Here is a 48,408-nt window from a genome sequence, read left to right as displayed (position 1 = left end):
CATTGGTGAACACCGCCGTGGCGGCGACCACCGAGGTGTCCGAGTTGCCCTTGGCCACGATCAGTTCGGGGTTCCTGGCATCCGGGACGAAGGCCCCGACCAGGGCGCGGTCGCGCAGCAGCTGCTCGGCGGCGGGGCGGTCGGCGACGGTCCGGACGTCCAGCGCGTCGCCGGCCTTGCCCTGGATGGTCTGCGCCAGGCCCTGGGCCTGGGGGCCGGAGCCGACGACGGCGACCTTGAGGTGGTTGGGTTCCGGCTGGTGGAAGGCGCCCTGGTAGGCGAGCGCCATGCCGAGGCACATCAGCAGCGGGGTGAGCAGGTGGACGGCGAGGTGCTTGAGCGAGTGCCCCAGGGTGGGCGCTGCGGTGGGGGTCTGGGGGGTGCTCATGGCGTTCGTACCGTCCTCCGGCGTTCTCGTCCGGCTCTTCCGACCGAGGTGACACATACCACCGATCAAGGTGGTAAATGCAACCATCTATGGATGTAGCTTACAACCATCCAGCCGGAATCGGAAGCCCGGCCACCGCGAGCGGCACCCCGGCCCCAACCCGACCCCCAGCCCGGCCCCGCCCTACCGCAGGCTCAACCCGGCCCCAGCCCGATCCCGCCCCACCGCGGTCTCAGTCCAGCTCGAACACGCCGTACGAGAAGCCGTCCGCCCGCAGCTCACCGTCCACCACCCGCACGCCCTGCACCTCCAGCGGCCGCACGACGCCCCCGTCCGCCAGCCGGAGCGCCCCCGGCTCCCGCCGTGGGTTCACCGCCACCAGGTACCGCCCGGCGCGGGTGTACACCAGCGGGTACCCGGCGTGCCGCACCTCCACCCCGCCCGCTGTCCCCAGCCCGGGGTGGGCGCGCCGCAGCGCGATCAGCCGCCGCACGGTGTGCAGCAACGAGGTCGGGTCGGCGCGCTGGGAGAGCACGTCCGGCCGCCGCGGGTCCGGGTCCAGCGGCAGGTAGTACCGCTCGGGGGCGGCGGTGGAGAACCCGGCCGACGGGCCCGGCGTCCACTGCATCGGGGTCCGCGAGCCCGCCCGGTTGAAGCGCGGCCCCAGCACGCTGCCCTCGACGTCCGGCAGCCCGGGCAGGAAGCGCATGCCGATCTCGTCGCCGTAGTACACCGCGGGCAGGGTCGGCCAGGTGAGCAGGAAGGCGAAGGCGGCGGCGAGTTGCTCGCCGGAGCGCGGGCCGGTGGCGAGCCGGGAGAAGTCGTGGTTGGCGGTGGGCAGCACGATGTGCCCGTTGCCCTCGGTGAGTTCGGCGGCGGAGCGCCAGGCGTCCAGGAAGGTCTGCGGGGTACCACGCCCCTCGGCCTCGAAGTAGCAGGGGCCCTGCTGCCAGAACTCCTCCACCGTCCCGCCGCCGTTGTTCCACAGCGAGCGCAGGGGAAGGCCGTGGTCGTCCCCGCCGAAGTGCAGGAAGAAGTCCGCGTGGAACCCGGCCGCGACGGCGGCGGCCGGCTCGCCCCACTCGGCGAACAGCGCGGCCTCGGGGTGGGTGCGGTCCAGCCAGTCGCGCAGTTCGGTCCAGAGCTTGGCGGTCTCCACCCGGCCGGGGTCGTCCTTGACCAACGAGTACGCCATGTCGACCCGGAACCCGGCCACACCGAGGCCCAGCCAGTGCGCCATGATGTCGCGCAGCGCCGCCCGGTTGGCGCGCGGGCCCTCGGCATCCACCGGCTGGCGCCATGGCTCCGCAGAACTGCCGCGCGCATAGCCGAAGTTGAGGGCGGGCTGACAGTCGAAGAAGTTCGGCCGGTACCAGCCCGGCCGGCTCCCGGGCGAGGCGACGAAGCCGTCCACCGGGCGGTCCGACCAGATGTAGCGCTGGTCGGACGGGTCCTCGGCGGAGGCCAGGAACCAGGGGTGGCGGTCGGAGGTGTGCCCGGCGACCAGGTCCAGCAGGATCCGGATGCCCTTGCGGCGGGCGGCCTCGACCAGTGCGACCAGGTCCTCGGTGCGGCCGTAGCGCGGGGCCGGAGTGACGTAGTCGGTGATGTCGTACCCGGCGTCGCGGAACGGCGAGGCGAAGCAGGGGTTGAGCCAGACCGTGTCCACCCCCAGCCAGGAGAGGTGGTCGAGGTGCTCGGTGATGCCGGCGAAGTCGCCGATGCCGTCGCCGTCGGAGTCCGCGAAGGACTGCGGGTAGATCTGGTAGAGCACGGCGTCGGCCAGCCAGTCGGGGCCGGGGCGGGTCGAGGTCATGGGGTGGATCCTCCTGCCGGGTCCGGGGGCCGCGCGGGCCGAGAGCCGAGGGGCCGGGGGTGAGCCGGGTGCCACCGATTCTCGTCCAATCCCGGCCGTCCCGACAGCCCGCCTCACACCTTCACGGAACCACCGCCGTACCCACGCGCCGCGCCACCGGACCCCGCCGTGCCGCGCCCCGACCAACCGCCCCGACCCCCCGCGCCAGCCCGACCCGCCGGAAGGGGCCCTGCCGCGCCCCCTCACGACGCCACGGCCACGCCTCCGTTACGGCACCCCCGCCGCACACGCCCGGGTGAACACCCGCGCCCGCCGGGTGATCTCCGCCCAGTCCCCCGCCTCCACCACCGCCGGCGGCACCACGTCCGTCCCCGCGCACACCGCGAGCGCCCCCTGCGCCAGGAACTCGGCCGCGTTGCCCGCGTTGACCCCGCCGGATGCCACCAACGGCACGTCCGGGTACGGGCCGCGCAGGTCCTTGAAGTAGCCGGGGCCGAACGACCGGGCCGGGAAGATCTTGACGGCGGCCGCGCCCAGGTCGACCGCCCGGGCCACCTCGGTCGGGGTGAGCGCCCCCAACACCACCGGCACCCCGCGGGACCGGCCGGCCGCCGCGACCTCCAGCCGACAGCCCGGGGTGACCAGGAAGGAGGCCCCGGAGTCGATCCCCCGCTCGGCCTGCTCGGCGGTCAGCACCGTCCCGACGCCGACCCGCCAGCCGGCCGCCGAAGCCCGTACAAGATGGTCCGTCACATCCGGTGTGGTGTAGGTGAATTCGGTGAAGCAGATGCCGCCCTCCGCGAGCGCTGCGCACAGCGCGGCGGCGTCCGGGATCCGGGGTGCGCGGACCACCGCGATCACCGGGTCGTTCCACAGCTCGGACAGATCGTTCATGGGGCCAGGGTCCCTCGGTCGGTGCGGCGCAGGGCACGCCCGGGGCGGGCGCCGGTGGTGCGTCCCTGCCGGACGACGGCGGTGCCGTTGACGTACACGTACTCGATCCCCTCGGCGGGCAGCCGGGGTTGCTCGAAGGTGGCGGCGTCCCGGACCCGTTCGGGATCGAGGAGCACCAGGTCGGCGTGGTACCCCGAGGCGACCCGGCCGCGCCGGTCCAGTCCCAGCCGGGCGGCGGGCCGACCGGTCATCCGGGCGACGGCCTGCTCCAGCGTGAGCACCCCCAACTCCCGTCCGTAGTGTCCGAGGTAGCGCGGGAAGGTGCCCCAGGCGCGCGGGTGCGGCCGGGCCCCGACGAGCAGTCCGTCACTGCCGACGGTGTGGGCGCGGTGGCGCATCACCGCCCGGACGTTCTCCTCGTGGCCGACGTGCTGGAGGATGGTGGTGGCCAACTCGTCCCGGAGCAGCAGGTCGAGGAACACCTGCGTCCCGCCGGTCCCCCGCTCGACGGCGAGTTCGGCGACCGTCCGGCCGACCGTCTCCGCGAGCCCCGCCGAGCGGACGCCGGAGATCTGGACGGTCGCCCAGTCGGCGACCACGCCGTGGCAGCCGTCGCTGCCCTGCTCCTCCATCGCGTACCGGATCCGCTCCCGGGCAGCCGGGTCGGCGAGCCGCGCCAGTGTCGCGCCCGGCCCGCCCTCGGTGGCCCAACTCGGCAGCAGGGCGGCCAGGGTGGTGGATCCGGGTAGGTAGGGGTAGCTGTCCAGGGTGAGGTCGACGCCGTCCGCGAGCGCCCGGTCGACCAGTTCCAGCAGCTCGCCGGCCCGGCCGCGGTTGACGCCGAAGTTCATCGTGGCGTGGGTCAGGTGCAGCGCGCAGCCGGACCGCCGGGCGATCTCCACCATCTCCGCGTATCCCTCCAACGCACCTTTCCCGTAAGAGCGTTGGTGCGGTGCGTGGAAGCCACCGTAGGCCGCCACCACGGTGCACAGCTCGACCAGTTCGGCGGTGTCCGCGTACATCCCGGGGGTGTAGCTGAGGCCGCTGGACATCCCCACCGCCCCGTCCAGCAGGCTCCGCGCCAACACCTGCCGCATCCGGTCGAGTTCGGCCGGGCCGGGCGGGCGGTTGTCCCAGCCCATGGCGAGCATCCGCAGCGAGCCGTGCGGGACCAGGTAGCAGGCGTTCACGGCGACCCGGGTGCGGTCGATCCGGTCGAGGTAGCCGGCGACGTCGCGCCAGTCCCAGTCGAAGTCCGTCGGATCGCCGTTCCAGCCCGCCAGTTGGCGGCGCAGCGCGGGCAGGGTGGTGTCGTCCACCGGGGCGTAGGACAGGCCGTCCTGGCCGAGCACCTCGCAGGTGACGCCCTGGGTGACCTTGGCCGGGTGCTCGGGTTCGAGCAGCAGGGCGAGGTCGGAGTGGGCGTGCATGTCGATGAAGCCGGGGGCGAGCACCAGCCCGTCGGCGTCCACCTCCGTGGCCCCGCCGAGGCCCGTACCGATCTCGGCGATCAGCCCGTCGGCGATCCGCACGTCCGCCCGGTAGCGTTCGGCGCCGGTCCCGTCGACGACCGTCGCCGCCTTGAAGACGGTTGCTCTCTCTCCCACCGCCATCAGAAGAACGTCCTGACCAGCCCGGTGACCTTCGGCTCGGCCGCGTCCGCCGAGTCCAGCACCGGAATCGCCGTCCACCTGTCGAAGGCCGTGCACGGGTGCGAGACGCCGAGCCGCAGCACCGCACCGAGCGGTGCGAGGTCGCCCGCGTCGCGGAGGAAGGCGTGCTGGTCGTTGAGTGCGGTGATCCGGGCCGCCGTGCCGGTCAACACCGCTCCCCCGCGCACCAGTTGCGGCTCGGGCAGGCCCTCGTCGAACGGCAGGTCGCGCTTTCCCGCGTCCAGCAGCGCCAGCTGGGGCTCCGGCCGGGAGGCCACCCGGGCCCAACCGTGCAGCGCGCCGCGGAACGGGGCTTCCCCGGCGCCCCGGGCGAGCGGCGAGATGCCCCGGTAGAACCCGTCGTCGTGGGCGATGTACGCGCCCGAGCGCAGCACCACCTGCGCCTCCGGCAGCGCGGCCAACTCCTCGACCACCAGGTCGAAGTAGGCGCTGCCGCCGGCCGACACCACCGGCGGCGCGTCGTCCGGGTAGGCCGTGGCGAGCCGCCCGTGCAGCTCGCCGAGCGCCTTGAGGTAGCCGCGTACGGTGGCCAGTCCCTCGGCGGTGGCGTCGTGCGCGAGGGCTCCCTCGTACCCGCCGACCCCGGCGAGCCGCAGGGTGGGGGCGCGCAGGACGGCGGCGGCGATCTCGACGGCCGCGTCCACGCCGCGCGCGCCGGTCCGCCCGCCCGGGCCGCCGAGTTCGATCAGCACCTCGACCGGCCGTTCGGCCCCGGCGGCGCGCAGCGCCTCGTCCATCTGCCGTACGCCGTCGGCGGAGTCGGTCCAGCAGAGGAAGGCGAAGCCCGGGTCGGCGGCCAGTTCGGCGGCGAGCCAGGCCAGTCCGGCCGGGTCGAGCAGGGTGTTGGCGAGCAGGATCCGCTGGACGCCGAAGGCCCGGGCGACCCGCACCTGCGGCAGGTTGGCGAGGGTGATGCCGTGGCTGCCGGCGGTGATCTGGGCCTGCCAGAGTTCGGGCGCCATGGTGGTCTTGCCGTGCGGGGTGAGCGCGACGCCCGCCTCGGAGCACCAGCGGGCCATGGTGCGGATGTTGTGGTCGAGCGCGGCGGCGTCGAGGGTGAGCAGAGGGGTGCCGAGGGAGGACAGGGTGGGCCCGGTGGCGAGCCAGTCGCGGACGGTGTGCCCCCAGCTCTCCGGCGGGGCGGCCTTGAACCGCCAGTCGAGGGTCTCGTCGGCCAGCGCGGCCACCGCCCCCTCGGCGATCCCCGGCCCGGCCGTCCTGCTCGCGAACGTCTGCTTCACCCTGTCCTCCATTCGTGCAAGTTGCAGCATGTGCAACGAGGGTTGCACATGCTGCCAGCACGGTTCTAGCATCGGCGCCGGATCACGGTCAACGGAGTCGAACCCACGGCCAGGGGTCGAACCCACCGTCAGGAGTCGAACCCGCCCTCAGAGGTCGACACACCGCCGCCGCAGACGAGGAGCCCAGCAGATGCCGCCACAGGACACCCCGGGGCCGACCCACCCCGGTCCTCCCCCGACGGCCGTCTGCCTGGGCGAGTCGATGGCCGTCCTGCTGCCCGACCGCCCGGGACCGCTGGAGGCCGTGGACACCTTCCGGCTGTCCGTCGGCGGCGCGGAGTCCAATGTGGCCGGGGCGTTGGCCGGCCTCGGCGTGCCGACCGCCTGGATCAGCCGGGTCGGCGACGACGGCTTCGGCCGCCGCCTGCTCGCCGAGGTCGCCGCCCGCGGCGTGGACGTCTCCGGGGTCACCGTCGACCCGCACCGCCCGACCGGCCTGTATCTGAAGGAGGTCGGCGGCGCCACCGGCCACCGGCACGACCTCGGCCCCGGCCGCAGCCGACTGCACTACCACCGGCGCGGCTCCGCGGCAGCCGCGCTCTCCCCCGCCCTGCTCACCGACCCGGCCGCCGCCCGGCTGCTGGCGGGCGCCCGGCTGCTCCACCTGTCCGGCATCACCGCCGCGCTCTCCGACGACTGCCTGGCCCTGCTGCGCGCCCTGCTCGCCGACCGCCGCCCCGGGCGGCTGGTCAGCTTCGATCTCAACTGGCGCCCCTCGCTCTGGCGGGACCGCGACCCGGCGGTGCTGCCGCCGCTGCTGGACGCCGCCGACCTGCTGCTGCTCGGCGCCGACGAGGCCCAGGCCGCCTTCGGCACCGACGAGCCGGCCGCGCTGCGCCGCCGCTTCCCGTCCCCCGCCACCGTGGTGGTCAAGGACGCCGCCCGGCTGGTCACCGCGCTGGAGCGGGACGGTACGGCCGTCGCCGAGCCGGCCCTGGCCGTCGAGGTGGTGGAGGCCACCGGCGCGGGCGACGCCTTCGCGGCCGGCTACCTGGCCGGCACCCTGCACGGCCTGGACCAGCGCCGCCGGCTGAGACTCGGCCACCTGGCCGCGGCCTGCGCCCTGACCGCCCACGGCGACCAGGCCGAACTGCCGCCCACCCCAGTGGTGACCGCCCTGCTCGATGCCTCCCCCGCCGACTGGGCCGCCACCCGGGTCACCGCCGACGACATCGCCTCCCCGGCGCTGCCCGCTTCCCGCGTCCGGCCCGCCTCCCCCGGCCCGGGCAGAATGAGCAGCGACCCCAGCCACCCGACCGGAGCCCGAGCCCGATGAGCCAGACCGTCACCCGCGCCCTGCGCATCCTCGCCCAGCTCGGCGAGGGCGAGCGCTCCCTCGACCAGCTGGCCGAGGTCCTCGGCGTGCACAAGACCACCGTGCTGCGGCTGCTCCAGAGCCTGGAGGAGGAGCGCTTCGTCTACCGTGACGCGGCCTACCGCTACCACCTCGGCGCGGGCCTGTTCGCTCTCTCCGGCCTCGCCCTGGAGCAGCGCGGCCTCCGCCGGATCGCCGCCCCGCACCTCGCCGAGCTGAACTCCGCCACCGGCCAGACCGTGCACCTGGCGGCGTACGAGGGCGGCGAGGTGGTCTACATCGACAAGTACGACTCCCGTCACCCGGTCAGGATGTACTCCCGGATCGGCCTGCGCGCGGCCCTGCACAGCGCCGCCGTATCCAAGGTGCTGCTGGCCGACCTCCCGCTGCCCGAGCGCCGCCGGGTGGTGGCCGGGGTCGACTTCACCCCGCACACCGAACGCACCCTCACCACGCCCGAGGCGCTGCTCGCCGAGCTGGAGAAGGTCGCCGCCCTGGGCTGGGCGCAGGACCACGCCGAGCACGAGGCCTTCATCAACTGCGTGGCCGCCCCGATCCGGGACGCCAGCGGTCGGGTCGTCGCCGCCGCGTCGATCTCCGTCCCGGACGTCGTCCTCCCGTACGAGCAGGTGCTGGACCTCCTCCCCCAGCTGCTCGCCACCGCCCGCGCCATTTCGGCCGACTGCGGCCGCCCCGAGCACAACTGACGGCCAGCCACCCGCTGCCGCACCCACCGCACGTAAGGAACCCCATGGACTCCGACAAGCTCGAGATCCGCACCGACGGCGCCCCGGCCCCCGCCTGGATGTTCTCCCAGGGCGTCCGCAAGGGCCCGATCCTCCAGGTCTCCGGCCAGGGCCCGCAGGACCCGGCCACCGGCGAGTACCTCCACCACGGCGACGTGAAGGCCCAGACCCGCCGCACGCTGGAGAACGTCAAGGCCATCGTCGAGGCCGGCGGCGCCACCGTCGAGGACGTGGTGATGTTCCGTGTCTACCTCACCAAGCGGGCCGACTTCCCGCTGATGAACGAGGTCTACGCCGAGTTCATCGACGAGAACATCAAGCCGGGCGGGGTGAAGCCCTGCCGCACCACGGTCTTCGTCGAACTGCCGCAGGAGCCGATGCTGGTGGAGATCGACGCCCAGGCCGTCGTCGGCTGACCCGCCGCCACCGCCACCCCCGGGGGCCCTGACGCCGTCACGCGTCCGGGCCCTCGTCGCACTTGCCACCGCCCTCCGTGAAGATTAGGTTAGGCTCACCTAACTAACAGGAGGTCCGTCCATGAGCCTGCCCACCGGCGACGCCCAGGTGCCCGAGCCCACCACCGCCGACCGGGTCCACAGCCTGCTCAGCGCGACCTCCTCGCTCACCGTCCGCGCCCTCGGCGAGCTCCACGACCTGGACACCCCGGTCTCCGTCCACGGCTCCCGGCTGCGCCTGCGCGTCCCGCTGGACGCCCCGCTCACCGCGGCCGCCGCCGGCGCCACCGACGGCCTGGCCGTCGTGCTCGACGTCACCGACGTATCCCCCGTCGCCGTCCGCGACCGGATCCGCGCCCGGCTCACCCTCGCCGGCCGACTGCACCTGGCCCACCTCGCCGACGACGGCCTCAGCGTCCACCTGCGCGTCGACGTCGCCCACGCCGTCCTCGCCACCCCGTACGGCACCAGCGCGCTCACCGCCGCCGACCTCACCCTCGCCGCCCCCGACCCGCTGGCCCGGCACGAGGCCGCCCTGCTCACCCACCTGGCCGACGACCACGCCGACGCCCTCGACCTGCTCACCCGCCTGCTCGACCCGGCCCTGCTCACCCACCGGCCGGACGTCCGCCCGCTCGCCCTGGACCGCCACGGCCTGGTGCTGCGCCTGGACCACTCGCACGGCCACCGCGACGTCCGTCTGGTCTTCCCCGAACCCGCCGACGACACCGAGGACTTCGGCCACCGGATGCACCAGCTGCTCGGCGCCGCCGAGCACGGCCTGCCCGTCCACCGGAACTGACCCACCGAAACCGAACGGCTCGCGGAATCGGAGATCACCCCGGGAGTCACGGGAGTTGACGCGCCGTTCGACACCTCGCGCACCGCGAGGCCCCGGGAAACGGCGGTGGCCGGCCCGGCCGCACGAGAGCTGTCTCGTACGGCCGGACCGGCCGTGGGCGTGTCCCGCGCCCAGGTCCACTGGTGCGGCGATCACCCGGTCGAGCGGTCACCCGACATGACCATCCCGGGCGGTCGATTCGCCCCGCATCAGCGGTGGTTCACAGTCCTGCGGAAGGGAGCAGGCGGGTCAGAGCGCGACGCCGTGCGCCCGCAGGTAGGCGACCGGGTCGATGTCCGAGCCGTACTCCGGACCGGTGCGGATCTCGAAGTGCAGGTGCGGGCCGGTCACATTGCCGGTCGCGCCGGAGAGGCCGAGCTGCTGGCCGGTGGTGACGGTCTGACCGATCGACACGCCGATCGAGGACAGGTGCGCGTACTGGGCGTACTTGCCGTCGGCGAGCTTGATCTCGACCTCGTTGCCGTAGGCGCCGCCGTTGCCGGCCTTCACCACGACACCGTTGGCGACGGCGCGCAGCGGGGTGCCGGTGGAGGCGACGAAGTCCTGGCCGGTGTGGTGGCCGGAGGCCCACATCGAGCCGGCCACGCCGTAGGCCTCGCCCAGCACCGGGTTGGCCAGCGGGGCGACGTAGCCGGAGGTGGCGGCGACCGGGGCGGCGGTGACGGCCTGGGCCGGGGCGGCGGTCTGCACCTGGGTCTGCAGCTGGGCACCCGGCTTGGCGGCCTCGGTCCGGACCTGCGGCTGGGTGTCCGCGGCGGCGGAGGCGTCCTGGGAGGCCGGAGCGGCCGGCTTGGCGGGCTTCGCCGGAGCGGCGGGCTTCGCAGCGTCAGCGGCCTGGCCGGCCTGACCGGCGAGGGCCAGCTGCTGGCCCGGGAAGATCAGGTTCGGGTTGGCGCCGACGACCGAGCGGTTCTGCTCGTACAGCGCGTGCCAGCCGCCGTCGACGTGCTTGGCGTCGGCGATCTTCGAGAGGGTGTCGCCGCTGACGACGCGGTAGCTCTCCTGACCGGCGGCCGAGGCGCCGGCCACCGAAGCGCCGGTGGCCGAGGCGGCCGGAGCGGCCTCGTGCGAGGCGGCCGAAGCGGTGGCGGCGGCCGGGGCGGTGTGCGCCTGGGCGCTCATCGCGGTCACGAGCGGCAGGACGAACGAGGCGCCGGTGACGGCGGTGGCGATGCCGATGCGGGCGGCACGGGGCAGGGCGATACGACGAGCCTGTGCAGGCATGGAATTTTCCTCTCCGACGCCTGCGAGGTGAGCTGTCGGGTTCGGGCTGGAGTTGCCCGGCCGCGCATGCGCGGCTTCACCCCAAGCCGGTCCTGGTCGTCCGCGCGCTGAAGAGGCGCGAACTCCGGTCCGGCGACTTACCTGTGGGTCCCCCGCTCCTGCCGTACAGAGTTCGGTTCGAGCCACCGGGCAGCGGCAGGACTCGGCGTTCCACCCGGTGGATCCGTCCGGGCTGGCCGGGCGGTCGCTGAACTAAAACTCATCCGTTCAGGTGAAGCAATGTCGATCTCTTGAATCCGCAACCACCCCCACCGCCATGGTCACCCTCCGAATGATCCCGCACACCGTGCGTGCACAATCCATTCACCCGGCGCCACTGATCCACCACCCTGCGCCGACCACCCCACCGCCACGCGACCGTTCGATCACGCACCGCCACCGACCGACACACCACCCGGTGACCCTTGTCACGTACACCCCGTCGGACCAGGATCTGCCCCGTGACCACCTCTCAAGCAGGCACTCTGCGCCTGGGCACCGCGCAGGGCCGCTGGGTTCTCCTGGCAACGGTGCTCGGCTCCAGCATGGCGATGCTCGACGGCACCGTGGTGAACGTCGCCCTGCCCCGGATCGGCGCCGACCTCGGCGCCTCCCTCGCCTCGCTGCAATGGACCCTGAACGCCTATCTGCTCACCCTGGCGGGCCTGATCCTGCTCGGCGGCGCCCTCGGCGACCGCTACGGCCGGCGCCGGGTCTTCCTGATCGGCGTGGTCTGGTTCGCCGCCGCGTCCGCGGCCTGCGCCGCCGCCCCGACCATCCACGTACTGATCGTCGGCCGCGCCGTCCAGGGCATCGGCGGGGCTCTGCTCACCCCGGGCTCGCTCGCCATGCTCCAGGCCGTCTTCCACCCGGACGACCGCTCGGCGGCGGTGGGTCTGTGGTCCGGCCTGGGCGGGGTGTCGGCCGCCGTCGGCCCCTTCCTCGGCGGCTGGCTGGTGGACGGCCCCGGCTGGCGCTGGATCTTCCTGCTGAACCTGCCGCTGGCCGCCGCCGTCATCGCGGTGACCTCCCGTTACGTCCCGGAGAGCCGGGACGAGTCGGCGGTCGGCCGCTTCGACGTACCCGGCGCGCTGCTCGCCGCGCTCGCCCTCGGCGCGATCACCTACGCGCTCACCGCCGCCGGGGAGGGCCTGTCCCCCGCCGTCTGGGTCACCGGGGCGATCGGCCTGCTGCTGGGCGCCGCCTTCGTTGCCGTCGAGCGGCGCACCCCCGAACCGATGCTGCCGCTCGGGCTGTTCTCCTCCCGGCTGTTCACCGCCGTGAACCTGGTCACCCTCTGCGTCTACGCGGCGTTCAGCGGGGTGTTCTTCCTCCTGGTCGTGCAGCTGCAGATCGTCTCGGGCTTCTCCCCGCTGGTCTCCGGCCTCGCGCTGGTGCCGATCACCGTGCTGATGCTGACCCTGTCCGCGCGGGCCGGCCGCCTCGGCAAGCGGATCGGCCCGCGCATCCCGCTCACCGTCGGCCCGCTGCTGTGCGCGGCCGGGGTGCTGCTGATGCTGCGCACCGGCCCGGACTCCTCCTACTGGGCGGACGTGCTGCCCGCGGTGGCGGTGATGGGATCCGGGATGACCCTGCTGGTCGCGCCGCTGACCGCGACCGTGCTGGCCGCCGTCGAGGTGCGGCACGCCGGCATCGCCAGCGGCGTCAACAACGCCGCCGCCCGCGCGGCCGGGCTGCTCGCGGTGGCGGCGCTGCCCGCGCTGGCCGGGCTGAGCGGCGACGCCTACCGGGTGCCGTCCTCGGTGGACTCCGCCTTCCACACCGCGATGCTGATCTGCGCGGGTCTGCTGGCCGCCGGCGGGCTGATCGCCTTCACCACCATCCGGGGCAATGTGCTCGCGCCGGAGGAGGCGCACCCGCTGGCCGAGCCGAACTGCGACTGGCCGTGCGCCACCACCACTCCGCCGCTCGACCCGGGCCGCCCCCGGACGCCCGAGGGCCCCGCCACCGGAACGGCGGCGGGGCCCTCGGCAGAGAGCTGACGCTACGTCAGAGGATGTCGCCCGGCGCGTACTTGGCCGCCGCCGGGTAGGCCGCCGCGACGGCCTCCACCTGGCGAACGACCTCGGCGACCTGCGCCGCGGCCGCACCGGTGAAGGACAGCCGGTCGGCCAGCAGCGCGTCCAGCGCGGCCCGGTCCAGCGGGATCCGCTCATCGGCGGCGAGGCGGTCCAGCAGCTCGTTCTCCCGGGCGCCCGCGCGCATCGCCAGCGCGGAGGCGACGGCGTGCTCCTTGATGACCTCGTGGCCGGTCTCCCGGCCGACGCCCGCGCGCACCGCGCCCATCAGCACCTTGGTGGTGGCCAGGAACGGCAGGTAGCGGTCCAGCTCGGCCTCGACCACGGCGGGGAAGGCGCCGAACTCGTCCAGGACGGTGAGGAAGGTCTCCAGCAGGCCGTCGAAGGCGAAGAACGCGTCCGGCAGCGCGACCCGGCGCACCACTGAGCAGGAGACGTCGCCCTCGTTCCACTGGTCGCCGGCCAGCTCGCCGGTCATCGACGCGTAGCCGCGCAGGATGACGGCCAGGCCGTTGACGCGCTCGCAGGAGCGGGTGTTCATCTTGTGCGGCATCGCGGAGGAGCCGACCTGGCCCTCCTTGAAGCCCTCCGTCACCAGCTCGTGGCCGGCCATCAGACGGATGGTCTTGGCCAGGCTGGACGGCGCGGCCGCCAACTGGACGAGGGCGGTGAGCACCTCGAAGTCCAGCGAGCGCGGGTAGACCTGGCCGACGCTGGTGAGCACGTTCTCGAAGCCGAGGTGACCGGCGACCCGGCGCTCCAGCTCGGCCAGCTTCTCGGTGTCGCCGCCGAGCAGGTCCAGCATGTCCTGGGCGGTGCCGACCGGGCCCTTGATCCCGCGCAGCGGGTAGCGGGCGATCAGCTCCTCCAGCCGCCGGAAGGCGACCAGCAGCTCGTCGGCGATCGACGCGAAACGCTTGCCCAGGGTGGTGGCCTGTGCGGCCACGTTGTGCGAGCGGCCGGCCATGACCAGCTCGGAGTGCTGCGCGGCCAGGTCGGCCAGGCGCACGAGCACGGCGACCGTACGGTCCCGGACGTGCTCCAGCGACTGGCGGATCTGCAGCTGCTCGACGTTCTCGGTCAGGTCCCGGGAGGTCATCCCCTTGTGGATCTGCTCGTGCCCGGCGAGCTCGCTGAACTCCTCGATCCGGGCCTTCACGTCGTGGCGGGTGATCCGCTCACGGGCGGCGATCGAGCCGAGGTCGACCTGGTCGATCACCCGCTCGTAGTCGGCGACGGCGTTCGCCGGCACCTCGACACCGAGGTCCTGCTGGGCCTTCAGGACGGCGAGCCACAGGTGGCGCTCGAGGACCACCTTGTGCTCGGGGGACCACATCTGGGCCAGGGTCGCCGAGGCGTACCGGGAGGCCAGGACATTGGGGATCTGGGGCTTCGCGCTCACGCTTCGCAAGCCTAACAGCCGAGGTCACGCCGAACGTCGGCGGATGGGGTCGCCCGACTCCCGCCCGCCGATCCGCCACAGCCCGCCGATCCCCACAGCCGTCGATCCGCCACAGCCCGCCGATCCCCACAGCCGCCGATCCGCCACAGCCCCACCGATGCGCCCACGGCCCGCCATGTGCTCACGGCCCGCCGATGCGCCCACGAGCGCAGCCACCGATGCGCCCGTGAGCGTACCGGCCGGGCGGCCGCTACTGCTGCGCGACGCCCGTCCGGCCGGCCAGCACCGGGAGGACCTGCCCGCAGATCGAGTGCAGGGCGATCCGCTGCTCGTCGGTCATCGCCTCGAAGGCCTGGTGGGTGCGGGCCATCTCGCCACGGATGCGGTTGAGGATCTCCCGGCCCTCGTCCGTGATCACCACGATCTTCACCCGGCGGTCGCCGGCGGCCGCCTCCCGGTTGGCGAGGCCCAGCGTCTCCAGCCGGTCCACGATCCCGGTCACGTTCGACGCGTCGCAGCCCAGGCGCCCGGCCAGTGCCCGCATCGGCACCGGTTCCTGCACCGAGCCCAGCGCCTTGGCCTGGGAGGAGGACAGCCCGTGCCGGGCCGCGGCCGCCGCGAAGTCCTGGAAGTACGCGGCGCCGACGGCGGCCAACGCCTCCATCAGCTCGGCGTTGGTCGGTACGGTCGTCGTCGAGGTCGAACCCATGGGGTCAGCGTACGGCCGAGTGCTTCAGTAACTCAAGCTTTGACCACGGCAACCGTCGGCGAGCCGCCTCACACGTCCATCGATCGGGGGAAGGTCAGAGCACCAGCTGGTCGAACAGCCGCCGCAGCTCCGCCTCCGGATCCGCGGTCAACCCGGTGTGCACCGGCCCCGGCTGGACGATCGCGCTGCGCGGCGCGGTCAACCAGCGGAACCGCTGCCCGGGGCTGTCCGAAGCGGCCGGACCGGCGGCCGGGCCACCCAGGCAGACCGCCTCGATCCCCTGCAGCGCCCGCCGCACCCCCTGCACGTCCGCCACCGGGTCCAGCGCCAGCAGCCGGGCCTGGTCCAGGTGGGTGCGCGCGGCCAGGTGCGCGTTCTGCCGGCAGTACAGCAGCACCCCGACGTTCACGCACTCACCCCGCTCCACCCGCGGCACCGCCCGGATCACGGCGTACTCGTAGTCGTGCAGCTCCACGACGGCCGGCGGCGCGGCCGACAGCGGCTCGGTCATGCGGGCACCTCCGGCAGCCAGTCACGCGGACCGGCCAGTCGCTCGGTCAGCTGGGAGCGGTACGCGGCGCGCACGTCCTCGGGCGAGTCGAAGCCGAACTCGTCCATCAGCCACACCTCGGGGATCTGCGCCACCGCCGCCTCGACCGCCGCCTCCGCGAGCGGCGCGAGCGCCTTGTCCGCCGCCGCCAGATCCGGCCGGGCCCGCAGCAGCGCATGGTCGGACGCGTCGTACGGGCGGCGCACCCAGGCGGCGGCGCCGGCCCAGTTGTGGTGGAAGATCAGGCTCGCGCCGTGGTCGATCAGCCGCAGCCCGCCGGTGGCCACCAGCAGGTTGGGGTTGCGCCAGGACCGGTCGACGTTGCCGATCAGCGCGTCGAACCAGAGCACCTGCCCGGCCAGTTCGGGGTCCACGTCGAAGCAGAGCGGGTCGAAGTTGAGCGCGCCGCTGACGAAGGCCATCCCGAGGTTGGTCCCGCCGCTGGCCCGCATCTGGTCCTGCACCTGGTGGTCCGGCTCGCTGCGCGCGAGCACCGGATCCAGGTCGACGGTCACCAGCTCCGGCACCGGCAGCCCGAGCCGCCGGCCCAGTTCCCCGGCCAGCACCTCCGCCACCAGGGCCTTGCGGCCCTGCGCCGCGCCGACCCATTTCAGCGCGTACAGCCGCCGGTCGTCGGCCTCGACCAGGCCCGGCATCGAGCCGCCTTCTCGCAGTGGCGTCACGTACCGGACCGCCGTCACCTCGGGGAGCACGCCCGACAGCCTATCGGTGCCCCTCCCCCTCCGTACGTCCCCGCCCCACGACCCACCCGTCCCCCTTCCCCCACCTCCCCCCTCCGCCCCACCCCGGTGGCAGCCCCCGCTGCTCCGTGCGAGTGTGGCGGACAGTAATGGGGGCCTTCCGGTACGACCTGTACGGCAAAGGGATGAGCGATGGAACGACCTCGGATCCTGATCGTGGGCGGCGGCTTCGCAGGCCTGGAGTGCGCCCGCCGCCTCGAACGCAAGCTCTCGCCGTCGGAGGCCGAGATCACGCTGGTCACGCCGTTCAGCTACCAGCTCTACCTCCCCCTCCTCCCGCACGTCGCCGCCGGCGTCCTCACCCCCCAGTCCGTCGCGGTCTCGCTGCGCCGGAGCCTGCGCCGCACCCACATCGTCCCGGGCGGCGCCATCGGTGTGGACCCGGCCTCCCGGGTGTGCGTCGTCCGCAAGATCACCGACGAGGTGGTCGCGCAGAAGTACGACGTCCTGGTGCTCGCCCCCGGCAGCGTCACCCGCACCTTCGACATCCCCGGGCTCACCGACTACGCCCGCGGCATGAAGACGCTTGCCGAGGCGGCCTACGTCCGCGACCACGTGATCGCCCAACTCGACCTCGCCTCGGCCACCTTGGACCAGCGCGAGCGCGAGTCCCGGCTGCAGTTCGTGGTCGTCGGCGGCGGCTACGCGGGCACCGAGACGGCCGCCTGCCTGCAGCGCCTGACCACCGCCGCCGCCCGCCGCTACCCCCGATTGGACGCCCGCCAGATCAAGTGGCACCTGATCGACATCGCCCCCAAGCTGATGCCCGAGCTCGGCGACGCACTCGGCACGGCCGCCCTGGAGGTGCTGCGCGACCGCGGCATCGACGTGTCGCTGGGCGTCTCGGTGGCCGAAGTCGGCGCCGAGTCGGTCAAGTTCACCGACGGCCGGGTGCTCCCCTGCCGCACCCTGATCTGGACCGCCGGCGTGGCCGCGAGCCCGTTGATCGGCACCCTGGACGCGGAGACGGTCCGCGGCCGGCTGGTGGTGACGGCCGAGATGCGGGTGCCGCAGTTCGAGGGCGTGTTCGCGCTCGGTGACGCGGCCGCCGTACCCGACCTGGCCAAGGGCGACGGCGCGGTCTGCCCGCCGACCGCCCAGCACTCGGCCCGCCAGGGCCGCGCGGTGGCCGACAACGTGATCGCCTCGCTCCGCAACCAGCCCCTGGAACCCTACTACCACAAGGACTTGGGCCTGGTGGTCGACCTCGGCGGCAAGGACGCGGTGTCCAAGCCGGTCGGCGTCGAACTGCGCGGCGTGCCGGCCCAGTTGGTGGCCCGCGGCTACCACCTGATGGCGATGCGCACCAATGTGGCGAAGTTCCGGGTGGGCGCGAACTGGCTGCTCAACGCGACCGCCGGGGACGACTTCGTCCGCACCGGCTTCCTGGCCCGCCAGCCCGCCCGACTGCAGGACTTCGAGTACACCGACGCATATCTGACGAAGGATCAGGTACGGGCCCACGCCCAGTCCCTGCTCGCCAAGGGCTGACCCAAGGGCCGACCCCCAGCCCGAAGCCCGCCCCGAACCGCCCCGCCACCCCTCGCCCACCCGGGCGGAGGGGCGGCGGCACGTCCGTCTCACTCCGCCGTCAGGTACATCCCGCTCGCGTCCCGCCCGGCCGTGTTGTTGCACGCGAAGTTGCCCGTCGGCCGCGCCCACAGCTGGCTCAGGCACGCACCGAGCGCCTGCTGCCCGTAGTAGTTGGGGTGCATCGACTCCTGCAGCACGCCCTGGGTGGTGTTGAGCCCGCCGTCCAGGAAGCGCGCCCACTCACTGGTGGTCGCGGACGGGCCGGAGCCCGCGGTCGGCTGCTGCGCGGAGGTGGAGCACACCTCGCGGCCCTGCAGCATGTTGGAGAGGTCCAGGAACTGCGCCCCCTTGGACGCCGCGACTCCGGCCAGCGCCTTGGAGATCTCCGGCACCATCGAGTCGCGCGCCCAGTCCGCGTCGCCGTCCCAGAACGGGCAGCCGCCGGTGTCCGAGCGGCTCCAGCCGCTCTCCGGGTAGCGCATCTCGGCGCTGCGCGGGATCGGCGAGGGGTACGACTGCAGCACCAGCCGGTAGTCGGACGGCGCGTAGCCCGCGCTGGCCATGACGGCCCGGATCTCGTCGATCGCCTTGCCGACCCCGGCCATCGCGGCAGGCATCTTCGAGTCGATCGCCGACTGCTGCGAGTTGTGGCAGTAGGAGTACCAGACCAGGTAGTCCTGGACGCAGTTGGAGATCACGCTGGAGAAGCCGAGGTCGTTGCCGCCGATCGACAGCGTGATCAGCTTGACGTTGTTCTGGGCAGCCACGGTGGCGAGTTGGTCGGCCTGCGGGGCCTCGCCCTCGAGGGACTGCCCGCCGTTGGAGGCGCGGAAGACGTTGCCGGTGACGGCGCCCGAACAGGCCAGGTTGATCTGCTTCTGCGCGACGCCCTGGGCGCCGAGCACCTCGGCGACGTCGGAGCGGTCGCACCCGCTCGCCGCCGTCGGGCCGTAGACCACCGAGGGGTCGTACGAACTGCCGTTCCAGGCCCGGTCGGTGCCGCTCCGGTTCCCGCTGGAGTCGGCCGAGTTGCCCTTCCAGCGGCCGGCCTCGCCGGAGATGTAGCTGTCGCCGAGGGTGACGCTGGCGGTCGGCCCGCTGGGTGCGGTGGCCGGGGCCGCCGAGGCGGGGGCGGCGAGGGCCAGTCCGGCCAGGGTCAGCGGCAGGGCGGCGGCTGCGGTGAGCAGCCGGCGGCCGAGTCGAGGGGTGCTGCGGGTGATGCTCGAACCGTTTTCGGGCACGGCGGAACTCCTGCGGCTCGGTCTCCCCGCGGTATGGGGACGGGAAGACGCGTAGGTGAGGGAAGGCCGCCGGCCGGTGGCGCAAGGAAGATGACATGGCCGTGCCGGTCACCGCTAGGTACGTGCAGCAGGTTTCCCGCTTTGTTACCGACGGGTTCAGACCAGCCTGGTGTCGGCACCGCCCGTTCCCAGGACCGCCGCGAGGTCGTCGGCCAGTTCCGTTGCGCCCGCCGGGTCGAGGCACGCGACGGTGAACCGCAGCCCGGGCGGCGACTGGATCCGGAACCGCGCCCCGGGCGCCGCCACCCAGCCGCGCTGCACCAGCGCCGCCAGCGCCGAGGTCTCGTCCGGCACCGGCACCCAGACGTTCAGCCCGCTCGCCCCGTGCGCCTCGATGCCGCGCGCCGCCAGCTCCGTCAGCAACGTCTCCCGGCGCTCCCGGTAGGCGGCCGCCACGCTCGCGGCCGGCGCCGCGTCGGCCTGCCAGAGTTCGGCGACGGTGCGCTGCAGCAGGTGGCTGACCCAGCCCGCGCCGAGCCGCAGCCGCCCGGCGACCCGGCCGACCGTCTCCTCGTCGCCGACCATCACCGCCACCCGCAGGTCCGGCCCGTAGGCCTTGGCCGCCGAGCGCACCACCGCCCAGTGCCGTGAGCCGGCCCCGACCAGGGGCCGGTACGGCTGGTCGACCATGCCGTGCCCGTGGTCGTCCTCGATCAGCAGCACCCCGGGGTGCTCGGCCAGCACCGCCCGCAGCTCCGCCGCCCGGGCCTCGCCGACCGCCGCGCCGGTCGGGTTCTGCGCGCGGCTGGTCACCACGACCGCGCGGGCGCCCTGGGCCAGCGCCGCGGCCAGCGAGTCCGGCAGCAGTCCCTCGTCGTCCAGGCGGACCGGCACGGGCCGCAGGCCCATCGCGGGCAGCAGGTCGAGCAGGCTGCCCCAACCCGGGTCCTCGACGGCCACCGGGTCGCCGGGGCGCAGCCAGGCCCCGAGGGTGCGCTCGACGGCGTCCAGGGCGCCGGAGGCGACGGCGATCGGGCCGCCGGGCAGTCCGTCGGCCTCGAAGGAGGCGCGGGCGAGTCGGAGCAGGCCGGGGTCGCTGCGCGGGTGCCCGTAGAGCACGGGTTCGGCCCGGGCGGCCTCGGCGGCGGCCGTCAGGGCCGGGGCGAGGTCGGGCAGCAGCGCCGGGTCGGGGTTGCCGCTGGACAGGTCGCGGGCCCGGGCGGGGACGGGGATGCGGATCTGGTCGCGCGGGGTGAGCGCGGGCCTGGGGAGGATCCGGCTGCCCTTGCGCCCGGCCGTCTCGATCACGCCGCGGTCGCGCAGCAGCCGGTAGGCGGCGGCCACCGTGTTGGGGTTGACGCCGAGTTCCGTCGCGAGTTCGCGCAGCGGGGGCAGCGCGGTTCCGGGTGCGAGCCGCCCGCTGCTCACGCCCTGTTCGATGTGGGCCGCGATTTCGCTGGCGCGTCGCCCTTTCAGCGGATAGTCTCCTAGCACAAAGCTGATTATGCACTAGTACATAGAGGTTGTCATGTCGACCACGCCGGAAGCCCACCCGGAAGCCCACCCGGAAGCCCATCCGGACGCCCACCGGGACGCCCCCTCCGGATCCCGGCCCGAGGCGGCCGCCAGCTACGCCCGCACCCCCCGCACCACCCCCACCCGCTACAAGGACCGCGCCACCTGGGAGCGGGAGGCGATCCACGCCATCCTCGACGGGACCTACCTCTGCCACCTCGGCTTCGTCGCCGACGGCGCCCCGGTCGTCCTGCCGACGATCTACGCCCGGGTCGGCAGCCGGCTCTACCTGCACGGCTCCACCGGCAGCCGCCCGCTGCGCGCCGCCACCGACGAGCAGGGCCTGAAGGTCTGCGTCACCGTCACCCACGTCGACGCCCTGGTGCTGACCAAGTCCGCCTTCAACCACTCGGTGAACTTCCGCTCGGTGGTCGCCCACGGCACCGCGTACCAGGTCACCGACCCCGAGGAACTGGACGTCGCGCTGGCCGCCCTGGTCGACCAGGTCGTCCCCGGCCGCTCCGGCGAGATCCGCCCGGCCAACCCCAAGGAGCTCGCCGCCACCGCCGTGATCCGGCTGGAGCTGGACGAGGTCTCGGCCAAGACCCGCGAGGACGGCGCCAACGACGACCCGGCCGACGCCGACCTGCCGCACTGGTCCGGCATCGTCCCGGTCAGCACCGTGTTCGGCACCCCCGAGCCGTACGACCCGACGATCCCGCTGCCCGCGCACATGCGCGCGTTCCCGCGCTGAGGAGGGCCCCCGATGCTGATCAGGTCCTGGGACCGCGGCGACGAGCAGGAGTGGCAAGCCTGGCTGGCCGAGGGCCGCGACTTCGGCCTGCTCGCCGCCAACGGCCGCCCCGGCGACGGCCCGGTGCTCGTCCCGACGCACTTCCTGCTGGACGCCGGGCGCGGCGAGATCCTGCTCCACCTCGCCGCACCCAACCCGCTGCTGGCCGCCGTCCGGTCCGACCCGAACGTCACCCTGGCGGTCACCGACGACTACGCCTTCGCCCCCGGCCACTGGCGCGGTGAGCCCGGCACGCCCACCAGCTACTACGCCTCGGTCCACTTCCACTGCACCGCCGAGCTGGTCGAGTCCGCCGCGGGCAAGGCGGAGATCCTCAACCGCCAGCTGGCGCACTTCCAGCCGGAGACCCCGGAGGTCCGGGTGGTCCCCGGTGAGGGCGAGTTCGCCCGGCTGCTGCCGGGCCTGCGCGGGCTGCGGCTGACGGTCCGCGAGGTGCGCGCCAAGTTCAAGTACGACGACAAGAAGCCGGCCGCGGCGCAGCACGCGATCGCCGACCGACTCGCCGCCCGGGCGGACGCCCCCGCCCTGCGCCGCGACCAGGACGCCGCCGCCCGCGCCCAGCTGCTGCGGCGCCACGAGCGGCGCACGAGCACCACCCGCACCACCGACTGACCCTGTTTCACCCGATCGGCCCTGAACTCGGGCAGGTCGGCCGCCGCGCTGCTCGAATGTGAGACGAGTCCTGCCCAGCCGTCAGAGCGGGCCCGTCCACCTCGGGGAGCGAACGTGTCCACAGTCCACCAGCAACGGGCGTCCGGCGAGGCCCACCTCGGGCATGTGATCTTCATTTCGGCGGCCGCCGCGATGGGCGGCTTCCTGTTCGGCTACGACAGCGCCGTGATCAACGGCGCGGTGACGGGCATCCAGAAGCACTTCGCGGTGGGCCACGGCACCACCGCCTTCGTGGTGGCCGTCGCGCTGCTGGGCTCGGCCGTCGGCGCGGTGATCGCCGGCCGGCTGGCCGACCACTTCGGCCGGGTGCGCACGATGCTGCTGGCCGCCGTGCTGTTCGCGGCCAGCGGCATCGGCTCGATGTTCCCGCCGAACATCGAGGCGCTCGCCTCCTGGCGCGTGGTCGGCGGCATCGCGATCGGCATCGCCTCGGTGATCGCCCCCACCTACATCGCCGAGGTCGCCCCGACCGCCTATCGGGGCCGGCTGGCGTCCTTCCAGCAGATGGCGATCGTGCTCGGCATCACCGTCTCCCAACTCGCCAACTGGGCGCTCAACCAGGCCGCCGGCGGCGAGTCCACCGGCCACCTGGGCGGCATCCAGGCCTGGCAGTGGATGCTCGGCGTCGAGGCCATCCCGGCCCTGGTGTACGGCCTGATGGCGCTGGCCATCCCGGAGTCGCCCCGCTACCTGATCGCCGACCACCGCGAGGCCCAGGCCCGCAAGGTGCTGGCCGAGGTCGAGGGCGAGGACGTCGACCTGGACGCCCGGGTCGCCGAGATCCGCGCGGTGCTGGCGTCCACCCACAAGCCCCGGCTCAGGGACCTGCTCGGCGGTCGCTTCGGCCTGCTGCCGATCGTCTGGGTCGGCATCGGCGCCTCGGTGTTCCAGCAGTTCGTCGGCATCAACGTGATCTTCTACTACTCCTCCCTCCTGTGGCAGTCGGTCGGCATCAACGAGTCCAACTCGCTGCTGATCAGCCTCTCCACCTCGATCATCAACGTGATCGGCACGGTGATCGCGATGGTCCTGGTGGACCGGATCGGCCGCAAGCCGCTGGCCCTGGCCGGCTCCGTCGGCATGGCCCTCGCCCTGTCCACCGCCGCCTGGGCGTTCTCCTACCGGCACGGCACCGGCGACACCGCCACCCTGGACAACACCCACGCCACCGTCGCCCTGGTCGCCGCGCACGTGTTCGTGCTCTGCTTCGCCTTCTCCTGGGGCGTGGTGGTCTGGGTGCTGCTCGGCGAGATGTTCCCCAACCGGATCCGCGCGCTGGCCCTGTCGGTCGCCGCCTCGGCCCAGTGGATCGCCAACTGGGCGATCACCGTCAGCTTCCCGGACCTCGCCGACTGGAACCTCTCCGCGACGTACGTCATCTACGCGGCCTTCGCGCTGCTCTCGATCCCGTTCGTGGCCTTCTGCATCAAGGAGACCAAGGGCCGTGCCCTGGAGGAGATGGGCTGACCGTCCACGCCCTCCCGTCCCCTCGCCGCACGCGGCCCGACCCACCGAGAGGAAGCCATGCCTGACCAGGGCGGCTCCCGGCAGAACGTCACCTTCCCGAGCAACGGCCGCACCGCGCACGGGTACCTGGCCCGTCCTCCGCAGGGGGTCGGGCCGGGCCTGGTGGTGGTGCAGGAGTGGTGGGGGCTCACTTCGCACGTCGCGGACATGGCCGACCGCTTCGCCGCCGAGGGGTTCACCGTCCTCGCCCCCGACCTGTTCGGCGGCGCCACCACCCACGACCGCGCCGAGGCGGCCCGGCTCAAGCGCGAACTGCCGGTCGAGCGGGCCGTCGAGGACCTCTCCGGCGCCGTCGACTTCCTGCTCTCGCTGGACGACGTGGTCGGCGACGCGGTCGGCGTGGTCGGCTTCTGCATGGGCGGCGGCTTCGCCCTGGTGCTGGCTGCCCGGGCCGGCGACCGGGTGGCCGCCGCGGTCCCGTTCTACGGCCTCCCGCCGGACCCGGAATTCGACTACCGCGGCCTGACCGCCCACGTCCTGGGTCACTTCGGCGAACTCGACGGATCCATCCCGATGGCCGCCGTGGACGAGGCCGCGATCCGGATCGGCGAGGCCACCGACATCCGCCCCGAGATCCACTTCTATCCGGCCGGGCACGCCTTCATGAACGACGAGAACCCGCTCGGCACCCACGACCCCCTGCAGGCCCGGATCGCCTGGCGGCGCACCCTCACCTTCCTCTGGGGCCACCTCGGCTGACGCACCGGGGCAGGGGCCGAAACCGGATGGACACCTGTACGGACTCCGGCCATAGTCACCCGGGTGCCCACCCCACCCCCGCCGCGCCCCCGCCGCCTGTCCTGGGCGAGCCGCAACTTCCGGATCCAGACCGCCGCCACCGTGATCAGCGGCCTCGGCAACGCCGGCGCCCCCATCGCCACCGCCTTCGCCGTCCTCGGCAACGGCGGCGGCGCCGCCGAGATCGGCTACGTCACCGCCGCCCGGCTGATCCCCACCGTGCTGCTGGTGGTGGTCGGCGGCACCCTCGCCGACCGGCTGCCGCGCCACCACGTCATGGTCGCCGCCAACCTGTTCAGCGGCGCCTCCCAGGCCGTCCTGGCCGCCCTGGTCCTGGCCGGGAACGTCCAGCTGTGGCAGTTGCTGGTGCTCTCCGCCGCCGGCGGCGCCGGCTACGCGCTCTACTCCCCCGCCGCCGGGGGCATGATCATGCAGGCCGTCCCCCGGGAGCACGCCGCCCGGGCCTTCTCGGTCTTCCGGATGGGCCAGAACGCCGCCCAGATCGGCGGCGCCGCCCTCGGCGGGGCGCTCACCGCCGCGGTCGGCCCCGGCTGGGTGCTCGGCCTGGACGCCCTCTGCTTCCTGGCCGCCGCCGGCCTGCGGTTCCTCCTGGAGGCCGAGTCCGCCCCCGCGCCCACGGGCGGCGGCATGCTGCGCGACCTGCGGGAGGGCTGGCAGGAGTTCGCCTCCCGCCGCTGGCTCTGGGTGATCGTGCTGCAGTTCGCCGTGGTGGTGGCCTGCATCAACACGGTCGAGTCGGTGTACGGGCCGACGGTGGCCGAGCAACGCCTGGGCGGCGCGGGCGCCTGGGGCCTGGCGATGTCCGCCTACGGCGTCGGCCTGGTGGTCACCGGTCTGCTGATGGCCCGCTGGCGCCCCCGCCGGATCCTGCTGGTCGGCAACTGGGGCGTGTTCCTGTTCGGCGCGCCCGCCCTGGCCCTGGCCGCCGGCGCACCACTGCCGGCACTGGTCGCCGCGATGTTCCTGTCCGGCGTCGGGGTGACCGTCTTCGGCGTCAACTGGATGGTCGTGCTCCAGCAGGAGATCCCGGAGGAGATGTTCTCCCGGGTCTCCGCGTACGACGAGCTCGGCTCCTACTCGCTGGCCCCGGTCGGCACCGCGCTGGCCGGCCCGGTGGCCGCCGCGCTCGGCCTGTCCGGCGCGCTCTGGGCCTGCGCCGCGCTGTGCCTGCTGCTCAGCGCCGCCGTGCTGATCGACCCGCAGGTCCGCCGGCTGTCCCGCCGCGCTCCCCGTCGGAGCACCCCGGACGCACCGGTGCCCGCGAGCGAGCCCGCGCCCGCGCCGTGAGCGCCCTGTGCGCCCCGCGTGCGCCCGTCTAAGAGCAACCAGGGGTACGGGTGGTTCGTCCGACCAGGTAGGAAACACCATCCACTTGGGGGGCCCACCGGTGCCGAAGCCACTGTTGTTCCTGGACGTCGACGGGGTGCTGAACCCGGTCTGTCCGCATCCGGACGCCGGGTTCGACTCCCACACCCTGCTGGGATACGCCGTCCTGCTCGCCGCCAAGCACGGCGCCTGGCTGCGCGAGCTGGCCGGCACCTACGAACTGGTCTGGGCCACCACCTGGGAGGAGCACGCCAACGACCACATCGCCCCGGCGATCGGCCTGGACCCGCTCCCCTTCGTCCGCTTCACCGGCTACGTCCCCCAGCCCGGCGACCCGCGCGTCCCGCTCATCGAGCTGTTCTCCGCCCGCAAGTGGGCGCCGCTGCTGCGCTACGCCGAGGGCCGGCCGTTCGCCTGGGTGGACGACGTCATCCCGTCCCGACTGGTCCGCCGCTCGCTCTGGCGCCGCGACCGCCTGCTGCTGCCGATCGACCCCGGTCAGGGTCTGGAGCGCCGGCACGTCGACCGGCTGCTCATCCGCCCGCCGCGCGCCCACGCGCTGCCGGCCGGCGGACCGCTCAGGGGGTCGGCAGCCAGCTGACGTGCCCGGCGAGCAGCGCGTACCCGACGAAGGCCACCGTGTCGATCAGCGCGTGCGCCGCCACCAGCGGCATCACCCGCCCCCAGCGCCGGTACAGCAGGCAGAACACCGCCCCCATCACCATGTTGCCGACCAGCCCGCCGACCCCCTGGTACAGGTGGTACGAGCCGCGCAGCACCGAGCTGGCCGCCACCACCGCGGGCCAGGACCACCCGCGCTGCGCCAGCCGGCGCAGCAGGTAGCCGAGGACGACGACCTCCTCCAGGATCGCGTTCTGCCAGGCCGACAGCACCAGCACCGGCACCCGCCACCAGACGTCCGGCAGTCCCGAGGGCGCCACCGTCAGGTTGTACCCGGCGGCCTGCGAGGCCAGGTACAGCACCAGCCCGGAGCCGCCGATCGCCGCCGCGACGCCCGCGCCCCGGCCGAGGTCACGCAGTTTCTGGCGCAGGTCGAAGCCCAGCACCCGCAGCGAGGCGCCCTCGCGCACCAGCAGGTAGCCGACCAGCACCACCGGCATCAGCCCGCGCGCGATGGAGTAGAGCTGCCACACCAGGTCCAGCCAGGGCCGCCCGGGCGCGCGCGAGCCGTTCAGTGTGGCGACCTGCTGCCCGAGGTGGATCGGTTCGGTGAGCGAGCCCGCGAAGCTGATCACCGCGCTGATCCCGCTGGCCCCGAGCGACAGTCCGAGGACGATCAGCAGTTCCACGCCGAGCAGGCGCGGGGTGGGCGGCGCACTCTCCGGCGCGGTCGAGCGGGTCGTCACGGGCACTCCATCGAACGGATGCTCCATCGAACGGGTGATGGCTCCGGCGGTCGGCCGACGACCGGAGCGATCATCCTGACACAGCCTCCGGAACGCTCAGCCGACCGGCCAGGTGTGCACCGGCTCGCCGCCGCGCATGTGCTCGGCGTAGCGCCTGGTCATCGCGGCGAGCGCGGCCGGGCGGTCCATCCCGTACCGCTCGCGCAGCCGGTGGAAGGTGGCGCTCTGCCAGGCCGCGCCGTTGGTGCGGCGCAGACAGCGCTGCTCGATGATCCCCAGGTAGCGGTCCCGGTCGGCGGGTTCGACGCCCCACTCGTCCAGGCCCTGGTAGGCCATCGGCAGCAGCTCGTTGAGGACCAGGTCGACCGCCGACACCGTCTGCAGTCCGCCGCCGCGGCCGGCCCGGCCGGAGCGCGGCCACTGGAACACCGCGTCGATGCCGTACCGGGCGCCCTGCCGGAAGTTCTCGTCCGCCCGCTCGAACGGCAGCCGGGTCCAGATCGGCCGGGGTTGCTCGGCGAGCACCCGCACCAGCCCGTAGTAGAAGGCGGCGTTGGCCAGGGTGTCGGCCACCGTCGGCCCTGCCGGCAGCGCCCGGTTCTCCACCCGCAGGTGCGCGACCCCGCCGGAGACGTCGTACACCGGCCGGTTCCAGCGGTAGATGGTCCCGTTGTGCAGCCGCATCTCGGCGAGCCGGGGCGCGCCGCCGGAGGCCAGCACCTTCAGCGGATCCTCGTCGTCGCAGATCGGCAGCAGCGCCGGGAAGTAGCGCAGGTTCTCCTCGAACAGGTCGTAGGCCGAGTCCACCCAGCGCTCGCCGAACCAGGTGATCGGACGCACGCCCTGGGCCTTGAGCTCCGCCGAACGGGTGTCACAGGCCTGCTGGAAGAGCACCGGACGGGTCTCCCGCCACAGCTCCCGCCCGAACAGGAACGGGGAGTTGGCACCGAGCGCGAGCTGCGGCCCGCAGATAGCCTGGGCGGCGTTCCACACCGCGGAGAACCGCTCCGGGGTCACCTGGAGGTGCAGTTGCAGCGAGGTCGCGGCGGCCTCGGCGACCATGGTGATCGACTCCAGCTGGAGGTGCTCGACGCCCTCGATGTCCAGCGCGATGTCCTCCCCCCGGGCGGCCAGGATCTGGTCGCTGAGCAGGCTGTACCGCTGGTTGTGACTCATCGCGTCCAGCCCGGTGTGGTCGTTCTCCAGGGTCGGCAGGATGCCCACCATGACGATCCGGGCGCCGGCCTCCGCCGCCTGCCGGTCGGCGTAGCGCAGTCCGGTGTCGATCTCCTCGCGCAGCTCCTCGAAGACGTGCCCGCTGAGCTGGTGCGGCACGATGTTGACCTCGATGTTGAACTGGCCCAGCTCGGTCTGGAAGTCGCTGGAGCCGATCGCGCTCAGCACCTGGGCGTTGCGCATCACCGGCAGGCCCTGTTCGTCGGCCAGGTTGAGCTCGATCTCCAGCCCCATCACCGCCCGCGGCCGGTCGAAGCGGTCCTCGCGCAGCATCCGCCCGAGCGCGTCGAGGCAGGCCTGGAGCTTGAGCCGGTACTGCTGCCGATCCGCGAGATCCGCCCGAGTCGCCACGACCTTCTCGCCCACGGTCCCCTCCTCCTGAGACACCCGGCCGGTCGACCGTGCCAGCATCATGCCCACCTCGAAGATCGATACCCGAACGTGCCGACTGGCTTGCAATGCAAGGGATCTGACGGCGATTCAGGCCATCTGCAGACTTGCTCGGCGCCACCGCCTGTGATAAACAGATCACCCTGCGCATTTGTTCGATGAAGTCGCTGAGTTCGCACTGCGCTCCGGCCGGTCCGTTCCCCGCCCCGAGGCCCTCGTCGACGGCGGCGACCGCGCCGGCACCGCGATCCTGCACAACCGGACAAGGCCGGCCCCCGTCACCGTAGACGCACCGCGCCGCGCCGGTATGCCGCACTCGCACGCCGATCTCACCTGGAGAGGCGGACCCGCCATGACCCTGCAGACCCCCCAGCCCCCACCGAGCGCCCTGCGCGCGGTGCTGGGCGCGCTCGACTCGGAGACCGCGCTGCGCCAGCCCGCCGCCGCAGCGCTGCGTCACCCGACCGGTCCACTGCTCCCCGTGCACCCGCTCGCGGTGCACGTCCTCGACGGTCCGCACCCGGAACTGCTCAACGCCCGTCGGACGGGCTGGCGCTTCCTGATCAAGGACGGCCCGGAGGTGGCGGCCGCCGCCGAGGTGGTGCAGAGCGCCGAGGGCCACACCTTCTCCCACTTCACCGCCGGCCCGTACCTCTCCTCCACCGTCCGGGCGCTGCGCGAGGCCTGGCAACTCGCCCAGGGCTCCCGCTCCCGCAGCCAGCCCCGGCTGCTGACCTTCCCGGGCCAGTACGCCACCGCGCTCTGGCTGCACAACCCCGACGCCGGCCCGCCCACCGACCTGCTGATCCCGCTGGCCCCGGCCCCGCTCGGTGTCACCGCGCACCGCGCCTACCCGGCCGCCGAACTGCTCCCGCTGCTCGCCCGCGCACCGCTGGCCCGGCCGCTGCTGCTCGGCTCCGCCTGAGCCCGCGCCACCCGCCGCACCGGCCGCCGGGCACCGTGCCCGGCGGCCCTTCGCCGTGCGCTCCGACGGCCGTTGACGGCATCACCCGAACGGCTACCACCCGAGTGGGTCACCCGCCATGGCCCCACCGGGCCATGCGCCGACTGACCCACCGGTGCGCGGATTCCCCCTGGCCCCACCTGAACGGGTGATCTCTGCCCTGGAGTTGTGGCGCGTGTCACCAAATTGCTGCGCGCGCGAGCTCGGATGCCGACACTGGGAACTAGCGTGGAAGGACCACCTGTCCTACCCACTTGAGCATCGGTCAAACCTGGCTGATGCGCGGACAGGATCCGACCACCAGGCGGCTCCGGACGGCTCGACCTCCGGTGACCGCACCACGGGGAGGATCGCAGAGCGAAGCGAGGGTACGCGTATGTGCCAGCACCGTCCTGAGTGCCCGATGGCCGAGTCCGAGGACCGCGAGGCGGCCGTACCGGTGGCCTGCCACCCGGAGCAGGGCTGGAGCCTGCTCTGCAACGGCGTCGTCCTGTTCGAGGACACCGGAGAGCTGCTGCCCGACGGCCGGGTGATCGGCCCGCGCCGGCCCGTCGCCCACGCGGCCTGAGCCGACCCGGCCCGACGACCGTACGGCCGGAACCGTACGGCCCGGGCCCATCGGGCGGGGGAGACACCGAGGAGCAAAGGGCAGGGCCCTGGCAGAAACGTTCTGCCAGGGCCCTGCCGCGTTCCGGCTCAGACGCCGTACTCGTCCAACGGCGGGCAGGAGCAGACCAGGTTGCGGTCGCCGTACGCGCCGTCGATCCGGCTCACCGGCGGCCAGTACTTGTCCGCCGGGTTCACGCCCGCCGGGAAGACCGCCTCCTGCCGCGAGTAGCCGTGCGCCCAGTCGCCGGCCAGCGTGGCGGCGGTGTGCGGGGCGTTGCGCAGCGGGTTGTCGTCGGCGGCCCACTCGCCCGAGCCGACCTTGTCGATCTCGCCGCGGATCTCGATCATCGCGTCGCAGAAGCGGTCGATCTCGTGCAGGTCCTCGGACTCGGTCGGCTCGATCATCAGCGTGCCGGCCACCGGGAAGGACATCGTCGGCGCGTGGAAGCCGTAGTCGATCAGGCGCTTGGCGATGTCGTCCACCGTCACGCCCGTCTCCTTGGTCAGCGGACGCAGGTCGATGATGCACTCGTGCGCGACCAGCCCGCCCGGACCGGTGTAGAGCACCGGGAAGTGCGGGGCCAGGCGCTTGGCGATGTAGTTGGCGTTCAGCACGGCGACCTGGGTCGCGTGCTTGAGCCCCTCGCCGCCCATCAGCCGGACGTACGCCCAGGAGATCGGCAGGATCGCCGCCGAGCCCCACGGCGCGGCCGAGATCGGGCCGACGCCGGTGGCCGGGCCGGCCTCCGCCTGCAGCGGGTGGTTCGGCAGGTACGGCGCCAGGTGGGCGCGCACCGCGACCGGGCCGACGCCCGGGCCGCCGCCGCCGTGCGGGATGCAGAAGGTCTTGTGCAGGTTCAGGTGCGAGACGTCCGCGCCGAACTTGCCCGGCTTGGCGAGGCCGACCAGGGCGTTCAGGTTGGCGCCGTCCACGTACACCTGGCCGCCGGCCTCGTGCACCAGGGCGCAGATGTCGGTGATCTGGGTCTCGTACACGCCGTGGGTCGATGGGTAGGTGACCATCAGCACCGACAGGTTGTCGCGGTGCTGCTCGATCTTGGCCTTCAGGTCCTCGACGTCCACGTCGCCGTCGACCAGGGTCTTCACCACGACGACGCGCATGCCGGCCATCACCGCGGAGGCGGCATTGGTGCCGTGCGCCGAGGACGGGATCAGGCAGACGTCGCGCTGGGTGTCGCCGTTGGCGTGGTGGTAGGCGCGGACGGCCAGCAGGCCGGCCAGCTCGCCCTGGGAGCCGGCGTTCGGCTGGATCGAGACGGCGTCGTAGCCGGTGACCTCGACCAGCTGCTGCTCCAGCTGGCGGATCAGGGTCAGGTAGCCGGCGGCCTGGTCGACCGGCGCGAAGGGGTGCAGCTGACCGAACTCCGGCCAGGTCACCGCCTCCATCTCGGTGGTGGCGTTGAGCTTCATGGTGCAGGAGCCCAGCGGGATCATGCCGCGGTCCAGCGCGTAGTCCCGGTCCGACAGGCGGCGCAGGTAGCGCAGCATGGCGGTCTCCGAGCGGTGGCTGTGGAAGACCGGGTGGGTCAGGTACTCGTCCGCGCGCAGCAGCGCGGCGGGCAGCGCGTCGGCGGCCTCCGCGACCTCGACCGCGGGGACGCCGAACGCGGCCCAGACGCCGGCCAGGTGCTCGCGGGTGGTGGTCTCGTCGGTGGAGACCGAGATCCGGTCCTCGCCGTCCTGGAACACGTTGATGCCGTTGGCGCGGGCGGCCGCGGCGATCTCGGCGGCGCGGCCCGGGACGACGGCGGTGACGGTGTCGAAGAACTCGCCGTGCAGCAGCTCGACACCGCCGGCCCGCAGGCCCTCGGCGAGGGCGGCGGCGTAGCGGTGGGTGCGCCGGGCGATGTCGGCCAGGCCGTCCGGGCCGTGGTAGACGGCGTACATCGAGGCCATCACGGCGAGCAGCACCTGGGCGGTGCAGATGTTGCTGGTGGCCTTCTCGCGGCGGATGTGCTGCTCGCGGGTCTGCAGCGCCAGGCGGTAGGCGCGGTTGCCGTCGGCGTCGACGGAGACGCCGACCAGGCGGCCGGGCAGCGAGCGGGCGTACTCGGCGCGCACCGACAGGTAGCCGGCGTGCGGACCGCCGAAGCCCATCGGCACGCCGAAGCGCTGCGAGGTGCCGCAGGCGATGTCGGCGCCCAGCGCGCCCGGGGACTTGAGCAGGGTCAGCGCCAGCAGGTCGGCGGCGACGGCGACGATCGCGCCCAGCCCGTGGGCCTGCTCGATCACCGGGGTGAGGTCGCGGACCACGCCGGTGGCGCCCGGGTACTGCAGCAGCACGCCGAAGACGCCGCGCTCGGCGATCTCGGCCGGGATGCCCCCGGACAGGTCGGCGACGACGACCTCGACACCGGTCGGCACGGCGCGGGTGTTGATCACCGCGACGGTCTGCGGCAGGGTCTCGGCGTCGACCAGGAAGACGCCGCCCTTGACCTTGGTGACGCGGCGGGCCAGCGCCATCGCCTCGGCGGCCGCGGTGCCCTCGTCCAGCAGCGAGGAGCCGGAGGTGGGCAGGCCGGTGAGGTCGGAGACCAGGGTCTGGAAGTTGAGCAGCGCCTCCAGGCGGCCCTGCGAGATCTCCGGCTGGTACGGGGTGTAGGCCGTGTACCAGGCCGGGTTCTCCATGACGTTGCGCAGGATCACCGGCGGGGTGAAGGTGCCGTAGTAGCCCAGGCCGATCATCGGCTGGAGCACCTGGTTGCGGCCGGCCAGCTCGCGCAGCTCGGCGAGGACCTGCGCCTCGCTGCGGCCCGCGGGCAGGTCCAGGGCGGTGATGGAACGGATCGCCTCGGGAACGGCGGTGGCGGCGAGCTCGTCCAGCGAGCCGTAGCCGACGGACGCCAGCATCTTCTCCTGCGCGGCGGCGTCAGGGCCGATGTGGCGGTTCTCGAAGGGGCTGGCCAGCTCAAGCTCGGTGAGGGTCGAGGCGCTGGTGGGGCGTCCCGCGTTCGGCTGGGCGTTCATGGTGGTCGAGGCCTCCTGGTCACGGACCGGCGGGGGTACGCACGCCGACCGGCCGACGCCGCTGCGGACAGCGGACCGGCCTGGGCGGACGGACCCGAAAGGCCTCCCCCTCTGTCATCGGGACCTGAGAGCTTCGCCCGCACGTCGCGCTGTGGCGCTCCGTCGGCTTGCACCGTCGGTGAGGGTGGTGATCGCCGGCTCCCGCGCCGACGCTCCTGCCCTGCTTTCCAGAGTGACCTATCCCGCACGGTACGGATGCCTGAGAGATTCCGGGGAGGAGTTGCTCCTTCGGCGCCTCGACCAGCGGTTTTCGCTGTCGGGGACTCTCCCGAGCGGGCTCGGCGGTCGCGGCCCAGGGTACCAGCGGGCGGCCCTGCGATCACGGGTGCGTCGGGTCACTCCGGGTCTACGCGCGTCCCCCGTACGGAGCAGCGCGGCCCCGTCCGGCCGCACCCCGGTCGCGCACGTCCGGTTCATGGCTTTTGGTGTGAAGTGGCGGACGGGACGGGTGCTCCGGCCGCCTTTCCTGCGGGAGTTCCGCAGGCGCAGCGCTTGGAGGAAAGAGTGCAGACCGACATCGACCCCCGAGACCTCATCGGCCACAAGGCGGTCGACCGCAACGGAGACAAGATCGGCACGATCGACGAGGTGTACCTGGACGACGCCACCGGCCGGCCGGAGTGGGCGGCCGTCCGCACCGGCATCTTCGGCCGGGACGCCTTCGTCCCGCTCACCACGAGCGAGTTCTCCGGCGAGGAACTCCGGGTGCCCTACGACAAGTCGCTGGTCAAGGACTCGCCGGACTTCGGCGTGGGCCAGCACCTCTCGCCCGCCCAGGAGCTCCAGCTCTACCGCTACTACGGGCTCGACACCCCGGTGGACGGCCGCCCGGCCAACGGTGAGCCCGCCCGGGCGGCCCAGCCCGACCTCGACTTCGGCACCACCTCGGCCGCCGCGGCCGCCAAGCCGCTCGCCTTCCACTCCCCCGAACCCGGCCCGACCATGACCACCGTCGCCACCACGACGGCCACCAGCACCGACACCGACACGGAGGCCCACGTGCGGACCCTCAGCACCCCCGCACCGGTCGCCAACGGCACGGTGACCGCGCCGGCCGCCACCCCGGCGGTCGAGCCGAAGCACCGGCCGGCCCCGTCCGCAGTCGGTCCGACCGGCACCGCCGCCGCCTCGGCCCCCAACGGCCCGGTCGAGATCACCTGCCGCGAGGAGCGCCTGGACATCACCACCGAGTGGCACGTCCTGGGCACCGCGAAGCTGCGCAAGTACGTGACCAGCGAGCAGGTCGAGCGCCGCGTCCCGGTGGTCCGCGAGCGGGTCCGGGTGGAGCGGATGCCGGTCGGCGACGCCGAGCGCGCCTCGCTCACCGACAAGGAGATCGCCGAGGCGGTAGAGGAGGTCACTCTCCGTGAGGAGCGGCCGGTGGTCCGCAAGTACCTCGCCCCGATCGAGCGGGTCCGGCTGGTGGTGGAGCGCTACACCGCGGAGGAGGTCGTCCAGGACGAGCTCCGCCGCGAGAACGTCGAGGTCCACGACGACACCGCCGCGGCCGCCGCGCCGGGCGCCCCGGTCAGCGACGGCGCCCGCCCGGCCGCGCTGCACCCCTTGGTCTGACCGGCCCGGCACCAGCAGGGGCCCCGGACTCCGGTCCGGGGCCCTTCGCCGTGCCCGCCCCCGAGCCCACCCCCGAGCCCGCCCGACCGGCCGTCAACGCCCGGTCCGCCGAAGGCAAAGCCTTCCCCTTTGCCAAACCTTAACCACTCGATATTTGACACTCTGAAGTATCTCCCTGCACAGTTACTTCAGTTCATTCACTATGTACGGGAGGAAGCAACCGTGAGTGAGGCACCACAGCCCACCACCGCGGCCGAGAAGCAGAGCAACGCCCGGGTCCTGCCGGCCCTCATCCTGGCGATGCTGTCGTTCAGCGTGGTGCAGACCGCGGTCGTACCGATCCTGCCGTCGCTGGCCAAGGAACTGGACGTCTCCGGCTCCAACATCACCTGGCTGATGACCGCCAACCTGCTGTCCGCGGCCGTGCTGACTCCCCTGCTGGGCCGCTTCGGCGACCTCCGGGGCCGCAAGCCCATGCTGCTGATCTCGCTGGCCGGCCTGGTCGCCGGTTCGGCGCTGGCGGTCAGCACCCACTCCTTCACCTGGCTGATCGTCGCCCGCGTCCTCCAGGGCGCCGGCGGTGGCGTGATGCCGCTGGCGATCAGCATCGTCCGTGACGAGCTGCCCAAGCAGAAGGTGACCGGCGGCGTCGCCGCCATCAGCGCCTCCATGGGCGTCGGCTCCGGCCTCGGCCTGGTCGCGACCGGCCTGCTGCTGGAGCACTGGAACTACAAGTCGATCTTCTGGATGGGCCTGGCCTTCGGCCTGCTCGCGGTCGCCCTGGTCGCCTTCCGCGTCCCGTCCGACCCGGTCGTCGACAAGGAGGGCGGCGCCGACCCGCTCGGTGCCCTCACCCTGGCCGCCTGGCTCTCCGCGCTGCTGGTCGCGGTCAGCCAGGGCAACCACTGGGGCTGGACCTCCACCAAGACCCTCGGCCTGTTCGCCGTCGCCGCCGTGGTCGCCCTGATCTGGGGCGTCATCGAGACCAAGGTCGCCCACCCGCTGGTGGACCTGAAGATGATGGGCCGCCCGGCCGTCGCCTTCACCAACCTGGCCGGTCTGCTCATCGGCTTCGGCATGTACGGCTCGTTCATGGTCATCAGCAACTTCGCCCAGACCCCGGAGAAGCTGGCCCACTACGGCTTCACCGCGACCGTCCTGCACGCCGGCGTGATGCTGCTGCCGTCCGCGATCGGCTCGATGGTGGCCGCCCCGGTCGGCGCCGTGCTGATCGCCCGCCGCGGCCCGCGCCTGCCGCTGGTCCTCGGCGGCGTCCTCGGCGCGATCGCGATGGCCTACCTGGCCCTGCGCCACAGCGCCGAAGGCGACATCTACACCGCCTCCGCCATCTTCGGCCTCGGCATCGGGCTCGCCTTCGCCGCGATGCCCGCCTTCATCAACGGCGCCGTCCCGGTCGAGCAGAGCGGCATCGCCAACGGCATGAACTCCGTGCTCCGCACCGTCGGCGGCGCGATCGGCACCGCCGTGATGACCGCCATCCTGACCGGCGACACCATGAAGTTCCCGATCAAGCTGCCGGTGCAGATCCCCACCCTGGACGCCTACAAGCACGCGTTCTGGACCACGGCCGTCGTCTGCATCATCGCCGGCGTCGTCCCCTTCCTGATCCGTACCGTCAAGCCGGCCGTCACCGCCGTCGCCGGCAGCTCGGCCCGGCAGGACTCCAGCCCCGAGCTGGCCAAGACCGACGCCTGACGAGGCGTCCGCCCGCGCGCTCAGGGACAGGACGCGCGGGCCCGGCCTCCGCTCGGTCGCGAGGGCATCACGACCGTCCGGGGACCGGCACGGTATGCGGCCCCACCCGGTACTCCTACCAGGTGGGGCCGTTCCGCGTTCTCCCGCTTCACTCCCCGTCGCCGGCGGGCTCCTCGGCCTGCCGCAGCGGCAGCGGCCGGGCCGGCTCCAGCTCCGGATCGTCCACCGAGAAGGTCCGCACCCGCCCCGGCCCGCTCCACGGCGTCTCGAACCGCACGGTCACCCGCCCGACCCCGCTGCCCTGCACCCAGCCCGGCCCCCACTCGGCGTGCCGGACGTCCTGTCCGGGCATCCAGCGCCGCACCACGGGCTCCTCCGGCTCCTCCTCGGCCACCGCCGCCTCGGCGACCTCGGCGTGCTCCGCCGCCTCCTCCCGCAGCGCCTGGGCGAACAGGTCCTCCTGGGTGTAGTCGGCCAGCTGGGCCACACCCACCCCGAGCAGCCGGACCCCACCGGTGATGTCCACCTGCTCCGCCAGGCGCCGCGCCGTCGCGGTGATCACCGCCTGGTCGTCGGTGGGCCCGCCCAGGGTCTCCGAGCGGGTCAGGGTCGAGAAGTCGAAGCGCCGCACCTTGAGCACCACCGTCCGCCCCGAACGCCCGGCCGCCCGCAGCCGCCGCACGCACCGGCCGGCCAGCGCCTCCACCTCCCGCAGCACCCGGTCCCGGTCGGCCAGGTCCACCTCGTAGGTGTCCTCCACCGAGACCGACTTGGCGTCCTGGTCGGCCACCACCGGCCGCTCGTCCAGTCCTATGGACATCTGGAAGATCCCGGCGCCGTGCGCTCGCCCGAGCAGCTGGACCAGCTCCGCCTCCCCCGCCTCCGCCAGGTCGGCCACCGTGCTCAGCCCGGCCCGCCGCAGCACCTGCTCGGTGGCCGGCCCGATCCCGGGCAGCGCCCGGACCGGCATCGGCCCGAGCACGGCCCGCTCCTGCCCGGGCTCGAACAGCACCAGCCCGTCCGGCTTGGCCTGCTCGGAGGCGATCTTCGCCATCAGCTTGGAGCCCGCTGCCCCGACCGAGCCGGTCAACCCGGTGAGTCGCTGGATGTCCGCCCGCAAGTCCTCCGCCAGGGCCAGCACCAGTTGCTCCCCGGTCTCGTGGTCCGCCTCCGTCAGCGCCGGACCGTACGGACCGGCCTCCAGGTCGACGAAGGCCTCGTCCAGGCTCAGCGGTTGCACCAGCGGCGACAGTTCGCGCAGCAGTCCCATCACGATCTCGCTGTTCTGCCGGTACGCCTCGAACCGCCCGGCCAGGAACGCCGCGTTGGGACACAGCCGCCGCGCCTGCGCCATCGGCATCGCCGAGTGCACCCCGAACCTGCGCGCCTCGTACGAGGCGGTGGAGACCACCCCCCGCCCGCCGAGCCCGCCGACGACCACCGGTTTGCCGCGCAGGCTCGGCTTGGCCGCCTGCTCCACCGCCGCGAAGAAGGCGTCCATGTCGAGGTGGATGATGCTCGGCAGAGATCGCACCCGCCGATCATCGCGCACGGGTCCGACAGTGCGTACGAACCCGGCCGACGCCCCGCGGCCGACCGCTCGCCGCTACCGCTTCGCGGCCTGGGCCAGCGCCTTCGGGATGCCGTCCTCCTTGGGCCCGAGGAACACCGGGTCCGGCCGCAGCCACACGTTCACCGCCGCCTTGCCCGCCCCGGCGACCTCCCGCAGCCCGCCGTACAGCCAGGTGTTGTCGTGCAGCTCCGACACACCGACCGCGTACGAGCGGATGCCCGCCGCCTCGCACAGCGCCAGCGCCCGCCGGACGTGGAAGTCCTGGCTGACCAGCACCGCGCGGTCCACCCCGAAGATCCGGTGCGCCCGGGTGCAGGAGTTCCAGGTGTCGAAGCCGGCGTAGTCCCGCACCACCCGGTCCGCCGGGATCCCGTGCTCGGTCAGGTACCGGTACATCGCGTCCGGCTCGTCGTACTCGGTCCGCCCGTTGTCCCCGGTCACCAGGACGGCCTTCACCTTGCCCTCCCGGTACAGGTCCAGCGCCGCCACCAGCCGGTGCTCCAGGTACGGCGACGGCTTGCCCTGGTCCAGCCCGGCGCCGAAGACCACGGCGACCGGCGCCGAGGGCGCGCTCTCCACGGTGCCCACCCGGTCCCCCGCCGCGATCCACAGCCAGGCACTGGGCGCCAGCGCCAGCGAGCACAGCAGCGTCGCCGCCTGGAAGACCCTGCGCTGCGTCCGGCGCTCCCGCAGCCGCGCCCGGAGCCCCCCGGCCCGACGCCGCACCAGCTCCGATATCCCGGTGCCGCCCTCCACGTGCCCCTCCCTCGATCGCTTTCACCAGGCAACACGACGAGGCCGTGAGCCGGAACGGTTCCCCGTCCGGGCCCACGGCCCCGTCTAGAACGATCGCCCGGTCAGACCGCCCGGTTGCGCCGCTGCGCCAGCTCGTCCGCCGGATCGTTGCCGACCAGCGTCTCGCCGGTGTCGGTCCGCTCCGCGTGCAGCCGACCGAGGGTCAGCTCCAGCTCGTGCCAGACCGCTCCCACCGCGATGCCGAAAACCCCCTGACCGCCCTTCAGCAGATCGACCACCTGCTGCGGCGTGGTGCACTCGTACACCGTCGCACCGTCACACATCAGCGTCAGCCCGGCCAGGTCGGCCTGTTCGGCGGACTGCAGATGGGCGACCGCCACCCGGATGTTCTGCAGGGAGACGCCCGCGTCGAGCAGCCGCTTGACGATCTTCAGCAGCAGGATGTCGAGGAAGCTGTAGAGCCGCTGACTGGTCGCCGGGTACGCGGTGCGGACGCTGGGCTCCAGCAGTCCGGTGCGGGCCCAGTAGTCCAACTGGCGGTAGGTGATGCCGGCCGCCGCGCAGGCCGTCGGGCCGCGGAAGCCGATCAGTTCGGACGTCGGGGCCAGCCGCTCGATCGCGGGCTGCCCCGGCTGTACGGCCGGGAACCTGCCCGTCCTGGGCAGGTCCGACACGGTGCGGGCGGTGCGCGGAAGGTGCACGGCGCACAGGCCTCCCACGGCCGCGTCATCGCCGGTGCTGCTCATGCCTACCTCCGTCCACTCGTGCTGCGGGCAACCCGACTGCGGGCATCGGCCACCCGGACAGCCACTCCTGACGGTAGGCAGTCCCCTATGACCCGTCAACGATCGCCACGCCGGGCCCGACAGACCACATCACTCAGGAGAGTGGTTTTTCGTGCCCCTAGTGTGGGTAGATGGACGGTTTTTGGCAAAACGGCGCGCGCAACGGCTGACGAGCCCCGTCCGCGCTACTGCGGGCCGCCGCCCCCGAAGTCCTCGGGCGACACCTGGTCGAGGAACTCGCGGAACTTCTCGACCTCGTCCTCCTGCTCGTCCGGGATCGCGATGCCCGCCTCGGCGAGCACCTCCTCGCTCCCGTAGATCGGCGTACCGGTGCGCAGGGCGAGCGCTATCGCGTCGGACGGCCGGGCACTCACCTCGACCCCGCCGGCGAACACCAGCTCGGCGTAGAACACACCCTCCCGCAGGTCGGTGATCCGGACCTCGGTGAGCTGCTGGCCGAGCGCTTCCAGGACGTCCTTGAACAGGTCGTGCGTCAGCGGGCGCACCGGAGTCATGCCCTGCTGGGCGAAGGCGATCGCGGTCGCCTCGCCGGGGCCGATCCAGATCGGCAGGTATCGATCTCCCCCGACCTCCCGAAGCAGCACGATCGGCTGGTTGGAAGGCATCTCCACTCGGACACCCACGACGTCGAGCTCATTCACACAGGCAACCCTATGGCTACGACCCCGGATATGAAAGCGCAGGGCCGACGCCGCTGGTCAACGCGGTGCACCGGTCGTGCGGGGCACGCCGCGGGGGCTATCCCCGGGAGCGCAGACCGGCCTGGACCATGGCCGCGTGCAGCCGCACCGACAGCGTCGCCAGCTCCCTCGCGGTGGCCTCGGCGTGCGCCCGGGTCTGCGGGTTCCGGTGCCGTCGCAGCGGCGCCACCACCTGTTCCACCAGCGCGATCTCGCGGTCCGCCGCCGCCTTCATGGCCCTCAGGTGCCGCGGCTCCAGCCCGTACCGGCCGAGCTCGGCGACCAGCCGGGCCACCTGCAGCGCCTCCCCGTCGTACCCGCCGTCCGGGCCCGGCACGACCAGCCCGTACGCCTCCCACTCCGCCAGCTCCGGTTCCCCGGCCTCGGCGGCGGCGAGCAGCTCGGCCCGCCCCAGCCGGACCCCGGGGGGGACGTCGGCCGAGGCCACCAACTCCCGGTCGGCCTCCTCCATCGGCCCGGGCCGGGCCTCGGCGGCCGGCAGGGCGGGCGGGGCCTCCCCGCGCTCGATCGCGTCCAGGTGCTCGCGGATCACCCGCAGCGGCAGGTAGTGGTCGCGCTGCATCCGCAGCACGTAGGCCAGCCGCTCCACGTCGGACGGGCTGAACTTGCGGTATCCCGAGGGAGTGCGCTGCGGCTCGACCAGCCCTTCCGCCTCCAGGAAGCGGATCTTGGAGATGGTCACCTCGGGGAAGTCGTCGCGCAGGAAGGCCAGCACCGCGCCGATGCTCAGCAGTTCGTCACCGCCGCGCCGTCGCCCGGCGGGCCGGTCCGGCCGGACCGGCTGCCTGGGGCCCGCGACCACCCCGCGGCCGCCCCGGTCCGCCTGCGGACCGGACGACGACGCAGGGTTGGCCGCCCCGAGAGAAGAGGAAGGGGTATTCGTATTCACTCGGGCTCCCGCCGACGTTGGTTTCAGTACCCCCGGTTGTGGCCGGCGAAGAACACCAGCCGGTACTTCCCGATCTGCACCTCGTCGCCGTTGTTCAGCGGCACCTCGTCGATCCGCTCCCGGTTGACGTAGGTGCCGTTCAGGCTGCCCACGTCCGCGACGCTGAAGCCGGCCGGGGTGCGGCGGAACTCCACGTGACGGCGGGAGACGGTGACGTCGTCCAGGAAGATGTCACCCTGCGGGTGACGCCCCGCCGTGGTGACGTCCGAGTCCAGCAGGAACCGGCTGCCCGAGTTCGGGCCGCGCTGGACGATCAGCAGCGCCGAGCCCGGCGGCAGCGCGTCGATCGCCGACAGCACCTCGGCCGACAGCGCCGGCGTGGTGCCGGTGCCGGTCGTGGCGGAGGGGTCGTAGGACTCCAGGCCGGAGATCGAGATCGTCGAGGTGGTCTCCACCGCCCCCTCCGGCAGCACCCCGCCGCGCAGCGCGGTGCCGCAGTTGGAGCAGAAGCGGGCCGCGGCCGGGTTCTGGTTGCCGCACCTGGGGCACGGAGTGGGGCCAGCCATGTTCACAGCCTCCTGGCGCGGCACACCCGACGGGTTGTGCCCGGCGTACGGGTCCGGGGCAAACCCTCCACCAGAGGTTGAGGGTCCTGACGGGAAACCTATGCGCGGGTCGCCGGAGGGGTCAACCGACGCGCCGTAGCCCGCCGGATTCCCCGCGTACTGCGCGGCACCGTCCCGGTAGAGCTGCTGTTCGGCGTACGGCGCGGCCTCGGGGGCGGGGCGCATGCCCGGCACGGCGGGCTCGTCCTCCGGCCGGCGGTGCCGCGCGGTGGGCGCCTCGACGGCGGCCGCGTCGCGACCCTTGTTGCGACCGAACAACTTCGAGAAGAAACTCACGGGCGAATCCCCTTGCGTGTGACAGACCCGCCCGCGGGGCAGGGTGAGAACCTCGGACAGGCTGCGGGCCCGGTTGCGGCTCGGGCCTGCTGGAGTGGTACTCCGACGGTTGGTGCTTCGGTTGGTGCTACGGAGCGTACTGGTGCGAACCAGTCTCTCCCACGCGACGACGGCGCCCCGCACCGGGTGCCGCCCGCCCGTGACGGGCCGTTCGACGAGCGCCCCGTCACTTCGAAGCCGGCTTGGCGTACTGCGGCGCCTTCAGGTCGACGAGGGCGTCGACGACCACCTTCTGCTGCTGGGTGATCGTCGCCCGCGCCTGGTGGCTCTCCAGGGTGCGGACGACGCCCCCCGGGATGTTCAGAGCGGGCGTCAGGTCCTGCGGGTTCCCCACGACGGTGAACCGATAGGGCTGCGAGACCTTCTTCCCGTCGATCTGCACCCCACCGCCCGACAGGTCGGTGAAGTAGGTGTTGACCACCACGCGCACATCGTTGATCTGAATCGCCTCCGCCCCCGCCGCTCGAAGTTCCTGCAGGGTGTCCAGCAGCATATCTGCCTTCACCTGCCCTTGGGGATCATCGACCGTGAGTACGATGCCCGGACCTGTGGCTTTGACCGTACCGGCCAGCACACCCAGTTCCGTCATCTTCTTCCTGGTCTGCTCCTGGGCCTCCTTGGCCTGGTTGGAGCTGTTCTCCAACTTGCCCAGGGACTGCTCGAGCTCGGCCTTCTCCTGCTGGAGACGCTGCTGACGGCTGTCCAGTTCGTCGAGGATCCGGACCAGGTCCTCCTGCCGCGCCCCGCGCAGCTGGTTGTGGTGGTCGTTGGTCGAGCGCACCTGGATCGCCAGCCCCAGCCCGAGCGAGAACAGCAGCAGCGCCACCACCAGCTGCCCGCGCGACAGCCGCGGCGGCCAGAGCGCCGCCTTCAGCCGCCGCCGACCGGCGCTCCGGTCCGCACCGGGCGCCTCCTGCGCTGCCGGCTCCTCGGCGGGCGTCTCCCCGGTGGCCTCCGGACCGACCGGTTCCGCCGGCTCACCAGCCTCGGCCTCGGCCGCCACAGGCTCCGGCTCGGTCTCGGCGGCGGCGTCCTTCGTCAGCCGTACCGACGGCGCGGGCTCCGGCTCCGCCGCCCCTGTCTCAAGCTCAGCGTCAGCGTCAGGCTTCTCCGCCTCCGCCGCAGCCCCAGCCGTCGCCTCCGGCTCCTCGGACGCCTTCGCCACCGGCTCCGCAGCGGTCTTCTCGACCGCCGGCGACGCCTCCGCCGTCTTCTCCTCTTCCTTCTCCGCCGCCCCGCGGCCCGGCTCAGGCACGGAAGACATGACGCCGGATCGCCGCCGCGTTGGAGAAGATGCGGATGCCGAGGACGACGACCACACCCGTGGACAGCTGCGAGCCGACGCCCAGCTGGTCACCCAGGAAGACGATCAGGGCCGCGACCACCACGTTCGACAGGAACGAGACGATGAAGACCTTGTCGTTGAAGATCCCGTCCAGCATCGCCCGGACGCCGCCGAACACCGCGTCCAGCGCCGCCACCACCGCGATCGGCAGGTAGGGCACGACGGCGTCGGGCACCTCGGGTTGGACGAAGAGTCCGACGACCACCCCGATCACGAGACCCAGTACGGCAATCACGGTCTAGCTGCTCCTGTCCCTGTGGTGGTCTTGGTGGATCCGCCGGACGGTCGCCGCTTCGCGGGCTGACCCGTACTGGTCGCGGATGGTGAAACGGACGCCATCGGGCTCCCCGGGGTTCCCGGGGTTCCCGACGGGCTGCCGTCCACTGGGGCCGTCGAGCTCGCCGACGGGCTCGCCGTGGGCGAGGGCTCGGGCGTGAAGGGCTGGGCGGTCCGCAGCGTCACGCCCACCGCCGCCGGCAGCGTCAGGCTCTTCTGTACGGAGAGCGTGGACTTGATGCCGTACTTCTCCTCCAGCAACCGCAGGTACTGCCCGGCCATGTCCCGCTCGAAGGCGCTCAGCAGCTTCGGCCCGTCCCCGATCGCCTGGATGTTGTACGGCGGGACCAGCGGCCGGTTGTCGACCAGCACCGCCTCACCGGCGGCCCGGATCGCCGACAGGGCGGTCAGCCGCTGCCCGTTGATCGAGACGGCCTCCGCGCCGGATCCCCACAGGCCGTTCACCACGAGTTGCAGGTCCCGGTCGCGCAGCCGGCCGCTGTTGGAGAAGCCCTGTCCGGCCCGCGGGTCGACGTTGCCCCCGCTGCCCGTCCCGGCGGCGTCCTCCAGGACCAGCTTCACTCCGGGCCCGGTGACCTCGCCCAGACCCACCTCGCCGGTCAGTCCGGCCGATCCGCTGTCCCCGGAGGCCAGCGCCTGCTGCTGGGTGTCGTCGACCTTGCGCCGCAGGTCCTGGACCTCCTTCTGCAGGTGGTCCGCCGAGCCGTTGCTGTCGTTGATCCGGTGGATCAGCGCGTCCCGCTCCTTGGCCAGCGTCGGCTCCGCCTTGTGCGCGTTCACCGCGCCGATGGTCACCACCGCACCGACCATTGCCAGTCCGGCGCCCAGCGTCAGCAGCCCCCGCAGTGTCCGGGGTATCCGGCTGTCGTGCTCACCGCCCCGGGCCGCGGCCGCCTCGGCGTACCCCTCGTCCAGGCTGTGGTCCATCACGTTGGTCAGCAGGGACATCGAGGCGTCCGGGCGGTTGTACCGCCCGTTCGGGGCACTCGGCGTCGGCGTCGCTGGCATGCGGACCATCGTCCCATGTCCGCGGAGGGGCCTGCGCACGGCCCCTGAGCTGCACACACGCCGGACACATCCACGGAAAGTGACGGACCCCTCCGAATGATGTGAAAACGGACAGCGGGGCGTGCGGACCGAACCGCACGCCCCGCCCTTCGGGGGACCCGTCCGCTCAGACGGTCACCGCCCCGCGCCCTCGACCACCGCCGCCCACTCGTCCAGCAGCGCGTCGGTCGCCCCGTCGTCCGGACCCTCGGCCCACAGGTGGGTGACCGCCTCGGCCGGGTCCGGCAGCACCAGCGTCCACCGCCCGTCCGCCTCGACCACCCGGACCCCGTCCGTGGTGTCCAGCCGGCGGCTGCCGGCCGCCTCCACCACCGAGCGCATGACCATGCCCTTCGCCGCCCACGGCGTCGCGATGTCCCGGCGCCGGATGTGCGCCTGCGGGATCCGCGCGTCGATCTGGCTCAGCGTGAGCTGGGTCCGGGCCACCAGGCCGACCAGCCGGACGAAGGCCGCGGCACCGTCCAGCACCCCGCTGAACTCGGGCACCACGAAGCCGCCGCGCCCGTCCCCGCCGAACACCGTGCCCTCGGCCGAGGCCGCCTTCGCGAGGTCGTCCGGCGTCGTCGTGGTCCAGATGACCTGGGTGCCGTGGTAGGCCGCGACCTGCTCGGCGATCCGGGTCGTCGTCACCGGCAACGCCACCTGACCACTGCGCCGCTCCGCCGCGACCAGGTCCAGCAGCACCAGCAGCGCCCGGTCGTCGTCGATCACCCGGCCCAGCTCGTCCACGAACGCGACCCGCTCGCCCACCGGGTCGAACCGGACGCCGAAGGCCGCCCGCGAGGACGCCACCAGCTCGCCGAGCCGGGCCAGCCCGGCCCGCCGGGTCTCCGCGTCCTCGGTCGGCCGCGCCTCGTCCAGCCCGCTGGAGACGGTGAGCGCCTCCACCCCGAGCCGACCGAGGATGCTGGGCAGCACCAGCCCGGCACTGCCGTGCGCGGTGTCCACCACCACCTTCAGCCCGGCCTCCCGGACCCCGGTGGTGTCCACCGTCCGCAGCAGGTTGCCCGCGTAGGAGTCGAACACGCTGGACGGGAAGGTCAGGTCCCCGATCTCGCCCGGGAACGCCCTCCGGTACTCCTGACGTGCGTAGACCCGGTCGAGCTTGCGCTGGCCCGCCTGAGAGAGGTCAGCCCCGCGCTCGTCGAAGAAGAGGATGTCCAGCGAGTCCGGCACGCCGGGGGTGGTCCGCAGGAAGATCCCGCCCGCACTCCCCCGCGCCGTGTGCTGCCGGGCCACCGGCATCGGTACGTTCTCCAGGTCGCGGACGTCGATCGCCGAGGTCTGCAGGCCCGAAATCATCGCCCGTTTGAGCGCACGCGCACCACGCGAGTGGTCACGCGCAATGGTGACGGTGGCGCCCTTCTTCAAGGTCGTCGCGTACGCACCCGCCAGCCGCACGGCCAGCTCCGGGGTGATCTCGACGTTCAGGATGCCCGAGACGCCCCGGACTCCGAACAGGTGCTCCTGGCCACGCGACTCCCAGATCACCGAGGTGTTGACGACGGCGCCGGCCTCGATCGTCTTGAACGGGTAGACCCGGACGTTCGCCCCGATGATCGACTCCTCGCCGACCAGGCACTCGTCCCCGATCACCGCGCCGTCCTCGATCCGCGCGGCCCGCATCACATCGGTGTTCTTGCCGACCACGCAGCCGCGCAGATTGCTCTGCGGTCCGACGTAGACGTTGTCGTGCACCACCGCCTTGTGCAGGAACGCACCGCGCTTGACCACGACGTTGCTGCCGAGCACCGTGTGCTCACGGATCTCCACGCCGGCCTCGACCTTGGCGTAGTCCCCGATGTACAGCGGCCCGCGCAGCACGGCCTCCGGATCCACCTCCGCCCCTTCGGCCACCCAGACCCCCGGCGAGATCTCGAAGCCGTCGATCTCGACGTCGACCTTGCCCTCCAGGACGTCCGCCTGGGCCTTGCCATAGCTCTCGTGGGTGCCCACGTCCTCCCAGTAGCCCTCGGCGACGTAGCCGTAGACCCGCTTGCCCTCCTTCAGCAGTTGCGGGAACACATCACTCGACCAGTCGACGGACTCACCGGCCGCGACGTAGTCGAAGACCTCCGGCTCCATCACGTAGATACCGGTGTTCACCGTGTCGGAGAAGACCTGGCCCCAGGTCGGCTTCTCCAGGAAGCGCTCGACCCGCCCGTCCTCGTCGGTGATCGTGATTCCGAACTCCAGGGGATTCGGCACCCTGGTGAGACAGACCGTGACCAGTGCGTTCTTACTGCGGTGAAAGTCGATCAATTCGGAGAGGTTGAAGTCGGTCAGCGCGTCACCGGAGATCACCAGAAAGGAATCGTCCTTGAGCGCGTCCTCGGCGTTCTTGACACTCCCCGCAGTGCCTAGTGGCGTCTCCTCGTGGGCATACGTGAGGTGCATGCCCAGTTCCTCCCCGTCACCGAAGTAGTTCTTGACGAGTGATGCCAGGAACTGGACGGTGACGACGGTGTCGGAGAGGCCGTGCCGCTTCAGCAACCGAAGCACGTGCTCCATGATCGGCATATTGGCGACCGGAAGCAGCGGCTTCGGCATGCTGGAGGTCATCGGGCGGAGTCGGGTGCCCTCGCCCCCTGCCATTACTACGGCTTTCATTACGGGTGCGTCCTCCTTCGCGGTGGTGGACCTGCAGGTCCATCAAACCGTTCCAGAGGTTCTCTACCCGGAAGGTCTCGTCCGACGCACCGGGGCGACGTGGGACTTCTCTCAGATCACGTCTCAGACTGTGGACGCGGAGCCCGCGGAACCCGCGGAGCCGGCCTTGATGATCTGTCGCACCTGAACCGCGTAAAGAATCGCCGACCACCAGTACAGGGACGTCCCCCACCAGATGAAGGCCCAGCTCACCACCTCGGCCGGCCGCGCGACCCAGCTGTCGATACCGCCGAGCAGCAGAAGCGGAAACGCGTACATCAGATTGAAGGTCGCGGCCTTGCCGAGGAAACTCGTCTGCAGCGGCCCGTAGCCGTGTCGGTTCAGAATCGGCAACAGTGCCGCGATAAAGACTTCCCGGGCAAGCAGAATCGCCGTCACCCACCACGGCAGGAACTCACGCCACGTCAATCCGACGAGCGTGGACAGCACATAGAGCCGGTCGGCCAACGGGTCCAGCAGCTGCCCCACCCGACTGATCTGCCCCCACCGCCTGGCGAGCTTTCCATCCAGGTAGTCGGTGACCCCGCTGAGCGCCAGGATCAGCAGCGCCCAACCGTCGTTCTTGGGACCGCCGAACGCGGGCCACAGGATGAGCCAGAGAAAGAGCGGAACGCCGACCAGCCGGCCCATGCTCAGCAGGTTGGGGATGGTGAGGACGCGATCGGTCTGGACCCGCGTCTCCTGGACCTCCACCCGGGGGCCTCCTGTCCTGTGTCACGACAATGCACGTTGACTTTACAACAGAAAAGCCCCCGTCCGGTTCACCCGGCGGGGGCTTCTCTCGAAGAATTGTTCGGCGGCGTCCTACTCTCCCACAGGGTCCCCCCTGCAGTACCATCGGCGCTGTGAGGCTTAGCTTCCGGGTTCGGAATGTAACC

General features: G+C 72.8%; 41 protein-coding genes, 1 rRNA gene, 1 pseudogene and 2 riboswitches. Of the genes and pseudogenes, 16 read left to right on the top strand and 27 right to left on the bottom strand.

All coding sequences use genetic code 11. From position 1 onward, the window contains the following. The 5 genes and pseudogenes from ACFWIS_RS31620 to ACFWIS_RS31600 form a co-directional block, all read right to left on the bottom strand. Nucleotides 1-388, bottom strand: a pseudogene (locus tag ACFWIS_RS31620) (hypothetical protein); the annotation flags it as partial. A gap of 232 nt (nucleotides 389-620) precedes the next feature. Next, a complete protein-coding gene (locus ACFWIS_RS31615; RefSeq protein ID WP_380456896.1) occupies nucleotides 621-2,204 on the bottom strand; it encodes an alpha-amylase family glycosyl hydrolase in 1,584 nt (527 codons plus the stop codon). 267 nt (nucleotides 2,205-2,471) lie between these two features. Continuing rightward, the gene (locus tag ACFWIS_RS31610; RefSeq protein ID WP_380456894.1) at nucleotides 2,472-3,098 is read right to left on the bottom strand and encodes a bifunctional 4-hydroxy-2-oxoglutarate aldolase/2-dehydro-3-deoxy-phosphogluconate aldolase; all 627 of its coding nucleotides are present in this window, start codon (nucleotides 3,096-3,098) and stop codon (nucleotides 2,472-2,474) included. Further along, entirely contained in the window at nucleotides 3,095-4,705 is a 1,611-nt protein-coding gene (locus ACFWIS_RS31605; RefSeq protein ID WP_380456892.1) for an amidohydrolase family protein, read from the bottom strand. The genes ACFWIS_RS31610 and ACFWIS_RS31605 overlap by 4 nt, the downstream gene beginning before the upstream one ends. A 5-nt stretch (nucleotides 4,706-4,710) precedes the next feature. Then, complete coding sequence (locus tag ACFWIS_RS31600) at nucleotides 4,711-6,012, bottom strand: alanine racemase (RefSeq protein WP_380456890.1); 1,302 nt, start codon at nucleotides 6,010-6,012, stop codon at nucleotides 4,711-4,713. Between the two features lie 190 nt (nucleotides 6,013-6,202). Between ACFWIS_RS31600 and ACFWIS_RS31595 the strand changes: the two genes are divergently transcribed. The 4 genes from ACFWIS_RS31595 (at nucleotide 6,203) to ACFWIS_RS31580 (ending at nucleotide 9,390) form a co-directional block, all read left to right on the top strand. Continuing rightward, nucleotides 6,203-7,348, top strand: a complete 1,146-nt coding sequence (locus tag ACFWIS_RS31595; RefSeq protein WP_380456888.1) for a sugar kinase — start codon at nucleotides 6,203-6,205, stop codon at nucleotides 7,346-7,348. Then, nucleotides 7,345-8,094 (top strand): IclR family transcriptional regulator, encoded by a 750-nt coding sequence (locus ACFWIS_RS31590; RefSeq protein ID WP_380456887.1) that lies wholly within the window; start codon nucleotides 7,345-7,347, stop codon nucleotides 8,092-8,094. Before ACFWIS_RS31595 ends, ACFWIS_RS31590 begins: the two co-directional genes overlap by 4 nt. 44 nt (nucleotides 8,095-8,138) lie before the next feature. Next, nucleotides 8,139-8,549, top strand: coding sequence for a RidA family protein (locus ACFWIS_RS31585; protein ID WP_380456886.1), 411 nt, complete (start codon nucleotides 8,139-8,141; stop codon nucleotides 8,547-8,549). A 121-nt stretch (nucleotides 8,550-8,670) separates the two neighbouring features. Beyond that, complete coding sequence (locus ACFWIS_RS31580) at nucleotides 8,671-9,390, top strand: DUF2470 domain-containing protein (protein WP_380456885.1); 720 nt, start codon at nucleotides 8,671-8,673, stop codon at nucleotides 9,388-9,390. 288 nt (nucleotides 9,391-9,678) lie between these two features. On the opposite strand, the gene ACFWIS_RS31575 is transcribed toward ACFWIS_RS31580, so the two are convergent. Next, nucleotides 9,679-10,674 (bottom strand): peptidoglycan DD-metalloendopeptidase family protein, encoded by a 996-nt coding sequence (locus ACFWIS_RS31575; protein ID WP_380456883.1) that lies wholly within the window; start codon nucleotides 10,672-10,674, stop codon nucleotides 9,679-9,681. 2 nt (nucleotides 10,675-10,676) lie between these two features. Next, a riboswitch (cyclic di-AMP (ydaO/yuaA leader) is annotated at nucleotides 10,677-10,862 on the bottom strand. 312 nt (nucleotides 10,863-11,174) lie between these two features. On the opposite strand from ACFWIS_RS31575, the gene ACFWIS_RS31570 reads away from it, so the two are divergent. Continuing rightward, a complete protein-coding gene (locus ACFWIS_RS31570) occupies nucleotides 11,175-12,716 on the top strand; it encodes an MFS transporter (RefSeq protein WP_380456881.1) in 1,542 nt (513 codons plus the stop codon). Between the two features lie 7 nt (nucleotides 12,717-12,723). Here ACFWIS_RS31570 and purB read toward each other — a convergent pair whose 3' ends face one another. The 4 genes from purB to ACFWIS_RS31550 all read right to left on the bottom strand — a co-directional run bounded on the left by purB (nucleotide 12,724) and on the right by ACFWIS_RS31550 (nucleotide 16,126). Continuing rightward, on the bottom strand, nucleotides 12,724-14,163 hold the full coding sequence (gene purB / locus ACFWIS_RS31565; protein WP_380456879.1) for an adenylosuccinate lyase: 1,440 nt from the start codon (nucleotides 14,161-14,163) through the stop codon (nucleotides 12,724-12,726). 241 nt (nucleotides 14,164-14,404) lie between these two features. Further along, entirely contained in the window at nucleotides 14,405-14,863 is a 459-nt protein-coding gene (locus ACFWIS_RS31560) for a MarR family winged helix-turn-helix transcriptional regulator (protein WP_380456877.1), read from the bottom strand. A gap of 94 nt (nucleotides 14,864-14,957) precedes the next feature. Then, entirely contained in the window at nucleotides 14,958-15,374 is a 417-nt protein-coding gene (locus ACFWIS_RS31555; protein ID WP_380456875.1) for a DUF3037 domain-containing protein, read from the bottom strand. After that, the gene (locus ACFWIS_RS31550; protein WP_380456873.1) at nucleotides 15,371-16,126 is read right to left on the bottom strand and encodes a HipA family kinase; all 756 of its coding nucleotides are present in this window, start codon (nucleotides 16,124-16,126) and stop codon (nucleotides 15,371-15,373) included. Before ACFWIS_RS31550 ends, ACFWIS_RS31555 begins: the two co-directional genes overlap by 4 nt. Before the next feature lie 180 nt (nucleotides 16,127-16,306). Here ACFWIS_RS31550 and ACFWIS_RS31545 point away from each other — a divergent pair, with 180 nt between their 5' ends. After that, nucleotides 16,307-17,665 carry an NAD(P)/FAD-dependent oxidoreductase gene (locus ACFWIS_RS31545; RefSeq protein WP_380456871.1) on the top strand — a complete coding sequence of 453 codons (1,359 nt, stop codon included), beginning with the start codon at nucleotides 16,307-16,309 and terminating at the stop codon, nucleotides 17,663-17,665. 89 nt (nucleotides 17,666-17,754) lie between these two features. On the opposite strand, the gene ACFWIS_RS31540 is transcribed toward ACFWIS_RS31545, so the two are convergent. Together ACFWIS_RS31540 and ACFWIS_RS31535 are read right to left on the bottom strand one after the other, a co-directional pair. Next, nucleotides 17,755-18,948 (bottom strand): GDSL-type esterase/lipase family protein, encoded by a 1,194-nt coding sequence (locus ACFWIS_RS31540; RefSeq protein WP_380456869.1) that lies wholly within the window; start codon nucleotides 18,946-18,948, stop codon nucleotides 17,755-17,757. A 156-nt stretch (nucleotides 18,949-19,104) separates the two neighbouring features. Then, nucleotides 19,105-20,442, bottom strand: a complete 1,338-nt coding sequence (locus ACFWIS_RS31535) for an aminotransferase class I/II-fold pyridoxal phosphate-dependent enzyme (RefSeq protein WP_380456867.1) — start codon at nucleotides 20,440-20,442, stop codon at nucleotides 19,105-19,107. 34 nt (nucleotides 20,443-20,476) lie between these two features. On the opposite strand from ACFWIS_RS31535, the gene ACFWIS_RS31530 reads away from it, so the two are divergent. The 6 genes from ACFWIS_RS31530 to ACFWIS_RS31505 all read left to right on the top strand — a co-directional run bounded on the left by ACFWIS_RS31530 (nucleotide 20,477) and on the right by ACFWIS_RS31505 (nucleotide 26,162). Then, entirely contained in the window at nucleotides 20,477-21,217 is a 741-nt protein-coding gene (locus ACFWIS_RS31530; protein WP_380456865.1) for a pyridoxamine 5'-phosphate oxidase family protein, read from the top strand. A 12-nt stretch (nucleotides 21,218-21,229) separates the two neighbouring features. Then, nucleotides 21,230-21,889, top strand: a complete 660-nt coding sequence (locus ACFWIS_RS31525) for an FMN-binding negative transcriptional regulator (protein ID WP_380456863.1) — start codon at nucleotides 21,230-21,232, stop codon at nucleotides 21,887-21,889. A 114-nt stretch (nucleotides 21,890-22,003) separates the two neighbouring features. Next, the gene (locus tag ACFWIS_RS31520; protein ID WP_380456861.1) at nucleotides 22,004-23,416 is read left to right on the top strand and encodes a sugar porter family MFS transporter; all 1,413 of its coding nucleotides are present in this window, start codon (nucleotides 22,004-22,006) and stop codon (nucleotides 23,414-23,416) included. Nucleotides 23,417-23,473: 57 nt separating this feature from the next. Then, nucleotides 23,474-24,175 carry a dienelactone hydrolase family protein gene (locus ACFWIS_RS31515; RefSeq protein WP_380456859.1) on the top strand — a complete coding sequence of 234 codons (702 nt, stop codon included), beginning with the start codon at nucleotides 23,474-23,476 and terminating at the stop codon, nucleotides 24,173-24,175. A gap of 63 nt (nucleotides 24,176-24,238) precedes the next feature. Then, nucleotides 24,239-25,522 (top strand): MFS transporter, encoded by a 1,284-nt coding sequence (locus tag ACFWIS_RS31510; RefSeq protein ID WP_380456857.1) that lies wholly within the window; start codon nucleotides 24,239-24,241, stop codon nucleotides 25,520-25,522. Between the two features lie 100 nt (nucleotides 25,523-25,622). Continuing rightward, nucleotides 25,623-26,162, top strand: coding sequence for an HAD domain-containing protein (locus tag ACFWIS_RS31505; protein ID WP_380456855.1), 540 nt, complete (start codon nucleotides 25,623-25,625; stop codon nucleotides 26,160-26,162). Here ACFWIS_RS31505 and ACFWIS_RS31500 read toward each other — a convergent pair. Continuing rightward, the gene (locus ACFWIS_RS31500) at nucleotides 26,140-26,955 is read right to left on the bottom strand and encodes a CPBP family intramembrane glutamic endopeptidase (protein ID WP_380456853.1); all 816 of its coding nucleotides are present in this window, start codon (nucleotides 26,953-26,955) and stop codon (nucleotides 26,140-26,142) included. The genes ACFWIS_RS31505 and ACFWIS_RS31500 overlap by 23 nt on opposite strands. A gap of 69 nt (nucleotides 26,956-27,024) precedes the next feature. Next, on the bottom strand, nucleotides 27,025-28,530 hold the full coding sequence (locus ACFWIS_RS31495) for a glutamate--cysteine ligase (RefSeq protein ID WP_380456851.1): 1,506 nt from the start codon (nucleotides 28,528-28,530) through the stop codon (nucleotides 27,025-27,027). 376 nt (nucleotides 28,531-28,906) lie between these two features. Here ACFWIS_RS31495 and ACFWIS_RS31490 point away from each other — a divergent pair, with 376 nt between their 5' ends. Together ACFWIS_RS31490 and ACFWIS_RS31485 are read left to right on the top strand one after the other, a co-directional pair. Continuing rightward, nucleotides 28,907-29,479, top strand: coding sequence for a hypothetical protein (locus ACFWIS_RS31490; protein ID WP_380456849.1), 573 nt, complete (start codon nucleotides 28,907-28,909; stop codon nucleotides 29,477-29,479). Between the two features lie 415 nt (nucleotides 29,480-29,894). Beyond that, nucleotides 29,895-30,086, top strand: coding sequence for a DUF5999 family protein (locus ACFWIS_RS31485; protein WP_380456847.1), 192 nt, complete (start codon nucleotides 29,895-29,897; stop codon nucleotides 30,084-30,086). 128 nt (nucleotides 30,087-30,214) lie between these two features. Here the strand turns inward: ACFWIS_RS31485 and gcvP are convergent, their stop codons facing one another. Continuing rightward, nucleotides 30,215-33,115, bottom strand: coding sequence for an aminomethyl-transferring glycine dehydrogenase (gene gcvP, locus ACFWIS_RS31480; RefSeq protein ID WP_380456845.1), 2,901 nt, complete (start codon nucleotides 33,113-33,115; stop codon nucleotides 30,215-30,217). Between the two features lie 237 nt (nucleotides 33,116-33,352). Beyond that, nucleotides 33,353-33,456, bottom strand: a riboswitch (glycine riboswitch). A gap of 223 nt (nucleotides 33,457-33,679) precedes the next feature. On the opposite strand from gcvP, the gene ACFWIS_RS31475 reads away from it, so the two are divergent. Next, entirely contained in the window at nucleotides 33,680-34,747 is a 1,068-nt protein-coding gene (locus tag ACFWIS_RS31475) for a PRC and DUF2382 domain-containing protein (protein ID WP_380456843.1), read from the top strand. Nucleotides 34,748-34,969: 222 nt separating this feature from the next. After that, the gene (locus tag ACFWIS_RS31470; RefSeq protein WP_380456841.1) at nucleotides 34,970-36,463 is read left to right on the top strand and encodes an MFS transporter; all 1,494 of its coding nucleotides are present in this window, start codon (nucleotides 34,970-34,972) and stop codon (nucleotides 36,461-36,463) included. Between the two features lie 148 nt (nucleotides 36,464-36,611). Here ACFWIS_RS31470 and ACFWIS_RS31465 read toward each other — a convergent pair whose 3' ends face one another. From ACFWIS_RS31465 to rrf, 12 genes are all read right to left on the bottom strand, one after another. Continuing rightward, nucleotides 36,612-37,997 (bottom strand): DNA polymerase IV, encoded by a 1,386-nt coding sequence (locus ACFWIS_RS31465; protein ID WP_380456839.1) that lies wholly within the window; start codon nucleotides 37,995-37,997, stop codon nucleotides 36,612-36,614. A gap of 72 nt (nucleotides 37,998-38,069) precedes the next feature. Beyond that, nucleotides 38,070-38,792 (bottom strand): vancomycin high temperature exclusion protein, encoded by a 723-nt coding sequence (locus ACFWIS_RS31460; protein ID WP_380456838.1) that lies wholly within the window; start codon nucleotides 38,790-38,792, stop codon nucleotides 38,070-38,072. Between the two features lie 101 nt (nucleotides 38,793-38,893). After that, nucleotides 38,894-39,538: a MerR family transcriptional regulator gene (locus ACFWIS_RS31455; protein ID WP_380456836.1), complete on the bottom strand. Its 645-nt coding sequence runs from the start codon at nucleotides 39,536-39,538 to the stop codon at nucleotides 38,894-38,896. Nucleotides 39,539-39,762: 224 nt separating this feature from the next. Continuing rightward, nucleotides 39,763-40,239, bottom strand: a complete 477-nt coding sequence (locus ACFWIS_RS31450; RefSeq protein WP_030062493.1) for a bifunctional nuclease family protein — start codon at nucleotides 40,237-40,239, stop codon at nucleotides 39,763-39,765. 97 nt (nucleotides 40,240-40,336) lie between these two features. Then, nucleotides 40,337-41,029: a MerR family transcriptional regulator gene (locus ACFWIS_RS31445; RefSeq protein ID WP_380456928.1), complete on the bottom strand. Its 693-nt coding sequence runs from the start codon at nucleotides 41,027-41,029 to the stop codon at nucleotides 40,337-40,339. A 182-nt stretch (nucleotides 41,030-41,211) separates the two neighbouring features. Then, the gene (locus ACFWIS_RS31440; protein WP_380456834.1) at nucleotides 41,212-42,090 is read right to left on the bottom strand and encodes an FHA domain-containing protein; all 879 of its coding nucleotides are present in this window, start codon (nucleotides 42,088-42,090) and stop codon (nucleotides 41,212-41,214) included. Nucleotides 42,091-42,316: 226 nt separating this feature from the next. Beyond that, nucleotides 42,317-43,405, bottom strand: a complete 1,089-nt coding sequence (locus ACFWIS_RS31435) for a DUF881 domain-containing protein (RefSeq protein WP_380456832.1) — start codon at nucleotides 43,403-43,405, stop codon at nucleotides 42,317-42,319. Further along, nucleotides 43,398-43,730, bottom strand: a complete 333-nt coding sequence (locus ACFWIS_RS31430; protein WP_030062488.1) for a small basic family protein — start codon at nucleotides 43,728-43,730, stop codon at nucleotides 43,398-43,400. Before ACFWIS_RS31430 ends, ACFWIS_RS31435 begins: the two co-directional genes overlap by 8 nt. Continuing rightward, entirely contained in the window at nucleotides 43,727-44,800 is a 1,074-nt protein-coding gene (locus tag ACFWIS_RS31425) for a DUF881 domain-containing protein (protein WP_380456830.1), read from the bottom strand. Before ACFWIS_RS31425 ends, ACFWIS_RS31430 begins: the two co-directional genes overlap by 4 nt. 174 nt (nucleotides 44,801-44,974) lie before the next feature. Continuing rightward, entirely contained in the window at nucleotides 44,975-47,470 is a 2,496-nt protein-coding gene (locus tag ACFWIS_RS31420) for a sugar phosphate nucleotidyltransferase (RefSeq protein ID WP_380456828.1), read from the bottom strand. A gap of 123 nt (nucleotides 47,471-47,593) precedes the next feature. Continuing rightward, nucleotides 47,594-48,223 (bottom strand): CDP-alcohol phosphatidyltransferase family protein, encoded by a 630-nt coding sequence (locus ACFWIS_RS31415; protein ID WP_380456826.1) that lies wholly within the window; start codon nucleotides 48,221-48,223, stop codon nucleotides 47,594-47,596. Nucleotides 48,224-48,321: 98 nt separating this feature from the next. Beyond that, nucleotides 48,322-48,408, bottom strand: a 5S ribosomal RNA gene (gene rrf / locus ACFWIS_RS31410); the annotation flags it as partial.

This window comes from Kitasatospora sp. NPDC127060 (genome assembly GCF_042724935.1).
Lineage (GTDB): Bacteria > Actinomycetota > Actinomycetes > Streptomycetales > Streptomycetaceae > Kitasatospora.
The sequence above is the reverse complement of the archived record's forward strand: the minus strand, read 5'-3'. Positions and strand labels throughout refer to the sequence as shown.

Coding starts and splice junctions, on each gene's coding strand:
- ACFWIS_RS31615 (WP_380456896.1), bottom strand. CDS start 2,204: ATGACCTCGACCCGCCCCGGCCCCGACTGGCTGGCCGACGCCGTGCTC.
- ACFWIS_RS31610 (WP_380456894.1), bottom strand. CDS start 3,098: ATGAACGATCTGTCCGAGCTGTGGAACGACCCGGTGATCGCGGTGGTC.
- ACFWIS_RS31595 (WP_380456888.1), top strand. CDS start 6,203: ATGCCGCCACAGGACACCCCGGGGCCGACCCACCCCGGTCCTCCCCCG.
- ACFWIS_RS31590 (WP_380456887.1), top strand. CDS start 7,345: ATGAGCCAGACCGTCACCCGCGCCCTGCGCATCCTCGCCCAGCTCGGC.
- ACFWIS_RS31585 (WP_380456886.1), top strand. CDS start 8,139: ATGGACTCCGACAAGCTCGAGATCCGCACCGACGGCGCCCCGGCCCCC.
- ACFWIS_RS31580 (WP_380456885.1), top strand. CDS start 8,671: ATGAGCCTGCCCACCGGCGACGCCCAGGTGCCCGAGCCCACCACCGCC.
- ACFWIS_RS31575 (WP_380456883.1), bottom strand. CDS start 10,674: ATGCCTGCACAGGCTCGTCGTATCGCCCTGCCCCGTGCCGCCCGCATC.
- ACFWIS_RS31560 (WP_380456877.1), bottom strand. CDS start 14,863: ATGGGTTCGACCTCGACGACGACCGTACCGACCAACGCCGAGCTGATG.
- ACFWIS_RS31555 (WP_380456875.1), bottom strand. CDS start 15,374: ATGACCGAGCCGCTGTCGGCCGCGCCGCCGGCCGTCGTGGAGCTGCAC.
- ACFWIS_RS31545 (WP_380456871.1), top strand. CDS start 16,307: ATGGAACGACCTCGGATCCTGATCGTGGGCGGCGGCTTCGCAGGCCTG.
- ACFWIS_RS31530 (WP_380456865.1), top strand. CDS start 20,477: ATGTCGACCACGCCGGAAGCCCACCCGGAAGCCCACCCGGAAGCCCAT.
- ACFWIS_RS31525 (WP_380456863.1), top strand. CDS start 21,230: ATGCTGATCAGGTCCTGGGACCGCGGCGACGAGCAGGAGTGGCAAGCC.
- ACFWIS_RS31515 (WP_380456859.1), top strand. CDS start 23,474: ATGCCTGACCAGGGCGGCTCCCGGCAGAACGTCACCTTCCCGAGCAAC.
- ACFWIS_RS31500 (WP_380456853.1), bottom strand. CDS start 26,955: ATGGAGCATCCGTTCGATGGAGTGCCCGTGACGACCCGCTCGACCGCG.
- ACFWIS_RS31490 (WP_380456849.1), top strand. CDS start 28,907: ATGACCCTGCAGACCCCCCAGCCCCCACCGAGCGCCCTGCGCGCGGTG.
- ACFWIS_RS31485 (WP_380456847.1), top strand. CDS start 29,895: ATGTGCCAGCACCGTCCTGAGTGCCCGATGGCCGAGTCCGAGGACCGC.
- gcvP (WP_380456845.1), bottom strand. CDS start 33,115: ATGAACGCCCAGCCGAACGCGGGACGCCCCACCAGCGCCTCGACCCTC.
- ACFWIS_RS31455 (WP_380456836.1), bottom strand. CDS start 39,538: ATGAGCAGCACCGGCGATGACGCGGCCGTGGGAGGCCTGTGCGCCGTG.
- ACFWIS_RS31425 (WP_380456830.1), bottom strand. CDS start 44,800: ATGCCAGCGACGCCGACGCCGAGTGCCCCGAACGGGCGGTACAACCGC.
- ACFWIS_RS31420 (WP_380456828.1), bottom strand. CDS start 47,470: ATGAAAGCCGTAGTAATGGCAGGGGGCGAGGGCACCCGACTCCGCCCG.